A 57,671-nucleotide genomic window follows, 5' to 3' on the forward strand; every position below is an offset into this window, starting at 1 on the left:
TGTCTCTATATTAAAACGATATACAGGAGAAATTCAACCAAATATTAATACTCCTAAGGATAAAAGAAGGATGTTTGCCAATGAATTTTCAGAAAATGAACAAGCGGAAATATTAAAATGGCTTAGTACCAATAAATCGCTTATTGTTTCGGATATTTTGAAAGGCAGAGGTCAATTCGCGGCAGAATGGATGTTGGTGGCACAAAAAACAAAATCGAATTCAAGATGGATTTTGAAACCAATGAATTTTTGTCTTAACTATTTTGGTAATGGAGCAGTTGAAATAACCGAAAGAGGTAATTTCAAAATAGGGAAAATAACAATGCAAAGAAAAGGCGGTGATGGAGGCAGAATCACAGCAAATATGCTTCAATTTAAGTTAAACCCTGCTGAATTATTTGAAAACGAATAAATTTAGAAATTAGTAAATACACTTCAAAAAATCAACAAAACCAAATGAAACAAGTATTAAAATCATTAAAAATCAAGTCTATCAATAATGGGCTAAGCACTGGAATAGAGAGTTGGGCAGGGAGCGGTAAAGTGCTGAGTTCATACTCACCAGTTGATGGACACTTGATTGGAAAAGTTCGTCAGGCAAACCGGGAAGATTATGATAAAGTCATAGAAAGTGCAAAAGCTGCTTTTAAAGTTTGGCGTAATATTCCTGCACCTAAACGAGGTGAAATTGTGCGTCAGATGGGCGATGCACTTCGTGAAAATAAAAATGCTTTAGGGCGTCTCGTAAGCTACGAAATGGGCAAAAGCCTGCAAGAAGGTTGGGGTGAAGTACAAGAAATGATAGATATTTGCGATTTTGCGGTTGGGCTCTCTCGTCAATTATATGGTCTTACGATGCACTCAGAGCGTCCGCAACACCGTATGTATGAGCAATGGCATCCAATTGGTATTGTTGGAATTATTACGGCTTTTAATTTTCCAGTAGCAGTTTGGTCATGGAATACCATGCTTGCTTGGATTTGTGGCGATGTTTGTGTTTGGAAACCCTCAGAAAAAACACCATTAACTGCCATTGCTTGTCAGAATATTATCCAAGATGTGTTGCGTAAAAATGATATTCCAGAAGGAGTTTCTTCGATAATTGTTGGCGATAGAAAAGTAGGAGAGTGGTTATCAAATGATACGAATGTTGCTTTAGTATCTGCTACCGGTTCTACAAGAATGGGTAAAGCGGTTGGTCAAGCTGTTGCCGCTCGTTTTGGTAAAAGTTTGTTGGAGCTCGGTGGAAATAACGCCATCATTGTCACACAAAATGCTGATTTAGATGTTGTAATCCCAGCAGTTGTTTTTGGAGCGGTCGGCACAGCTGGGCAACGTTGTACAACTACTCGACGATTATTCTTACACGAAAGTATCTTTGAGGAGGTAAAAGGACGATTAGTGAAAGCCTATTCTCAACTAAGAATCGGAAATCCATTAGATGTTCACAATCACGTTGGCCCTTTGATTGATTTGGATGCTGTTAATAACTATCAAACAGCTATTAATAATATTGTAAATGAAGGAGGAAAAGTGCTTTGTGGAAATGAAATTTTAAGTGGAACAGGCTATGAATCAGGTTGTTATGTAAAACCAACTATTGTGGAGGTTGAAAGCCAAAGCCCGACCGTTTGTCATGAAACCTTTGCTCCAATTCTTTACATCAAGAAATTTAGTACGCTTGATGATGCCATCGAATTACAGAATGCTGTTCCGCAAGGTTTATCTTCTTCCATTTTTACCCTAAATATGCGAGAAGCTGAACAGTTTTTATCTTGTACAGGCTCAGATTGTGGCATTGCCAATGTAAATATTGGTACTTCAGGAGCTGAAATTGGTGGAGCTTTTGGCGGAGAAAAAGAAACGGGCGGAGGTCGTGAAAGTGGCTCAGATGCTTGGAAAAACTATATGCGTCGCCAAACCAATACCATCAATTATAGTTCACAACTGCCTTTAGCTCAAGGAATTAAGTTTGATTTATAAGATTAGATTATAAAAGCGAGACAAGAGCTAAATGATAAATTTTCTCTTGTCTCTTGTCTTTTATCTCTTGTCTATTGTCTAAAGTCTCATATCTAAATATCCAACTTCGTTTCATTCTTAATTTCGCTCATAACAAATGTGCTGTGCGTACTTCCAATGTTTTCGAGTGAAGCTAATTTATTCATCAAAAAACTTTGGTATTCACGCATATCATCAACCACAACTTTAATCATAAAATCGTACTCGCCAGAAATATTATGGCATTCAATTACTTCACTAAGCTTTACTATTTCCTCAACAAATCGCTTACCCGCTTCTTGTGCATGTTCTTTCAAACGAATGTTGCAAAATACCATTAAATCTTTTCCCACTTTTTCACGGTCAACAAGAGCAACATACTTTTTTATAATTCCTTCATTTTCCAATCTTCTTACACGCTCATAAACAGGAGTTGGAGATAGATTTAGTCTTGAAGCCAATTCTTTGGTAGTCAGATGTGCATTATCTTGTAATGACTTTAAAATTTCTCGGTCAGTGCTATCTAACTTTTGCATAGATAAAATGTCGTTTTTAACAAAAATATTTTCCAAATTTAAAAATAAAATTACTCATAAGTACTATTAATATAGATAAATTATCTATTTTTTTTGAAATTATTTAAAAAATCAATCTTTAAATCGTACTTTTGTGAGATAAATTTTGTTAATAGACTATTATTGATACATGAAGTGTGTAAGACACTTCAATCTAAGTAAAATAAAGAAAAAGTGGCGAACATTCAAGAAATATTAAAAGAAAGAATCCTTGTACTTGATGGTGCAATGGGGTCGATGATTCAGACTTTCAAATTGACAGATGCTGATTATCGTGGCGAAAGATTTAAAGATTTCCCACATGAAGTAAAAGGCAATAATGATTTACTTTCAATTACAAAACCTGAAGTTATCAAGAATATTCACCGTCAGTATTTAGAAGCTGGAGCCGATATTCTTGAAACCAATACTTTTTCGGGTACGTGGGTAGCAATGGCCGACTACCACATGGAAGATTTGGTGTATGAACTCAACTATGAATCAGCAAAAATTGCTCGTGAAGTAGCCGATGAGTTTACTACTAAAAACCCTAACAAACCTCGTTTTGTGGCTGGTTCAATGGGGCCTACAACTCGTTTGAGTTCGATGTCACCCGATGTGAATAATCCGGGTTATCGTGCCATTACTTTCGACCAATTAGTAGATGCATTTTATGAGCAAGTTAGAGGCTTGGCAGAAGGTGGAGTAGATTGTTTTTTGGTTGAAACAATTACCGATACACTTAATGCCAAAGCGGCTTTATTTGCTATTAGCCAATACAATAGAACTACTGGAAAGAATATTCCTACAATGGTTTCGGGTACAATTACCGATGCCTCTGGACGTACACTTTCTGGACAAACAACTGAGGCTTTTTTGACTTCAGTTTCACACTTGCCATTACTTTCAATTGGTTTAAACTGTGCCTTAGGTGCTGATTTGATGCGTCCATACGTACAAATTTTAGCTCAGAAAGCTCCATTCTTCACATCAGCACACCCGAATGCAGGTTTACCGAATGAAATGGGCGAATATGACCAGTCGCCAGAGCAAATGGCCTTGATTATTGATGATTTCCTTAAAAATGGATTTGTAAATATTATTGGCGGATGCTGTGGCACTACGCCTTCACACATCCAGGCAATTGCTGAGGTTGCAGCAAAATATAAACCACGCGAAATTCCGGAAGAAACGCCTATTCAAAAATTATCTGGTTTAGAACCTTTAAATCTTACCAAAGAAACCAATTTTGTAAATGTTGGTGAGCGTTGTAACGTAACCGGTTCTAAGGCTTTTGCTCGATTAATTCGTGAAAGTAAATATGATGAAGCATTAAGTGTTGCTCGTAATCAAGTAGAAAATGGTGCTCAAATCTTAGATATTAACCTTGATGAAGGGATGATTGATGGGGTAGAGGCTATGACTACTTTCTTGAATTTAATTGCAGCCGAACCAGATATTTGCAGAGTGCCAATTATGATTGACTCTTCAAAATGGGAGGTTATTGAGGCAGGTTTGAAATGTGTGCAGGGGAAATCAATTGTAAACTCAATTTCCCTGAAAGAGGGTGTAGAGAAATTCAAGGAATATGCTCAGAAAGTAAAAGATTATGGTGCTGCGGCAGTAGTAATGGCTTTCGATGAAAGTGGTCAAGCTGATAGCTATGAGCGAAGAATAGAAATATGTAAGCGTGCTTATGATATTTTGGTCAACGAAGTGAATTTTCCTCCACAGGATATTATTTTCGACCCGAATATTCTTACGGTAGCAACTGGTATTGAAGAGCATAATAATTATGCAGTAGATTTCATCAATGCCACTCGTTGGATAAAAGAAAATCTACCTTATGCGAAGGTTTCGGGTGGGGTTTCAAATATTTCGTTCTCTTTCCGTGGAAATGAGCCAGTTCGTGAAGCTATGCACACTGTTTTCTTATACCATGCGATTCAAGCGGGTATGGATATGGGAATTGTAAATGCTGGACAATTAGGCGTTTACAGCGATATCCCGCAGGAAATGCTTGAGCATTGTGAAGACGTATTACTCAATCGTCGTCCAGATGCTACAGAACGCATGGTTGCTTTTGCCGAAACCGTAAAATCGAAAGGGAAAGAACAAGTAGTTGATAATGCTTGGAGAAATGAAACCGTTGAAAAACGTTTAGCCCATGCTTTAATCAAAGGTATTACCGAATTTATTGACGAAGATGTAGAAGAAGCACGCCAAAAGGCCAGTCGCCCACTGGAAGTGATTGAAGGACCATTAATGGACGGTATGAGTATCGTTGGAGATTTATTTGGTGCTGGAAAGATGTTCTTGCCGCAAGTGGTAAAATCTGCTCGTGTAATGAAAAAGGCAGTGGCTTACCTACAACCCTTCATTGAAGCCGAGAAAGTTGGTGGTTCTTCAGCAGGAAAGATTCTATTGGCTACAGTAAAGGGTGATGTGCATGATATTGGGAAAAATATTGTAGGGGTAGTTTTAGGCTGTAATAACTACGAAATCATAGATTTAGGCGTAATGGTTCCGACGCAGAAAATCTTAGATGAAGCTCGTAAACACAACGTAGATATTATTGGACTTAGTGGATTAATTACGCCAAGCCTTGATGAGATGGTGGGAGTAGCTAAAGAAATGGAGCGTCAAGGGTTTTCCATTCCATTGTTGATTGGAGGAGCAACAACTTCACGCATACATACCGCAGTAAAAATTGACCCTCATTATTCTGGGCCAGCCATTCACGTTTTAGATGCTTCACGAGCAGTGCCTGTGGCGGGTAAGTTAATGCAAAATGAGCAGACTAAAGAAGAGATTTTTAGTGATATTAAAGCTGAATATGCACAATTAAGAGAAGAACACGCCAATCGTCAGAAAGATAAAAATTATGTTTCTATTGAAAAGGCCAGAGAAAATAAAACAAAAATTGATTGGACAAAATATGAGCCAACTAAGCCAAGTTTCTTGGGCAATCGTATTTTTGAAAATTATGATTTAGCAGAGATTTCCAACTATATTGATTGGACTCCATTCTTCCAAACTTGGCAATTACATGGGAAATATCCTAAGATTTTTGAAAATGAAGTGGTAGGAGTAGAAGCTCGTAAATTATTTGATGATGCTCAAGTAATGTTAAAAAATGTCATCGAAAATAAACTTTTACAAGCCAATGCAGTAGTAGGGTTTTATCCTGCAAATTCGGTGGAAGATGATATTATTTTAAAAGACTTTGAGGGTGATAATGTATTAGATGTGGTTGAAGAATTACAAAAAGATTTTAAAGTAAATGCTTTACCAGTAAAATCATTACATCATTTGCGTCAGCAAGGTCAAAAAGCTGCTAATTTGCCTAATATCGCTCTTTCTGATTACATTGCCCCGATAGAAAGTGGTGTACAGGATTATATCGGAAGTTTTGCTGTAACAACTGGAATTGGCATAGAGACTTTATTGGAGCAATATGAAAAAGACCATGATGATTATAATTCAATCATGCTCAAAGCAATTGCCGACCGTTTGGCAGAGGCTTTTGCCGAATTGATGCACGAAAAAGTTCGTAAAGAATTATGGGCTTATGCGAAAGAAGAAAACCTTGATAATGAACAATTAATCAAAGAAGCTTATCAAGGTATTCGTCCGGCTCCGGGATATCCAGCTTGCCCTGACCATACAGAAAAGGCTTCTCTTTGGAAGTTGTTAGAGCCAGAAAAAATTGGTATTCAACTTACCGAAAGTTATGCCATGTATCCAGCAAGTTCGGTAAGTGGTTGGTACTTTGCTCATCCAGATAGTAAATACTTTCCAATCGGAAAAATAGCTAAAGACCAAGTAGAAGATTATGCCAAACGTAAAAACATGAGCTTAGAAGAAGCTGAAAAATGGCTTGCTCCTGTTTTGAATTATGATTAATTAACATGAATTTGACTCTGCCAAAGCGAGAAATAGCAGAATTTGCCATTCTTTTTGCAGTTGCCTATTTATTTAAAGTAGTGTATGTACAGCAGTTTTTTTCTGTACATACACTTATTATTTTTATTACCCTTTGGGCATTTTTGAAAAGTATCTATTTTGTTTTCGAAAACTCCATACATTTACTTGTAGCAACTTCGCAAGATATAGCCTATCATAAATTTCTTTTTTTAATGACATACAATATTGGCCAAATGACGCTTTCATTTGCAGTAGATTTCTTTTGTCTATATGAAGTTGATAAGAATAGTTTTATTGGCGTAGCTCCTGAATTTTCAAAGTTAGAAGAAGCTTTTGAGTTTTTCTATTTCAGTGTGTTAAACTTCACTTTTTTTGGTTATGGCGATTTAATGCCCAATACAATTGCAACCAAAATAGTTCTTTTGATGGAAGTCATAATTGCATTTCTTACAATCATATTTATCCTTTCTGATTTTATTTCTATGAAAGATTCTTTGAGAAAAAAGTAAAATAATTAAATAATCCACAAAAAAAGAGCGAGTAATCATTTGATTACTCGCTCTTTTAGTATTGGTAATTAGATATTACGCCATTTTCAAAGCATCAAATCTGCGTTGCAAGAATGCAAAACCACCGAATAGAACTGTTGAAAAGAATAAGTCACCTAAAATTTGGTTTTTCAAGAATGGAAGACCTGCTGTATAGGAAGCCATTAATCCTTCAATCGAATGAGGATATGAAATCATGGTTGGGTCATTGATTTCTGGAACCGGATATAAATAAGCACAGTTAGTAATCAAAAAGAAAATCAACGAGCTTGCTAATGATGCACCAACAACCTCCACTGGACTTACTTTTTTTATAGCAATCATTCCAATTACAGAAACTAAAGCAAATGCACCGTAAACCATTGGCATACCACTGTGAAAGCCAAAACCGGTAGTAATTTCTAAAATTACATCACTTAAAAACATGGCAGCCATCGGAAGGAAAAGTGCTTGCCAACGTTTAGTAAAATAAGCACCACCAAACAAAGCTATTGCCGCAATTGGAGTAAAATTAAATGGATGTGGCAGGAACCTTGACAATGCTGCCAAAACTACTATTGCCAATAAAGTTGAGAAACGTGTAATATTCATGATAAGAGCTCTGAATTCTGAGTTATGAATTCTGACTTTGAAAATAATTTAATTCAGATATACAAAAATACAAAAAAACTCAAAACTCAGAACTCAAAACTCATAATTATTTAAGTACCCAAGTATCTTTGCTGCCACCACCTTGCGATGAATTTACTACTAGCGAACCTTTTTTCAAAGCAACACGAGTCAGTCCTCCGGGCGTAACATGAATACCATTTCCGTAAAGAATGTATGGTCGTAGGTCAACGTGGCGGCCTTCTAAACCATCATCTACTAAACAAGGGCTACGTGATAGTGAAATTGTAGGTTGAGCGATATAATTTCTCGGATTTGCTTTGATTCGCCCTCTAAATATATCGTGTTCTTCTTTGCTTGCTTTGGGGCCAATCAACATACCATAACCACCCGCTTCATTGGCTTCTTTCACAACTAATTGTTCGATATTTTCTAATACGTACTTCATAGAATCTGGTTCTCCACACAAATAAGTAGGTACGTTTGGTATAATGGCTTCTTCTCCCAAATAATATTTGATAATTCTTGGTACATAAGCATAAACAACTTTATCATCGGCTACACCAGTACCAGGGGCATTAGCTAAACCAATATTTCCTTTCTTATACACTTCAAACAAGCCTGGAATACCAATCAAGGATTGTGGGTTAAATGTAAGTGGGTCGAGGAAGGTATCATCTATTCTTCTATAAAGTACATCAACAGTTTGGAATCCCTTGGTAGTCCGCATTTTTAGATAATCACCTACCACAACTAAATCACGATAATCTACTAATTCTACGCCCATTTGCTGAGCCAAATATGAATGTTCAAAATAGGCTGAATTGTAGATTCCAGGGGTAAGTACCGCTACGGTAGGGTCGGGGCGTCCAGAAATATGACGTAGTACTTCAAGTAATTTCGCAGGATATTCTGAAATCGAACGAACATTCGATTGTGAGAGAACATCTGGGAATGTTTGCTTCGATAATTCACGATTTTCAAGCATATACGATACACCAGAAGGGCAACGAAGATTATCTTCAAGTACAGTAAATATGCCATTATTATCACGAATCAAGTCAGTTCCTGTAATGTGAATCCATACACCTTTGGGAGGTGTAAGTCCTTTACATTCAGGTAAATAGCCTTTGCTTGATTCAATGATTTCTCTCGGAATTATTCCATCATTGATGATTCTTTGCTCGTTATAAATATCTTGTAAAAATAAATTTAAAGCAGTAATTCGTTGGACTAATCCCTTTTCAAGATTATCCCACTCCTGAGAGTCGATTACTCGAGGAACTATGTCAATTGGAATGATTCGTTCGGTTCCTCCATCTTCAGAATATACGTTGAAAGTAATTCCTGCGGCAACCATCGAACGCTCAGCTGCTTTTTGTTTACTAGTTAAATAATCAAAGGAAAGATTTTCGATTTTTTCTTTCAAGAATTGATTCCCAGCTCTTGGCGAACCCTGTGAATCAACCATTTCATCAAAGAAATTTTCGGTTTTGTAGTTGTTGAAATCGTAATTCATAATTTTTCTTTGTATATCGGTAAAATTGAAACTACAAAGTATGATTTTATTCTAAAAATCCAAAGGAAGTGTGTATAATTATTTACATTTGTATCATGATATTTTTCTTGAGTGGCCCTTTATAAAAACTTACCCTTTACCCTAAAATGAGAATCCTTTTTTGTCTTTTCTTTCTCACTATATCTACTTCATTTGCACAACAGTGGCTTGGAATTTCATCAAGTAATTATTCGGGTACTTATGGTATTTACAATAATCCAGCGAACATTGCTGATTCGCGTTATAAATTTTTCATGAATTTTGCTGGGGCTAATGCTGATGTAATAAATAATTATGCTTCATGGGCGGCTCCCTTCTCAATAGTGGGTTTGATGACAAGAACTGTTCCAAATAGGTATCTAGCTCCTAGTGGTTTGCCGATTTTTAGTTTATCCTATATAAAGGAGAAGACAAATATTTCAAATGTAACTTCATTTGCGTCTATCGACATTAAAGGGCCCTCTTTGATGTATAATTTTAGCAAATATAAGTTTTCTATTGGTCTTACATCAAGGGTGAGAGTATTAACAAACCTCAATAATACAACTCCAGATGTAGCACATATACTTGTAAAAACTACATTCGAGCCCAATATATTTGGAGTTAGGCAAGATAACAGCCATTTTTCTATGAATGCAAATGGTTTTGCTGAAATGGGCCTCACAATTGGAGCTGTAATCAAAGAGCAAGAACAGGATTTCTTTAAAATCGGTTTAACCGCCAAACGCTTAAATGGTTTATTTAATGTTCATTTGTTGGCTGATAATTTAGATTATGTGATTGATGCAAATGCCTTAAGACCACTTCGACAAGATTTGTTTTTTTATAAAGCACAAGGTATTTATGGGACAACGAGTGGGGATGCATTGCGTAACTTTAGTTTTACACCTAATTGGCTTTTTGGAAATTTAGCTGCTGGAACAGGATATGGAATTGATATTGGTGGGGTATATGAATATCGTCCTGATTTTTATCAGTATGATATAAAATTGAAGGGAAAATGGAGCATGGATGGAACCAAAAATAAATATTTGTATAGATTAGGATTTGCATTATTAGATGTTGGAAGTATTCACTACAATAATCCCGCTTATGTTAAGCAAGTCGGTATTAATAAACCAAATGTTTATGTAGCACCCGAAACATTTAGTAAAATTGACTCCCCAGATAAGTTTTATCACCAAATGAATGATGCCTTTAGTATTGCCCCTGCAAGCTATACTAGTGATTTTACAGTGGTTTTACCAATGGCTTTATCAACGAATTTTGATTATAAGTATTCAGAAAAAATTTACATTAATGCTTCTTGGATTCAGAGTTTGAGGAATCCAAAAGTTTTAGGCATGAATCAACCTTCATTAATCGCCTTAACACCGAGGTTTGAAACAAAATGGATTGATGTTGCCGCTCCCATTGCCCTACAAAATGGTTATAGAAATCTAACGATAGGTCTAATGGGGCGTTTTGGACCATTATTTATTGGAACCGAAAATTTGGGTGGTGTTCTAAATATCGCTAAACCAAATGGCATTAATTTTTATATGGGCTTGTTTTTACCTTTATTTATGAAACTACCCGATTCTCCAAATGGCTGTTATGTAGAGACTACTTCAGGATTAAAACATGAATTAAGAGAATTATTTAAGAAAAATAAGCAAAAACGTAAATGGAATAAGGTACACTAGGCATTTGCTTGAATCATTTTAATCAAAATTTAATCTTATTTTTAGTAAGGACTATACTTGTAGTTAGAATTTTACAGCATTAATAGCATTACAGTATTAAATCTTGATGAAAATGGCAGCAACTAAAATATTACTTGTAGAAGATGAATTAAGGCTAGCAGAATATGTAAAGAAGGGCTTAGAAGAAAATGGCTTTAGTGTTGATGTAGCCTATGATGGACAGATAGGGAGAAGTTTAGCATTGAGCAATGCCTATGACCTAATGGTTTTTGATGTTAATCTTCCTAAAATAAGCGGTCTTGAGTTAACAAAAAAGCTTCGTTCAGAGCAGATTAAAACCCCAATAATGATTCTTACAGCAATGGGAACTACTCAGGATAAAATTTCTGGATTCGACTCGGGTGCTGATGACTATTTAGTTAAGCCATTTGACTTTTTAGAATTAATTGCTCGCCTTAATGCATTATATCGCCGCTCGAGTGAGGTTGCGGAAATGAAAAAAAATCTACAAGTTGCAGATTTGGAGTTAGACCTTAATGAAAAAAATGCTAGAAGAGGGGGTAAATTGATTACCCTTACTTCAAAAGAATATATGCTTCTTGAGTTTTTTATGAGAAATAATGGAAAAGTTGTTTCTCGTACTGAAATTGCTGAAAAAGTTTGGAATCTCAATTTTGATACTGGAACGAATACGATTGATGTTTATGTAAATTTTCTACGAAAAAAAATAGATCAGAATTATGAAGTTAAGCTTATTCATACGGTTGTGGGTAGAGGTTATATGATGAAAGGATGAAGCAGCTTTTTTCGCATTTTATAATTATGACATAAAAAATAACTTCAGAAATGGCCAATCCACTCTGAAGTTATTTTTTTACGGAATTATAAAAATGTTATTACAAATTTACAATCCGAAGATAGTACAGATTTTTAACACCGATTTTACAGTTGTTATTACAATTTTAGCAAAATCAGTGATTTTTATCAATTAAAAAATCCTTTGATTGTTTCGGACATTGCTTCAAATTCAATTAAAAAACCATCATGTCCATACATTGAATCAATAAGTGCATAACGTGCATTCGGAATTTGATTGGCAATAAATTCTTGTTCTTCTGGTGGAAAAAGTACATCTGAACTTATTCCAATTACCAAGGTCTTTGCTTTTATTAGCTTGAGTGCCTCTTCAACTTTTCCACGTCCACGCCCAACATCATGTGAGTCAAACATTTTTGAGAGTGTCCAATACGAAAATGCATTGAATCTTTTACCAAGTTTTTCTCCTTGATAATTCTGGTAAGTATTCGCTCGAAAGAAATCTACTTGACCTTCATCTCTCGATTGCGTACGGCCATAAGTTGCATAATTTCTGTAAGAGAGTAGTGCAATTGACCTTGCCACTTTCATTCCATTCATACCTGCTTTGGAGTTTCTTTCAATCCAGGTTGGGTCTGCTGCAATAGCCATTCTCTGTGACTCATTAAAGGCTATTCCCCAAGGTGAATGAATGGCATTTGTTGAAAATAAAATTAGGTTTTCAAATAATTCTGGTTGCATAATTGCCCATTCAAGGGCTTGTTGCCCACCAAGAGACCCACCCAAAAGGGTATTTATTTTTTCAATATTTAGGCTTTGTCTTAATAAATCTATGGCACGCACTACATCTCGGATTGTCAGAAAAGGGAAATCATGAAAATAAGGCTCACCAGTTATTGGATTCTTGCTTAATGCATTGGTCGAACCATAATGAGAACCTAAAATATTCGCACAAACAATAAAATGTTCAGCTGGATTATACAGTCTTTTTTCACCAATTAGGCCATTCCACCAATCCGATGGATTAGCATTTCCTGTAAATGCATGGCATACCCAAATTACATTACTCTTATCAGCATTGAGTGTCCCATAAGTTGTATAAGCCAAATCGAATTCTGGTAACCAAGCTCCTGATTCTAACTTAAAGGGTTCGTCGTGATGAAATATCTTGTTTTCCATTATTTAGTTGTACACAAATTACAATTTGTTGATTAAGCTTTGTTTTTTCTTAGTCTTTCAAATAATTCAATTATTCTTTTAATTCTTGTTTCGGGTAGTTTGCCACTATCAATCCATCTTCTATAATCCTTTTGTCTAGATGCAGAAAGTTGGTTGTATAAACTAGTCATTTCCTCATCAAAATCAAGGGCTTCTTGCAGTTCTGTTGGCATAGGCACTATCCGTTCTTCAAAATCTTCCTCAAGGCTAATCAAAATTTCATCATGTAATTTTATACCTAAATCTTTTTGTAGTTTTATGGGTAATGTTAGGGCATGTTGGCCAGCACCTTTAGGGAAAAGATTACTTTTAAAAGGTTTATTATTTATTAAACCTTTAACCTTGATAAAGCCTCTTTTTCCAAATATCTCAAAAGCATCTTCATGAAAATCAACGTAATGCCAAGAACCAGCTGGATTGGGGGGCATTTTTTTGATTACTTCTCTGAATACAATAACTTTATTAGACATAAACTAATGGGTTGCTCAAAGCTGAAAACAGAACCATGTTCCACAACATCTCTTTGCAATGTTTACTATCAGATTTAAGTACTATAAAAAACCAATGATTGATGTATGATTGGTTTATAAGTCCGAAAGGTCTGACCCATTCGGTAGGTGTTGGCACCTTATCGCTAGTAGCGGGACAGGTTGCCCGAGGTTCATAGAGCCTATTCTCTCCACTCGTCTGTATAAATCAATCAATCAGCTACGTGAGTAGGATAATTGAATTGATGATGCAAATATGCGTTAGTATTTGTTAGAAAACAAGATTTTGAGTAGAATTTGTGTGATTATGGTGTCAAAAGTGATTTTTTTATTTAGGTAATAAAAGATTATCGCTGACCAAAATATTCGTTTATATCTTTAAATCCTTTATTCCAATCTTTTTTTTCTGCCAAAATCCCAGCCATTAAGAAATCTTCAATTATTGTTTTTGTTCCGTTTATTCCAGCCTCATCATTATCAAAGCTTATCCAAACTTTGTATTTTTTGAAGTATTTAAACCATTCTTTTTTAAAGGTTTTTGCACTGCCCAAACTCACTGCCGGCATACCATTTTTGACCAATGTCATACAGTCAAATGCACCTTCAGTCAGATATACTTCTGAATTTGGTCGTAATTTTTTGATACCATCAATATTAAAAATGGTTCTCGGTACTCCCGAAAGAAATTGATACTTACTAGCTCCTTCAGGTGGATTTCCTATACTTCTTCCTTGTAGATAAATAATTCTTCCATCTTGGTAATAAGGAATGATGATAGGATGAACAAAGAAAACTAAGTTCCCTTTATCATTCACAATTCCACTGCCTTTTAAGTCTTCCAATGAAAAATGTTCTTTTAAAAACTCGTTTGTAGCAACGTAGTTTTTGATGACAAATAATCTGAAATGCTTGATTGTCCAGTCATCAATTCCACGTCCACGTAAATATTCTGCTGCTTTTCGAGCAGATTCTGTTGCGGGCTGACTTAGGCAGAATGTTTGAAAACGTTCATATATTTCGGTGTAAATAGGCTTGAATTCAAACTTTTTTTCGGGAAGTGGTTTATTGGAATAAATACTTTTAATATCAACTTTTCTAAAGTTTTTATTTCGAACACCATCGTAGTTTGGAATGTACCTACTGGCAAGTTCTTCAAGAGCGGTTTTGAAATCTATTTTGCAAGTATCTGCATAAAGATTGATAACATCTCCGTGTTTACCACAACCAAAACAGTGAAATTCGTTTTGTGGAGGAGGGTAAAAAATGAGAGAAGGAGAGTCTTCAAAGTGAAACGGACAATTCATTCTTCTGCTTTGGATTATTTCAAAACCTAAGTCACGAGCAACTTGCCGAATATCAATTTCTTTTACCCGCTGAAGTAGATTATCCATTGAAATGAATGAAGATTGAAGCTACATTAATGATGATTTTTACTGAAAAAATCATCATTAATGTAGTCTATGTTATTTTCTGTGAATCATGGTAGGTGCAGATTGTGCTTTGGCATAGAGAACAATATCAGCTATTGTAACTCGGTCAGGCGTATTTATTGCATACAAGATTGTATCGGCAACATCCTGTGGTTGAATGGCTTCAAAGCCTTCATATACTTTTTTGGCACGTTCAGCATCTCCTTTAAATCTTACCAAAGAAAAATCTGTTTCTACTGCCCCAGGTGCAATATTTGTAATTTTAATGCCATGTTTAGTTAGGTCATGACGCATTCCTTCACTGATTGCTTCAACGGCCGATTTAGAAGCACAATAAACAGCTCCATTCGGATAAGTATATTTGCCCGCTACCGAACTTATATTGATAATATGCCCTTTTTGGCGTTCGACCATTAGAGGCATTATTTCTTTCGAAACATACAGTAAACCCTTTACATTTCCATCAATCATGGCATCCCAGTCTTCTAGATTACCTTCATTGATTGGTTCTAAACCGTGAGCATTTCCCGCATTATTTACTAAAATATCAATCTTTTTCCAATTATCAGAGAGAGATTGTATTGCCTTTGCCACATCAGATTGCTTTCTTACATCAAATGCAAGTGTTGTAACGTTCACTTTTTCGGAAAAATATTTTTGTAGTTCTGCAAGTACTTCTGTTCTACGACCACATAAAATTAAATCAATTCCGTTGTTAGCAAATGCCTCGGCCGTGGCTTTACCAATTCCAGAAGTTGCACCAGTTATTAAGGCTATTCTACTCATTTGTTGATTTTAATGTTTATATATTATTCTTTAGTTTGTTATTGCTAAAGATAGTTTCATTTTAATCATTAAAAGAAAATTAATATTGACCTGATTAAATTCAATACTTAAATTAACCTATAATTTTGGGTCCTTCTTGATTGATTCCTGAAACATACGCATTCGCAATAATACCTACTTTTTCGAAGCTACTTTTCATTGCAATTCCAACCTTTTCAGCAGTTTCTAAACCTTTACTAAATGCAAAAATTGATGGACCAGCTCCAGAAATACTACATCCTAGTGCACCCGCATCTAATGCAGCATTTTTTACTTCAAAAAATTCGGGAATTAAAATCGCTCTAACTGGTTCAATGATAAAATCAATCATTGAGTTGGCAATTAGCTGATAATCTGCTTGCATGAGTCCCGCAATCATTCCAGCTACATTTCCCATTTGAGCAATTGTATTTTTCATAGATACTTCATTACGTAAAATATGTCGAGCATCTTTTGTATTTACTTCAATATCAGGGTGAACGATTGTTACAAACAATTCACTAGGCGTAGGTACTTTAAATACATCCAATGGATTATAACTTCTAACAACCACAAAGCCACCCAATAGGGCAGGGGCTACATTATCTGCATGAGCCGAACCACATGCTACACGTTCTCCTTCCATAGAAAAAGGAAGTAAATCTTTACTGACTAATGGCTTGCCAAGTAGTTCATTTACCGCAAAGACACCCGCAACTGAGCTTGCAGAGCTACTCCCAAGACCACTGCCTAATGGCATTTTTTTATGAAGTTCAATATCAAAACCTTCAGAAATTTGAGTGTATTGAAGGTATTTAAGAATTGGCACTGAAACGGTATTTTTAGAAATATCGTAGGTGAGTTTTCCTTCATCGCCTGTAATTTGTGTAATAACAATTTGTTTGTCAGTTCGTTTTCTAACAATTACTTCATCGCCGGGAGCATCTACTGCAAATCCGAAAATATCAAATCCACAAGCTACGTTGGCTACTGTTGCGGGAGCAAAAATCTTAATAGAATCCATCAATAAAAATTTGTATGTTTCTTTGGTTTTGTTTGCCAAATTTAGTCCTTTTTAGCCGATTTTCTGAAACTGATTTTAGAAATATTATTTACTTGCGTAAGATTGTCCTTCTTTTTGTGTCGTACAAAGAAAAAATACTTGTATTTCGGTTACTTTTTATTAGATTTCGCTTCGTAAGAATAAAAAAAGTAATTTTACTGAACCCCAAACAAATCAAACAATGAACAGACTTTTTTTACCACTTCTGATTCTACTTTGGGCATTGTTGTACACAGGTTGGTGGAACTGTAGTAGAAAACCTCTATGTTCTGGCGAACCTGTCGCTGTAGGAGGTGATTTAACCGAAAATACAGTTTCTCCCCCAACAATTGATTCTACAAAAGTAGCCGATACTGTTAAAACAGAAGTACCTAAAGCTTCCACACCTGAAGAGCAAATTTTATTTACTCCATTAGATGTTTATTTTAATGTGAATCAATCAGGTATCAGTAAAACACCTGAAATCGAGAATTTTATTGAAACAGCCAAGAAATATTTTGAGAAAAATCCCAATAAACAACTGATTATCACTGGTCATTCGGATAGCGATGGCTCAGATGAATTGAACCAAAAGCTTTCTGAAAACCGTTCTAAGAAAGTAAAAGAATTTTTAATTCAAGAAGGTTTAAAAGCTGAACAAATTATCACGGAAGGTAAAGGCGAAAAAGAACCAATCGCTTCTAATGAAACTCCCGAAGGGAAAAAGCAAAATCGTAGAAGTACGGTACGTTTGAAAGAATAAATAAAGAAACTTTATAACTAATAAAAATATTAAAATAATGGAATTTTTTAAGTGTTGGCTAACAGACTTCCCTTGGGGAGTATTTCTTGGATGTTTATTACCACTACTTTTACTTTGGTGGTTTATGAATCGACAGATTAATCGTTGGAAATTACATGCCAATGAACTTGAAGACCGTATTAGTTTTTTAGAAGGTGAACTTGCTGCATGTAGAAAATCTAAAGTGTCAACAATTCCGAATGTAGATACTGCCAATGGTTCATCTGGAATTACCGCAGGAGCGGCCATTGCTGCAGGTGTTGGAGTATATACAGGACCACCAAAAAAAGATGATTTGAAAATTGTTGAAGGAATTGGCCCTAAAATAGAAGAATTATTTAATAATGCGGGAATCTTTACTTTTGCTGAGCTAGCTGAAACTTCAGTAGAAAGTATGAAATCAATTTTAGATGCAGCTGGGCCACGTTTTCAGATACATAACCCTACTACATGGGCTGCCCAAGCAGCGTTAGCTAGAGATGGTAAATGGGATGAGTTAAAAAAATGGCAAGATGAACTTTACAAGGGCAAGGCTTAATTGAAAATTATGAATATAAAAAAGTCTCTTCGGATTACCGTAGAGACTTTTTTAATGCGGTTACAATGTTTTTCTCGAAAAAAAATGTTTGTTTCGCAGAAAATTATCTAAGATTGAAAATTATTTATTAGATAAATAGTTCTTCAGTTGTTTAAACTATAATTAATGAAAAGGATTGCTATTTTTGCTTCTGGCTCAGGAAGTAACGCCGAACGCATTGCCACATATTTTGCAGCGAATGATAAGGTTAGTATTGAGCTTTTTCTTACCAATAATCCAACTGCGGGTGTAATCGAACGTGGAAGACGACTAGGAGTTCCGACCGTAATTTTTGATAAGAAAACTTTTAGTAAAACTGATAAAATTGTTCAATTATTACAAAATCAGGAAATTGATTTGGTAATTTTAGCTGGTTTTTTGTGGTTGATTCCTGAAAACTTAATAAAAGCATACCCAAATAAAATAGTTAATATACATCCAGCTTTATTGCCAAAATATGGAGGTAAGGGAATGTGGGGGCATTTTGTTCATGAAGCAGTAGTAGCAGCCCATGAAAAAGAGTCTGGAATTACGATACACTATGTAAATGAGCATTATGATGAAGGTGAAGTGATTTTTCAAGCTAAATGTGAAGTCGTTCCATCGGATACGCCTGAAGATGTAGCCAAAAAAGTACAATTACTTGAGCATATTCATTTCCCGGAAGTAATTGAAAAACTAATTGAGTAAACAACCTTTAAAAAAAGAGGGCAAAGATGGTTAGAATTTTTTACAAGGAGGGCAAGCAGGTAAAGAAAGAAACCGATGTCAGAGAGATTGGCCTATTGAAAAACTTGATGTGGGTTGATTTGCAATCACCTACTAACGAAGAAGAAGAGTGGGTTGAAACAAAGTGTAATATAAGTTTTCAGACTCCGCAAGAAATTGTTGAAATTGAGAGTAGTGCCCGCTATTTTGAACAAAATAATACCATTAATGCAAACTCCAACTTTTTAATTGCTGAAAATGATGGTTATTCATTTTATCCAGTTTCTTTTTTAATTAGAGATAATATACTTTTCACCTTTCGCCAAGGCGATTCTAAGACTTTTGCTGATACGGTTAAAAAGATTCGATTGGGTGAAGAAGTTTTTAAAGACGGGGTTGATATTCTACTTCTTCTATTAGAAACAAGAATTGAATCGGATGCAGATTTACTTGAATGGATGACCAAAGAGGTTAAAAGTATTAGCCGTACGTTGAGCCGTGAAAAGAAACCCAAACAAGATTCTCTAATTACTATTAATAATCTCCAAGAAAATACGATGGTTATTCGTGAAAGTATCATTGATAAACAAAGGGTACTTTCGCAGATTCTAAGAAGTCTTTATTTTCCGGAAGATAGAAAAGAACGCCTTCGAATTGTTTTAAAAGATATTAACTCCCTACTTGAGTACACTACTTTTAATTTCGAACGTTTGGAGTATTTGCAGGATACTTTTATGGGCTTGATTAATCTAGAACAGAACGAAATAATAAAGATATTTACTGTTGTAACCATCTGTTTTCTGCCACCTACGCTCATTGCAGGTGTTTTTGGAATGAATTATCCATTAATTCCAACAACCGAGCATCCTTTCGGATTTTGGATTGCTGTTATTTTAATGGTGATTTCCTCCTTGGGGTTTTTGTGGTTCTTCAAACGAAGAAGATGGATTTAGAATGTACGTTATTTAATATTTTTTAAAATAAATGCCAATTTTACCAACAAATAACGAGTATAAGCCACCGAAGTGGCAATTTAATGCCCATATTCAAACAATCTATCCGAGCCTTTTTCGGAAAATTCCAGTAAATTATCAACGTGAGCGAGTAGAACTAGCAGATGGAGATTTTCTTGATTTAGATTGGTCATTTGTAAACAATACCCGAGCTAGAAAACTATTAATTGTTACCCATGGATTGGAGGGTGATTCTACTCGACATTATGTGACGGGAATGATTAAGGTATTTAATGATAATGGGTATGATGGCTTAGGTTGGAATTGTAGAAGTTGTAGTGGAGAAATGAATCGTTTACCACGTTTTTATCATCATGGTGATGTAGATGACATTCGATTTGTTGTAAATCATGCAATCAATACCTATGGCTATGAGGAAGTAGTGGTAATTGGCTTTAGTATGGGTGGGAGCATGACGATTCGACTTTTAGGGCAAAATCCAGAACTATTACCTTCGCAGGTGAAAATGGGAGTTGCTGTTTCTGTTCCACTCGATTTACACACTTCAGTGTATGAATTGTATAAGCCTGGAAGAAGATTTTATATGAAACGGTTTATTAATAAACTAGGAAAAAAAATAAAGGAAAAGTCAACACAACATCCGAATAATAAATTAGTTAGTTATGAAGGGTACAAGCAAATTAAAAACTTTGAAGAGTTTGATAATCGCTATACCGCACAAATGTTTGGTTTCAAAAATGCCCATGATTTCTACCAAAAAGCAGCCGCTAAGCCTTTTTTGAAAAATATTCAAGTACCAACATTAATTATACAAGCAATTAATGACCCATTTTTATCTACTGAATGTTTGGATTTAGGAGAGGCAGAAGATAATCCAAATGTATTGCTTCAACTTTTAAAAATGGGTGGACACGTAGGTTTCATGATGCCAAACTCAAATGAAACTTGGGTTGAACGAAGAGTGATAGAGTTTATTAATGAGCACAAAATTTAGTTTTTATAAATGAAACAATTTGAAAAAATCCTACACGAAAGTTTTTTATTTAACCCAGTCGAAAATTGGCTTTGGTTTATTGGAATAATAATCGTAGGATTTCTTTTTAAAAGAATTTTTTCAGTTCTTCTTAGCAAAATTGTTTATCGATTAATCAAGCAAGAAACAAGAGATGTACCTGTTTCAAGTTTTGTAGATTTACTCAAACGACCTGTTGAGTTTATCATAACACTTTTGATTATTTACTCAGCTGTAAACGAAATATCTTTCCCAAAAAGATGGAGGATTATTCCATTTGGTAAGATGAGAGTAAGTGATTTTGCGGATAAAGTGCTTGATACCCTTTTTGTTATCGCTATCACGTGGATAATCATAAGGTTGATAAAATTCTTTGCCATTGTGTTTTTGAAAAAAGCGGAGGAAAATGATACAAAAGTTGATGAACATTTAGTGCCATTTTTTCGAGATATTATTATTGCACTAGTAGTATTTTGTTCGTTTTTCTTGATTCTTGGCTTTGTTTTTAGGCAAGATGTCATAAGTCTGATAACTGGTTTGGGTATTGGTGGGGTGGCCTTAGCTTTAGCAGCACGTGCTACTCTCGAAAACCTTTTTGCTTCTTTTACGTTATTTACTGAGCAGCCTTTCATTGTTGGAGATGATGTAGAATTAGATTCAATGGTGGGAAAAATAGAAAAAGTAGGTTTTAGAAGCACTAGAATTAGGCATGTTGATGGGAGTTTGGTTATTGTTCCAAATCAAATGTTAGTTTCACAAACGCTTAATAATCTTACTCAAAGAAAAGCTCGACGACATAAGTTTTTTCTGAGATTGAGCTTAGAAACCCCTCTTGAGAAAGTTAGAATAGTAATACAAGACATTCAGCAACTGCTTGATAATCACCCAGAAACAAGTGCTCAAGAGGGACATGTAAAATTTGATGATATTGGGGAATATTCAATCAACTTATTAGTTGTATTTTTTGCGGCTACTCCTGACTATTGGGAAAGTAAAACAATTAGGGAAGATATAAATTATCAAATTTCAAAAGTTTTGGAAAAGAACGGAGTGGAAATTGCAATGCCTCCAAACGTCGTTGGGGCAAATTATTCATTAAAAAATATTGATGATGATTATTGATTGCTATTCATGAAGTTAAAGTCATTTTCGAATGAATAGCTTTCTTTTATTCACGCTCATAAGAACACAATTAACTTTATTGTATAAGGGTATTAAGTGAAAAAGATATTAAAAATGCATAAAATGTTTAGTTTTTTTTTGTAAAATTAAATTATTGTCTTATACTTGCATTCAAATCCAAAAAAACACTTCAAACGGTTCTTCTTTTCTTAAGAATCATTCATCCGTGAACCAGCTAGTTGTGTCCATCAAAAAGTTCCATTTTTTTTCGAGTTAATCCCCGATTATTTTGAACAAAAATCTATAATTTCTTTGGAATTGCTTTTTCCATGATATATCAAACCGCTAACCATAGCATCATAAAGTATTGTTAATTCTCTCGTATGTACACATTAGAAGAACTGAATCTTAAACTTCTATCAGAGTTAAGAAAAATTTGTATTGAAATGGGTGTTAAAGATGTGAGAACTGCCTCAAAAACTGAGTTAATACAGAAAGTTTTAGAGCAGCAAAGCTCCAATTCCCTTTTCAATATTCCGAAAGACCCTGCCGTAGATCAGGCCGCTGTGAATAATCCAGAACCGCCACTTTTTAAAGAAAAAGAAGATAAAGGTGGTAAAACACGTAAAAGACTATCAAAAGTAGAAGAAAAATCTACTTCTGAGAATAATACTGTTCAGGTTGTCCCTCCTGCAGTGGAAGTTGAGCATAAAACACCTCATCACAAAAGCAATCAGAATAAGAAAAACGATTTTAAAAAGAATTTTGATAAAGCTCCAAATATTGAATTGGAATCAATCGTAGATGAGCCTCAAGCCAATATTGATGAAGATCCAATTTTATCTATCCCTGAACCAGAAGAGTTTGATTTAGCGGAAATTGATGCAGAGATGGATGAATTTGCTCGTTTGACAGAAGACATTGTTCCTGAAATTACTGAGCCGAAAGAAGATAAACGCTACGTAGATACTTATACCAAAGATATTAAGAAGCAGTACAATAACCTAATCAAAGAATTTGATGGTATAATTGAGAATGAAGGGGTATTAGAAATTATGCAAGAAGGTGGATACGGCTTCTTACGTTCTGCAGATTATAATTACCTTGCAAGTCCAGACGATATTTATGTATCACCATCTCAAATTAAACTGTTTGGTTTAAAAACGGGTGATACCGTAAAAGGCTCAATTAGACCACCAAAAGAAGGTGAAAAATACTTCGCACTCTTAAAAGTACTGTCGGTCAATGGAAAAACTACTGAAGAAATTCGCGACCGTATCCCGTTTGAATATCTTACTCCTTTATTTCCAGAAGAACAAATCAAATTAAGTGGCCGCCCAGACGTATATTCTACGCGTGTACTCGATTTATTTGCCCCGATTGGAAAAGGACAACGTGGGATGATTGTGGCACAGCCCAAAACAGGTAAAACCGTACTTTTGAAAGAAATTGCCAATGCAATTACTCGCAATCACCCTGAAGTTTATTTGATAATTTTACTAATTGATGAAAGACCAGAAGAGGTAACTGATATGCAAAGAAGTGTTCGTGCAGAGGTTATTGCTTCTACTTTTGATGAAACTGCCGACCGCCATGTAAAAGTATCTGGTGTGGTTTTAGAGAAGGCAAAACGTTTGGTTGAATGTGGGCATGACGTTGTTATTTTGCTTGACTCAATCACACGCTTGGCTCGTGCTTACAATACAGTTATTCCTTCATCGGGTAAAATTCTTTCGGGTGGTGTTGATGCGAATGCACTCCATAAACCAAAACGTTTCTTTGGGGCTGCTCGTAATGTTGAAAATGGCGGTTCGTTGACAATTATTGCTACTGCTTTGATTGATACAGGTTCTAAAATGGATGAGGTTATTTTTGAAGAATTTAAAGGTACAGGTAACATGGAGCTTCAACTTGACCGTAAATTGGCCAATAAACGTGTTTATCCTGCCATTGATATTTTGGCTTCGGGTACACGCCGAGAAGACTTATTGATGGATAAAGAATCTCTTCAAAAAGTTTGGTTATTACGTAAGTTTATGGCCGATATGAACCCAATGGAAACCATGGAGTTCTTGTTAGATAAAATGAAAGGAACTCGAAATAATGAAGAGTTTTTATTGACAATGAATAGATAGACATAAAAAAGTCCCAGTCTTTAAAGCTGGGACTTTTTATTTGGTGGGATTGACTTAACTTAACTTTGTTAACCCTAAAAATTAACCATTCTTAATAACCTTCTTTGACCTAATCACATCATCTTGGTTTACAATCACAAAGTAAATACCCTCAGGGAGTCCAGATAAATCAAAATCGTGCAAAGCCTTTTCATGTACTGCTTCTTGCAAAATTTTGCCCGAAAGATTGGATAACTGATAATGTGTTTCGATACCCGCAGGAACTTTTACATAGACTTTTTCATCGGGTTCGTTATAGTAAATTACTAATTCGTCTTTATTCATTTTTGCAAGCCCTCTTGTTCAAGGGTTCTAATTTTTTATTACTTTACTCGTTCGTGATTTACCCTTCTGTGTTGTTCGTATAAAATACATACCACTCGTATAACCCGACAAATCTATACTTGGTTCGATTTCTTTTGTTTCTATCTGATACAATGCTTTCCCCCAAATATCTTCGAGCGAAATTTGTGTTTTTTCGCCGTTTAATTTTAAAGTTATTTTGTCGGTGGTTGGATTAGGATAAATTTGAAACTTTGAATTATTGGGCGTTATTTCATTGGCTGTAATGGTGAAATTCCCTTGCCAAGGTACTAAATTTGCCTCAGGCGTTGGTAACTTGACATTAGTAAATATATGAAATTCTCCTGCAGCTAAATTAACAATTGGTGTAGCTTCATTGACATTAATTTCTTGTCCTGAAAAGTAATCATACCATTTCCCAGTTTTTTCAAAGTTAATATTTGTGCTTTCACTTCCGATGCCAAGATTCGCAATTATGCGAACATTCATTGAACTGTGATTCAAGCCTACTTGTTTAACAACTCCTGATGAACTTTCAGTAAAATCGCTAGAACTAAATGCTACTTGCGTAGTTTTGAGTTTTATCAGTTCGGCATAAACCTTAAATAGCTTAAGCCTATTTTCATCTTTTAAATACTCCCATTTTTGAGGTTTTATACCTGTTCTACCGTTAAAATCTATATTTACGTCGTACCCAAATTCGCCAAATTGCCAAAGCATTTTCGGACCCGGATACGCAAAAAATAAAGCGGCTAATGCTTTTGTGCGTTCAAGTACTACACCTAAATTTTTGACTTCATTTCGGCCATTATTCAAGGCATCATAAACAATTCGTTCTTCATCATGGCTTTCAAGATAACTTACCAAATTTGGTTCATTCCAACCTTTGTATTTATAATTTAGGCCAGATAGACTATTATTATTACCTTTGACCAAATTTCTGGCAGTACCATTCTGATTTCCCCAAAGCATAAATCCATAATTAGCCAATTCAATTTCTTCAGAATTATCGGCAAAATGTTCTAAAATCAAATAACTATCTTTATCAAATGACCGAACTTTATCATAAAAATGCTTTAATGTTTTGATACGATTTTCGTCATAGGCGGCCATTTGTGAATCTGTTAAAGATTTTTTTTGTGTAAAACCTTTCGATAAATCAAATCGGTATCCATCAACTTTATATTCTTTGAGCCAAAATTCTAAAACATTATCAAAATAGCTTTGGGTAGCTGAACTTTGGTGATTAAAATCGTAAAATACCGAATATAAATGTGGTGCAGTTGGGTTTTGGAAAGGACTATCAACTGAGGGTTGTGAACCATTCCAATAGGCTTTTGTATATGGGAATTCATAATCTGCATGATTGAAAACCACATCAAGAATAACGGCAATACCATTTTCATGGCATTTATCTATTAGATATTTTAAGTCATTTTTTGTGCCATAAGCTTTATCGGGAGCAGTATAGTAAGTCGGATTATACCCCCAAGAATTATTTGCCGTGAATTCATTAATAGGCATTAATTCGAGTGCATTAATTCCTAAACGTTTAAAGTACGCAATTGAATCGGCAACTTCTCGGTATCTTCTTGAGTTATTAAAATCTCTTACTAAAAGTTCATAAATGACCAATTTATCTTTAGTGGGTCTTTTAAAATCATTTATTTTCCAATTATAGGGAGTTTGTCCTGTCTGTATAACCGAAACTGTACCACCAAAGGTGTTTTTGGTAGGATATTGTTTTAGGTTTGGATAAGTACTAGAAGGTATCTCTGAGTCAAACTTTGGGTCAAGAATTTTCTCGCAAAATGGGTCTCCTACTGCAATTATTCCATTAATTAAATACTGAAATGCATATTCTTTTCCTTTTTCTAAGTTGTTGATTGTGAGCCAATAACGTTCGCCATCAGGTGCTTGATTCATCAAATATTTAGAGTCAATTTGCCAATCATTGAAATCACCAATAAGATGTACAAAGTTTTTCTTTGGTGCAAAAAATGAAAACGTTACGGTATTATCATTGATATAGTTGATGCCGTCTTTGATATTTGGAGGTAAGTTCAATACTGTATTTAGGGGTTTTATAATAAATGAGAACTCGCTTGTCGAAGATTCGTTTCCAAGTTGTACACTAATTGTGATTTTATTAATTCCTTCAATGGTTTTGAATTGCAATGTTTTTTGTAAAGAAATAATTGCTGAATCACCACTAACTTGATAAGAAACAATAGGTGAAACTTGTGTTATTGCTTGAAACGTAAGATTCGCATTGGCTTTCGAAAATTTAAACTTAAAAAGAATATCTTCATTTTTACTAAAAATGGCGTTTGGGACAGGTTCAATAATTTTGAAATAAAGCCCATCATCATACAAATTCAAAATAAAATCTTCAGTTTGTGCTTTACCATCTCCACTTTTCAATAATAAACCTAGTTTTTTAATGGTTTTACCGGTAGGAACCTTAAAATAATCTCTTGGTTTTAGTTTGATACTCCATTTATCATTGCCTAGTGAAGTCATTCGACCTGCTTCAAATGGAACATTAAAGCTAGTTTGACCACTTGGTTGATATTCAAAAGCATTATCAGCCGTTCCAGCTCCAGACCATAAAAAAACGTCAGAATTTTTACCCAATAATCCACTAACACGTGAATCTTTGGCTTGTTTTAAATCAAAAATTAGTGTAATTTCTTTATCTCCATTAGGAAAGTAAGAATCAGTAGTAACTGCTTGACTAAAAGACTTTTGCAGTACAAATAGAAGAAGTGTGCATTGTAGAAAGATGCGTTTCATTATTTTATAAGTTAAAGTATGTTGTAAAAATACAACTATTTTTTTACAACATACTTTTCAAGCACCTCATAAACTCGATGGACGGGTAGTCCCATGACCGTATAAAATGAACCTTCTATTTTAGGTATGCCAATCATTCCGATAAAATCCTGAACGCCGTATGCTCCAGCTTTATCAAATGGTTTGCAACGTTCGATATAATAATCTATTTCCCAATCACTCAATTCTTTAAAATGCACGAAAGAAGTATCCGAAAATCCAATGGTTTCTTCCTTGGTCATTACACAAACACCAGTAATTACTCGATGTACTCTTCCACTTAGCATTTTTAACATACCTTTGGCTTCCTCATAATCAGCGGGTTTATTTAAAATAATACTCGATTCATTTTCACGGTCGATAATAACTACTGTATCTGCACAGAGAATTATTTCATCTTGAAGATTTTCTTTAAAACATTCTGCTTTAGTTTTAGCTAAAAAAACAGGCACTTCTTCTACTGGCATACGCTCTGAAAAACTTTCATCTGTAGGAATTACTTTTACGGTAAAGTCAAATCCTGCATTATGCATGATTTCTTTTCTTCTGGGAGAGTTTGAGGCAAGTACAAGCGGTTTTATTAATTTCATTATTTGATTATTTGTTATTCGAAGGCGAAATTCGTTATTTTTAGCCAATTATCATTCTTTAAACTAAAGAAGTAGAGTGAATTATTGAAAAAACGTTAAATTAGGGCATGAAGTTTTTAATTTACATATTATTATTACTTTCGGCTCAAGTTTGCTTTTCACAGAGGATTTCATCTGATAGTTTGGATAAGCTGAGGTCGGCGAAAGATAGTGTGATGTATCAAAAACTAAAGATAAAGTTAAGTAAGACAAAAATTGGAAAAGAAGTTTATGGGGCATTATTTCGAGATGTATATAATTCAAATAGTCAGAAAAAGGTCATTTCAGAAATCGAAATAAATCCATTTGAAAAATATGAAGGTAAAATTATTGGCAAAATTTTAATTAAAAAGTTGGAGATTTTCGGTCCAACAGTTAATGATACAACAAGAAAAGGTAATAAATTCGAGCATTTTGCGAGTAAAACATTTCATTATAATACTCGCGAAAAAGTTATTCGACAGTCTTTTTTACTATTCAATGAAGGAGATAAACTTAATCCGCAAATTTTAAAAGATAATGAGCGACTTTTGCGTGCCAACCCAATCATTCACGACGCTCGTATTTATGTTCTTGAGCGAAAGGATGTAACTTGGATGGTTGATATATTGGTAATTACGCAGGATGTTTGGTCAATTAACTTTGAAGCCTCTGGAAGTAGTGCAAAAAATTTTGTACTAGGATTTGAAGATAGAAATTTTCAGGGAAGAGGACATTCTTTTCAGAATAAATTAACATGGAGAGCGGATGACCCCTATCAGAGGTTTGGTTGGAGAAGTATTTATACCGTACCTTACATTGGAAGGAGTTTCATATCTGGACAAATTAAATTAATCAATGAAAGAGATTTAGCTCAATATTCTGTTCAAGTTTATCGCCCTTTTTTAACTGTCGAGACTCGTAATGCAGGTTCGGTTGAAGTTGGATATTCTAGAATTCGAGAGTATAAGAAGTTATTTATCAATGGGATAGATAGTGCCTTGACATATCCAGTTAGTTATTTTTATTCAGATGCTTGGTATGGTAGGGCATTTCACTTAGATGCCAACCAAAGAAACAAGCAATTAATTCTCGCACTTCGGAGAACTAGCTATGAATACAGAAAAAGGCCCGAAGTAGGCCTAGATACCAATAAAATTTATTGGAACCGAACTACTTGGCTCGGAAGTTTGGGCTTTTCTAGCCGCAATTATCAAAGAGACTTCTTGATTTACGGATTTGGTCGAACCGAAGACGTTCCAGTTGGAAACTTAATGTCGCTAACATTTGGTACAGAAAGCACCGAATTCGGGAATAGGGGCTATGCTGGTTTTCAGTTTGCAAAAGGCAAATATTTACCTCAAAATAAGGCCTATTTTTATATATTGGCCAATGCTGGGGCTTATTTAAAACAAAAAGTTGTACAACAGGGAGTTTTAGGAGTTCAAGGTTTTTTCTTTAGTCGATTAATGCAAATAGGTTTATCACAAACTCGACAGTTTTTAAATGTTGGACTTACGTACGGTATTAACAGAGATGCTTTAGATTATTTGAATATTAGTGGTAGAGATGGAATTGTAGGTGTTAATAGTGAGGCACTCAGGGGCGACAAACGCCTTACTTTAGGTTATGAATCAGTATTTTTTTCTCGTAAAAGTTTTGTTGGTTTTAGGGTTGCAAGCTTTGTTTTTGCCAATTGGGGACTTGTTAGTCTTAAAGATTATCCATTACTTACAAGTCCACTTTATCAAGGATATGGTTTTGGTTTAAGAATGAGAAATGAAAATTTAGCAATTAATACTTTTCAAATTAGATTAGGTTTTTACCCAAATATACCCAATTTATCGTCCCCAATTAGATTCGCATTTGATGCATCACAGCCTTTGAAACTTCGTGATTTTGATATTTCCGCTCCAACAATAATTCCTTTTAGATAATTTTTTTAAAATATTTTTCAAAGTATAACTGCTTGATTATTAGTTAATATTGCCTCTTTTTTGATTTTTATTCGAATTTTTTGCTAAAATTTATAAAAATGTTCATTACATAGTGAACTAAAAATCGTGTGTTATTGTATTGTATGTATAAACATATATTGTTAATGTATTATATTTGTACAGAACTAAATAAAATATAATCATGTCAATCGAGAAAGATATTAAGCAACAAAAACCTTTTAAGAGTAGCTACCAAAAATTAGTAGTAAATTTAATTTATACTTCTAATTGGATGAGCTCTGAGCAACAAGGTTTGTTAAAGCCTTTTGACCTTTCTTCACAACAATATAATGTTTTGAGAATTTTACGTGGACAGTACCCCAACCCTATTACAGTGAATGGTATCATAGAAAGGATGTTGGATAAAATGTCGAACGCTTCTCGATTGGTTGATAAGCTTCTATTAAAAGGCTATGTATCAAGGTGCGATAATGCTGATGACCGTAGAGCTTGTGATATCAGAATCACAGAATCTGGAGCAGAAATTTTAAAAAAAATTGATGTACTTCAGGAGCAGGCAGATGAAAAAATGAAACGTTTAACTCCAGAAGAAGCAGAATTGTTAAGTAGTTTACTAGATAAGCTGCGAGGAAGCGAAGATTAATCAATAAAGCTTAATTCTTTTATTTTTATATTTTAAATCAAATTTTAGTTCAAAAAATGAAAATTGTTAAAAATTTAATGTTTGTAGCGTTTGCTGCATTGGTAAGTGTTTCAGCTATGGCTGATGGTGGTAAAAAAGGAGCAGCTCCAGTATCTTTGAAAGTAGATACAAAAGCAAGTACTTTTAATTGGTTAGGTAAGAAAGTAACTGGCGAGCACAACGGAACAATTGGAATTCAGAGTGGAAGTTTGGTTTTGAACGCTGGTAAATTACAAGGTGGTGATTTTGTAATTGACATGAAATCAATCAAATGTTTAGATTTGACAGACGCAGGTTACAATGCAAAATTAGTTGGCCATTTATCAAGCCCTGATTTTTTTGATGTAACAAATTATCCAACTGCTGCTTTAAAAATCAAAAAAGTAACCGCAAAAGGTGGTTCTAACTACGATGTTAATGCTGACCTCACAATCAATGATGTAACAAATGCTATTTCTTTCCCTGCTGTTGTAACTGTTGAAGGTAAAGGTGCTACTGCAACTGCTAAATTTGAAGTTGACCGTACGAAATTTGGTAGCAAATTTGGTTCAAAAACTTTCTTTGAATCAATCGGTGATAAAATGATTTATGATAATTTCCAAGTTGATGTTAAAATCGTTGCAGCAAAATAATAGCTGATAAGCATTACCCCCAAAAATGGAAATAGTTTAATAAAGAAAAAGCCATGAATGGATAAACCATTTATGGCTTTTTTATTTTAGATTTACTCTATATTTATTCAACACTAAATTTCAAATAATATGGCGTATAATCAACCAATGTTAAGAGATGGTGCTTTAGAGGGAAAAACATTCGTAGTAACTGGAGGAGGAACTGGTTTAGGCAAATCAATGTCGAAATATTTCCTCGAATTAGGTGCAAATGTTGTAATTACAAGTAGGAAATTAGCAGTTTTGGAAGAAACCGCCCATGAACTTAGTCAAACGACTGGTGGGAAAATTTTACCAATTGCTTGTGATGTGAGAGATTATGGTGCTATTGAAGCAATGAAAGATAAAACTTTGGCAGAATTTGGCGAAATCAGTGGTTTGCTTAATAATGCTGCTGGTAATTTTATTTCACCTACTGAGCGTCTTTCGCACCGAGCAATTGATACCATTGTAGATATTGTTTTAAAAGGTACTTATTATACAACTTTAGCACTCGGAAAACATTGGATAGAACAAAAGCAGCCTGCCACAGTTTTGAGCATTGTAACTACCTACGCTTCGACTGGCTCTGGTTTTGTTGTTCCCTCAGCCATGGCCAAGTCGGGAGTGTTGACTATGACTCGTAGTTTGGCAGTAGAGTGGGCTAAATATGGTATTAGATTCAATGCAATTGCCCCCGGACCTTTCCCGACTAAAGGAGCTTGGGATAGATTATTTCCAGTAGAAGCATTTCCACCACATTTAAAGGAGCGTTTTTCTGACCACGGAAATGTGCCAATCAAGAGGGTAGGGGAGCATCAAGAATTAGCTAACTTAGCCGCATATTTAATGTCTGATTTCTCTTCATATATCAATGGTGAAGTGGTGACGATTGATGGCGGAGAATGGCTAAACGGAGCTGGAGAATTTAATCACCTCAACGAAATTCCAAATGATATGTGGGATGTCATTCAAGCTGCAATTAAAGCTAATACAAGACCCAAAAAATCAGAATAAACAAAAGAGGGATGGTATTAAACCATCCCTCTTTTGTTTATGTAACTGCAAGTTTCTCAATACCGAATCTTTCATACTCTTTTTCGCTTACAATTTTCTCAATTCTAATAACCGTTTCCAATAATTCAGTAAAGGTATTGTATAAGGGAGCAATGCCTAAACGAATATTATTTGGTGGGCGAAAGTCTGGGATTATGCTTCGATTTCCAGACAGTGGTTCAATCATAGCTCTGTTTATTCGATAACCTTCATCATGCTGAATAGATATATGTGACCCTCTATAATTTACATCCAACGGAGATGCAATACTGAATCCAAGTGGTAATAGATATTCTTGAATTAATTCAATAAAGAAATTACTTTGGGCAATACTTTTCTCTCTTAAATTCTCAATTCCCGCTTCAATTAGAAGGTCAAGTCCGGGTTCTGTTGCTGCTAGAGAAAGAACTGTTGGCGTACCTGCTGCAAATTTTTGGATATTATTTTTAGATGAATATGCTAGACTAAATTCAAATGGATTTTCATGGCTAAACCATGCCCAAATTGGATTGATTAGTTTTTCCTGCAACTCTTTTCTTACATATAAAAAAGCAGGGGCACCAGGACCGCCATTCAAATACTTATATGTACAGCCGACAGCCAAATCGGCATTGTTTTCGTTTAGATTAACTGGTACCGAACCAGCAGAATGGCTTAAATCCCAAATGACAAGTGCTTCCTTTTTGCGTGCTAATTGATTGATTTTCAGCATATCATACTTATAAGCACTTTTAAATAATACATGACTTAAAGTAAGAAGAGCGGTTGAACCATCAAGTGCTGCTTCAATTTCATCTTCAGATATATTTATTTCATTTTTACTTTCTAATATTTGTAATTGATGGTTCTTGAATTGCTGATTTATTAGACCTTGTAAAACATAAATATCAGTAGGAAAATTAAGTGAATCTGTGATGATTTTATTCTTAAACTGTTGATAATTAAGTACAGCAAACGCTAGTTTATAGAAGTTGATGGAGGTACTATCGCCAACAAAGATTTCATCTGGTCGAGCACCAACAATTTTGGCTATTTTGGTTCCAATTCTATTTGGTAAATCAAGCCATTGTTCGTTCCAACTTCTAATTAGTCGGTTTCCCCATTGATTTTCAATAATTTCTTTACTCAACTCAAGGCTTTGTTTAGGTAATCTACCCAGTGAATTCCCATCTAAGTATATCTCTTCATTTTGAATAAATTGGTTTCTAAAGGAAGCTAATTTATCGGATTTGTCAAGTGTTTCTGCTTTTTGCTGAAAATCTGCTAAACTCATGTTAAATTTAGTTTAATTGCTGCATAATTAGTGGCTGAATTTTTTCTGTCCACATCTGATACATTTTACCAGATGGATGTAAGCCATCTTCAGCAATGAGTGATGCATCATCTGGAGCTTTCCGAGATATAGGAGTAATATCAATGTAAAGAATGCCCCTTTTTTCGGTTTCTGCTTTGCAAATAGCATTGAATAAATCAATACTTTTTGAAATATCTGGCCTACTACTGTTTAAACCAAATGGAGTTACTCCCCAATCTGGAATAGACACCACAAATACTCTATTTTTATTATTGTCTGCAAATTGAATTGCTGTTTCTAATAAATCAACGAACTCTTTACGAAATTCTTCGATATTTCTTCCTCGATACTGATTATTTACGCCAATCAATAAGGATACCAAATCAAATTTTTCAATTACATTCTCTTTGATTATTTGTGCCTTTAATTCATCAGTTGTCCATCCAGTTTTTGCAATAATTTTTGGTGGAGCAATTTTTTTTCCTGTATTTCTCAACTTTTCTACTAATTGTACTGGCCATCGTTGGCTTTCTGATACACTTTCACCAATGGTGTAGCTATCTCCTAATGCCAAATATTTAAGTTCATTATCCATTGTTTTTTTACTTTTTAAAGATTGTGAGGTTGATTCACAAGAAATAAATAGGCCAATTATGACCCCAAACAGATATTTTATGTTCATTAATTTCACATTTCTAATACAAACGAATTTCAATGCTAACTTAGATTTATGCTTCTTTGTTTTTGTTAAAATTCGAAATAAGATAATAAACAACTGAAAGTATTGAAAGAAAGACAAGAAGACTTATAATTTCTTTCGTTGCTAGGTTTGATAGAAACCAAATTATTGAAAGAGCGGCTATGATTGGAATGCTAATGCCAAAAGGGAGTTTAAAAGTATTTTTATCTGAAAGATTTGATTTTAATCTTAATCGAATGGTCGCTAAAACTACCCCAAGATAAACAGTAAGCAGAGAGGCACTCGCAATGACAGCTAATTCTTTGAAACCACCCGAAATTGAAAAAATAAAATCAAGTAAGGCATAGACAATGATAGCAATATAAGGAGTAGCATATTTAGGGTGAATTTTTGCCGTAAACTTAGGCAACCAACCTTTATTCGCACCCGCAAATAAAACCCGTGGGTATGATAAAACAGAACCACTGAGAGCGGCAAACATTGAAAAAGCTGCACCAATCACCATTAAAGTACTTCCAAAAGAACCTAGTACTACGTTGGCAACTGCTGCCAAAGGTGCTTGCTTTTGAACAATTAATTGATTGCCCAATACACCTTGAGCGATTGTTTGAATAAGCATATAGAATAGTACGACAGCTCCCATTCCAGATAAAATACCCAATGGAACAACTTTTTTTGGATTTTTTAGTTCACCGCTAACATTTAATGAGGCCTCGCCACCAGCAAACGCAAAGAAAAGTAAAAGAGAGGCTTCCCCTAGGCTACTTATATTTGGAAATGTATTCCACGTTAAATTTTGTGTTTGACAATGAAAAACTCCTAAGACAATCAGTAAAGTCAGTGGGATAAGTTTGATTAGGGTATTTATTTTGACAAAATTGTCACCATGTTTTACCCCCAAGATATTTATGAATGCGAAGCCCCCGAAAATCAAAATAAAGAATATCGCTCGATAAATAGTTTCTTGAATTGAGGGGAAGTAAATACTTATCATATCTGCCATGGCATTTGCTACTGCTGCATCGGCTAAAATACCGACAAACCAAAACATAGTATTGGCCAAGAAACCTGCATAATTGCCAAATGCGGCGTGGATATAGGCATAAGCTCCTCCTGTAACAGTTATTTTACTGCCAATTTCAGAGAAACAAAGCATAATGAGCATCATTAGTAAGCCACAAAAAACATAGGCTAAAATGCTGGTTTCTCCTAAAATATTAGCAACTAGCGACGGTAGTACAAAAATTCCTGCTCCAATCGTTCTATTGAGTGTGTTAGCAGCTAAGCCCCAAACACCAATTTCTCGGCGGAGGCCCTCATTATTTGTTGATGACATTCTATGAATAGGGTTTGGTTTATTTTCTGAAACCAAAGCTAATTTATTTTTAGACAAGAAAAAAGCCCTAAAATTGAGTTTTAGGGCTTTTTTTATGATTCAATAAATTATTTGATAATTTGTATTCCGTGGCAGCCTCGAGGCATGAATAGCTTAAAATCTTGTTTTTGCAAACTTGGTTTTTCTCCATTATTTACCTTCCAAAACTCAATTCCTCCAAAGTGCTTGCCGTAGTTGAAGTATTCAAAAACTGTAACTGCAATATTTTCACCTGATTTATCAAAAATAATACTTTTGGGTAAAATTCCGTCAAATTCGTATTCTGCAATGTTGTTAATCGAACCATCAGAACTCAATTTTAACAATGATATTGATGATTTTTTTGCTAATTCAGTACCTTCCCATGGGAAATATGATTTTTTTGTATTGCTTACAACTATTAAATCACCTTTAGGACTAATTGCAAAATTGGTTGGAGTTTCTCCGATTTTCGTTTTTGTAATTAGGTAATGTTCACTTGTACCTTCTAAATTGAATTTTAAAACAAACAAGTCGCCATTGGCATCTAAAGATGATTCTGGTTTATCATGCAAATTTGATTTTATATCTGGAACAAGGTAGTATTTGCCATCTGGAGTAAATTGTCCCGCACTTGGATGTTGCCCAACTTTCAGTGTCTTCCCAACTAAATCTAATCTGATAATCTTGGTAGTTGGCCCATCACGAGTTACTTTCAGAAGTCCTACTTCTTTAGAATCTTCCATTGAAAATGCAATGAAATTATTATTCGGATGCCAAGTTAAGTCAGTAATTCTTCCAGAAGGGAAGTCTTGGGGTTTGTTAATGATTCTAATTGGTTTTCCCGTAGGGTCAAGTTCTAAAACCTGTAATTCTTTTCCGTATTCTTCACTACAAAGAGCTAAATACTCGCCATTAGGGCTTATATCAACAGAAATTGGGTTTTTACCTGTTGGAAATTTGTAGAGTACTTTTGGTTGAGTGAGGTCACTAATATCAACTACTGAGATAAATCCGCCAGCTGGTAATTCTGTGTTTAGATTTCTTATTTCGTTAATTGTTTCGGTTGGTACACCACGATTTTCTACAACATAAGCAATCGGGTGAACAGGAGAAACCACAATGTTTTTATTAGAGCTTAAGGCTGAGTTTGAAACTACTAAGCTTTTAATTTCGTCTGAATATTTCTCAACTGGTAATTTTATAATTGAGAGCATATCTTTGCTGCCTTTTTCCTTAAAAAGCCTTCCATCGACAAATGCTGAGGCGGCCATATCTGCATCTGAGATTGCCACAATGCCCTTCGCATTGAAATTTAGTTTTTGGGAATAAGCATGAATGTTGGCAAATGCCAATATTGAAATAAGTATCTTTTTCATGAAAATTAAGGACAATGCGAGCTTAAATCGCCGTAATAGACTGCAAATTTCAGAAAAAAACAGCAAAGTAGGGTAGTATTTTACAGAAAATTAACTTTCAGCATCATATACTAATACGCGTTCCCATAATTGTGAACAATTATTGATAAACACGTAGTGGTCTGGATGAACTTGATAGGCATCTTGGTCGGTTGCATTATCAAATACAAAAGTTAAAGAAAAACTATACGATGAATCTATAACTTCTCGATTTGTATTAGCTGGGCGGCCAATGTACGCAGTTTTGATTAAATCAATTTTTGAAAGCTCAAGTAAACCTGCATGAAGTGCTGCTTGATGTTCTTTATTATCTTTTTCCTTCAACCAAAAAAACACGGTGTGAACAACACCTTTTTGTAAATTTGCCATAGTTTTTGTGTTAAAAATGCTCAGAATTATTTTATGTTACTAAAAAAAGAAAGTGTTCCTAATAAATAAGTTTGAATAGAAGAAGCATGGTCACCTCCTTGAACTGGAATTAGTTCTACATTATTTGCTCCTCTTTTTTTCATGGCATCGTAAGCTGTTTGAGAGTTAAAAAAAGGTACATATGTATCTGCAGTTCCATGATACAATTGCGTCGGAGTTTTTGGATTCCAGTCGAAAACGTCATTATCCTTAACAGCATTTAGTAAGGCAGTATCTGTTCCATTGGTTATCCCTTTTTTTACTGCATCACTAAGAAGTGTTGTGAGACTCCCAGAAATTCTTGCATTTTGTTGCTCTTTTTGAATTTGAGCGGCATAAGGAGCTGCAAAGTAATCGGTCATTGGGCGATTCAACTTATAAATTCTATCATAAGTCAAGAGTACCCAAATATACGAAGCATTGTGTTGTGGATTTCCACTAGAAGGAGTAGAAACCAAAGTTTTGAAACTAAGCGTTTTATTATAGGCCCCTGCTCCACAACTAGAAGCTTTTAGGTTAAATTCTGTACCCGTTTCTTCTTCAATCTTTTTTTGCAGTGATAATGATGCAAATCCACCCTCAGAATATCCTGCTATATAAAGGTTTTTATTCCAATTAAATTTCTCATTTGTTATCACTTCTTTGGCCGCACGAAGCATATCTAAGCTAGCATTTGCTAAGCCTTCACGATGTTCGTAAGTGTGCGGTAGGTTATTCGATGCACCGTATCCAATGTAGTCGGGAGCCGAAACAATATAGCCCAAAGTTGCTAATACAGAAGCGATTGTTCCTTCACCATCAGTTGTAAAATATGATGGAGCTTGTTTATCGTCGAAAATAGTACCATGTTGATAACTTACTAAGGGCAGTGCATCTGAAGAAGTTGTACCAGAAGGAACTATAACTGCACCAGAAGCCTGAATTTCAGTGCCATCGGTGTTTTTAGTTTTGTAAACAATTTTGTATTGTTTTACTCCTGAGCGAATGAATAACGAAGCTTGTGCTCCTAAACTTGAGCCCAACGCAGCAATTAATTGTTCTTTGCTAAGTTCTTTAACAAGAGTAGAGCTTACGAGTGTTTGGGGTTGCGGGTCAACTTTAGTGTTTTTTTCACATGACCATGTGATAAAAACTAGAGTTAGAGAGATTACAAAGTACTTAAAAAATCTTGCTTTCATAATTTGTATTGATATATTACAAAAGTACAAATTTGATGTGATAATAGTTTAATAATATTATGTTTTTACTACTCGAGAGATAAGGTGAAATTTGGTTGCATAAAATTACCATCATAGCATTGTGTATTGCTAATTGTATTGATTAGTAACTGAATTTTTAGTTAAAAAAGTTTGATTTTAAAATTAAAAAAGCCTGACAAGTGTCTAACTATCAGGCTTTTAATCTAGTGGAGAAGATGGGGCTCGAACCCACGACCTCTTGACTGCCAGTCAAGCACTCTAGCCAACTGAGCTACATCCCCGTATTTGATTGATACAAATATCCTATGTTTTGTCTAAAGAACAAAATACTTCTCTGAAAAAATTACCACCCCGGAACTAAGAAATTAATACCCGAAACGGCTGAGTGTATTTTTGAATTATAAATAGGCAATGCCACATAAGGTTCTATAATTAAATAGCCCATGAGATTAACCCTTAAACTAAGGCCTGTCATCATTCTTGGTTCAACTTTTAGTTTAATTGAGGTCTCATTTGATGTTTGGTATTCATTAGTTGTACCAATTTTTTTATCGGAAGACCAAACCATTCCACTATCAAAGAAAAAATTGAGGTCACTTGGTATGTAGGTAAAATCAAATAAGGCTAATTTTTTTGAACCAGTTAAAGGTAAACGAACTTCCAAGTTTGTTACCAATAATTGCTCACCTTGTAAGGCTTCTTGGGTAATTAGACCCATACTTTGTTGTTTTTGCAATGCTCCACCATAAAAGCCGTGCATATTCCAAGGAAATCCTAGATACAGAGGGTTTATTTGGTTTAAATAATTTAAGTTAGAAGCATTTAGGCGTCCATTGTACAAGAATCTTCCTGCAAGCGTAAATGGTTTTAAATATTGATACTTTCTGGCGTCTAGCAATACATTTGTATAGCTTGTTGTACCAAAATATCTTCCTGCTTCAAATCTATAACGATAACCTTTGATTGGTGCAGTTGTACCAAAAATTGTATTGTCTCCTACAAAAGATACATAAAGTTGACTTAAACTAAAAGCCTTGAATCCTTGTGATTGAAGATAGCTTTGTGACATCCTTTGTCGTTTGGAGCTATTTGGAATTAAAAATGACTGTTTACTGATGGGGTCGTAATAAGTATAATCAGCATATTCATCGCCCGAGAATCCGTACCAATTTCCATTGATACCCGCCTCAATTCTTTGAAATGTATTTAATGGATAAAAAGCAAAAACGCCTATTTGATTAATTGCCAAGCGATTAATTAAATATTTACTTTCAATCAATGAATCTCCATTTGGCACACCAAATTGCGATTTTATCTTGGAATCTGTAATAAAGTTTGTCTTATAATAAGTGCTAGTTTTCGTGACACTATCTTGATATGACCCTTGGAATCTATAAGGTAAACGACCCATAGTTACTCCCCATTGAAATGGTTTCTTTTGATTTAGGTACATTAATTGACCACCAAAATCTTGAATTTGTCCATTTATTGAAACCGCTCCTGCAATCTGATTGTGATTAAGCATATCACTGAAAAGTCCAACCACACCTCCCCCTAAACCCGTGCCCCATCTACTAGCAGAAACTCCCACTCCTGAACTTCCTAAGTAGTCTAACTTGAATTTTGGTTTATAATTAAGCAGTTGTAATTTCTTTTCAGAAACTTTTACAGCAAGGGCTTCTGTCTCTAAATTTTTCTGAACTATATTTCTGCCTTCTTTCTGATTTGATAAATTTGCTGCTGTTTTATGAACTTCATCACCTACAATTTGCTGTTGAAATAATTCATAACTTGCTAAATATAAATCATATTTGCCATTTTTGAAGTAGTTGTATAATAATTGTCCAGTTTTGTGGGCTATACTAACTGCCGGTGAATACATTGTTATTCCACTTATGCCAGTGTAGTAGTTGGTTAGTTTTTCAATTAATTTACTTTGTATATCGTATTTATAAAGGTTTCTAAAACCATCTGCATCTGATAAGAAATAAATGAATTTTCCACTCGGAGATACTAAAGGATTAAGATTATCCGCATCTTTGAAAAAGTCAAAACTTTCGATGGTAGATGTTAATAAGTTAATTCTTGAAATATTAAAATTATTTCTTTCTAACCTTTTTTCTGAATTGGCTCTATCGGAGACAAAGTAAATCCATTCTCCATTGGGTGACCATGAGGGTTGTAGGTCAGAAAACTCATCATTTGTAAGGTTTTTTGTTGTTTTTTCTTTGAAGTTATATAAATATAAATCGCTTTCTCCGTTCATTAAACCTGTTACAACAATTGAATTCCCATCAGGAGACCATGCAGGATTAGTAAAAGAATCTACATCTTTAATTTCAAAGGTCTCTTTATTTCCATTGGCAATATCAATTATTAAAAGCTTATTTCGACCCTTGCTTTGAATAACTAAAGCAAGTTTTTGTCCATCGGGTGACCAAGTTCCAGCAGTTTCTAAGAAACTATAAGCATCTACGTGAGAACCAAATGAGCTACTTTCAATTTTGCGAAGGATTTTCCCCGTCGATACTTCAGCAATGTAAATATCGAGCGAAAGGATATTTTTTGAGGAAATATATGCCACATAACGGCCATCAGGACTAATTGCTGGAGAAATATTCATTTCACCTGCATTTTTTTGAGTAGCAATTTCTTTTCCAATTGCGTGAAGACTTGTGCCTTCACGCATAGGTGTATAGGATTCAATCAATGATTGCTTCCATTTACTCGAAAACTTTTCAAGGGTAGTTTTTAAAATTCGAGAAAATGCTTGTTCAATACCTAATTTCGCGGTTTCTCTAAAAAGTGGCCTAATAATATCATCACCATAGTTAGCGGTGGTATAAGCCCAAAATGCTTGCCCCCAGCGATAAGGGAAATATTTGTATTCTTTTGTAACTAAATCACGAATACTTGGAATATCGTTATTTTGTACTGCATCACGCATCCACATGGCTGTATGAGCATCTATTCTTCCTAATGACATGTATTCAGCTAAGCCTTCAACCATGAATAATGGTAGATTCTGAATGTTGCCAATTTGGGTTGAATCTCCAGCAGTCATTAATTGATATTGAAAAGCATGCACTAGTTCATGCCCCAAAACATGGTCAGTTTGCCTTTTTGAGTACATCATTGGCATCACAACCCTGTTACGTAATCCTTCCGTTACACCGCCCGTTCCTTCGCTAATTTGTCCCCCAATGGCGGTAGTCTCTTGAAAATCTGGGTGATTTTGGTAAACAATGATGGGATTGGGATTTAAGAAAGCAATTTTAAAGACTTCTTGATGTATTTTGTACCAATGTTCGCCATTGATAATGAGGTTGTTTGCCGTCTTCTGATTATTGAAATAATGATAAAGTTCAAAATGAGGGCTTTGAAGAACTTTAAAACCGAAGGTCTTGTAGCGAGGTTTATTTTGTCCGAAATACTGAGACTGTGTCAGAGCTAAGTGGCTGATAAACAATCCAATAAAAAATAAACAAATTTTTCTCATACCTTCTTGGGAACATTTATTGCTAAAGCTTTCAATAAAGAACGTAAAAATACACAAATTCGCTTATTTGAATAGAGTTTTTTATTAGAGTGCCAATGTATTTGGATAAGTGGGTCGACAAACTCTTGCGAATCTGCTTTTCCAATAGTTGGTCATCATATTATCTTCAATCACTCCTTTCGATGTAGAAGCATGAATAAAACGTATGTTATCTTCGCTGATAACTTCGGTTACAATTCCTGCGTGACTAATATCACTCCCAATTGTTACGAAGAATACTAGGTCGCCTTTTTGAATATTTGGAAGGTTAATAGCAGGGAAAAAATCTGATTGTTGCCAAGAAGTACGTGGAAGCTTAATCCCTATTTCTTTGTAAACCAAGCATATCAAACCCGAACAGTCGAGTCCGCGTATATCATTTCCACCACTTTTATACGGCACCCCTTTATAATTTCTTGCTATTTGAATGATTTTCTTTGTGTATATATGCTCTTTTACAAGGCTTGGTTCTATTTTTTTTGAATGCGTGGCTTTACACGAACTAACGAACAGAAGTGTTAGAACAATAGTAATAAGAGAAATGTATTTTCTTGGAATGAGCACGACTATGTTTTTTAGTTTTCATATTGAGAAAATGATGCCAAACTTTATAATTTTTAAAACTTTTTTAGGGTTTATCTCGTAGTTAACGTATATGCTTAAAAAAATAATTTAGGAATTATTTAAACTAATATAATTATGAAAAAAGTGTTTTTAATGGTTTTGCCTTTCTTTATGTTGGCGTGCCAAAGTTATTCTCAAAACAATAAATCAAAAAAGGCCAACTGCCAGATAGTAGAAATTAAAAAAACCGATGCAGAATGGAAGAAACAACTTTCTCAAGAACAGTATTATGTAACAAGAAAAGCAGGTACTGAGCGTGCTTTTACGGGTATTTACTGGGATAATCACGAAAAGGGTATTTATAAATGTATTGGTTGTGATTTAGACCTTTTCGCTTCAGATACGAAATTTGAATCGGGTACTGGTTGGCCAAGTTTTTGGAAGCCCATCAATGAATGTAATGTAGAAGAACGCTCTGATAATGCTTATGGAATGATTCGAACGGAAGTAGTTTGTAATCGTTGTAAAGGCCATTTAGGGCACGTTTTTGATGATGGACCAAAACCAACAGGTTTACGCTATTGTCTAAATTCAGCTTCCTTGAAATTTGTGAAGAAATGATGGAGTATTTGGAATGTAGAATGAATATTGTTTAGATTTTTCGTTTCTAGATTTTATTCGAAAAATTATCTTAAATTTTTCATGTTTCATTGCTGTCAGTTTAACTGATAGATATTTAGATATAAACAAATTTGACTTTAGCCTAAACATATTGTTTGACTAAAGTCAAATTTATTTTTTATTAATTACCGTCACTTAAAACATGCGGCAGTTAGTTATTTCTATTCACCGATGCGTTTTAAATAGATTAAACCAAATAACTACTGATACTCATAATATCGGCAAAAACTCCTGAGGCAGTCACTTCTGCACCAGCACCAGGGCCTTTAACAACCAATGGATTATATTTATATCTTTCGGTAGTAAAGGAAATAATGTTTTCAGAACCTGCCAGATTAAAGAATGGATGCGATTTTCCAACAGTTTTTAAGCCAATGCTTGCATGATTATCTTCATCAAGTGTGGCGATAAATCTCAAAACTTCTCCATTGGCTTCAGCGTCTTGTAAAAGTTTTTCGAAGCGAGTATTATCTTTTTCTAATTCTTCAAAAAATGCTTCAACTGTTGGGGCATTCAAACATGCATCATTCAATAAATTGGTGATTTTTACATCTTCTGGTTCGAGTTTTAAACCTGCCTCACGAGAAAGAATCAAAATTTTGCGAGCAACATCCTGTCCGCTTAAGTCATCACGCGGGTCTGGTTCAGTATATCCTTTCGCTTTGGCTTCTTTTACTACATCTACAAATCGGTCTCCAACTTTGAAGTTATTGAATATATAGGCCAAAGTTCCTGAAAGAACTGCCTCAATTTTATTAATTTTATCTCCACTCGTAATTAAACCTTGTAGCGTATTGATGATTGGCAAACCAGCACCCACATTGGTTTCATAAAGAAATTTTACACCATGTTTTTGAGCAGCCTTTTGAAGCATAAAATATTGCTCATACTTACCTGAGTTGGCTACTTTATTAGGTGTTACGATTGATACACTGCTACTTAATAATGAATGATAATATTGAACGATATTCTTATCGGCGGTGCAATCCACAAATACACTATAAGGTAAGTTTAAATCTTGTACATCAGAAACAAATGAACCAATGTTGGCGATTTCTCCATTTTCAAGCAAATCTTCTTTCCAATTTTCGAGATTTATACCACCTTCGTTCAAAAGCATCTTTTTAGTGTTCATCACACCTACAAGCTTGATATTAAGATTTTTTCGTTGCTTTAAATAATCTTTTTGTTCCTGAATTTGGCGAAGAAGCGTACTCCCAATCAAACCAGTTGCTCCAACTAAATACAGATTAAGGGTAAGACCATCTACTTGGAAGAAAGTTTCATGAATAGCGTTTAGAGCCTTCGTAATATCTTTCTTGTAGATTACAACTGAGATATTCAACTCTGACGAACCTTGTGCGGTGGCTACTACGTTGATACCATTTTTACCAAGTACACTAAATAATTTACCCGATGTACCTGTACTTGATTTCATGCTTTCACCAACAACAGCGATAACCGAAAGATTTTGTTCGATAGAAATATTATCTACTAAACCTTGTGAAATTTCAGTTGCAAAACCTTCTTCTAAAATTTCTTTAACTCCATATGCAGCTTTAGGGTCAACTGCAAAACAAATTGAGTGTTCTGAAGAAGCCTGTGAAATTAGAATGACACTAATTTTGTTCGCTGCAAGAATAGAGAATAACTTGGCAGAAACACCCGCAACTCCCATCATACCTCCACCCTGAACGTTTACAAGTGCGATATCATCAATTGATGAAATACCTGTAATTGCATATTCTTTGGCATTCGCAGTTTTACTAATTAATGTACCTTCATGTTTGTGATTGAAAGTATTTAATATTTTTAAAGGAATATTTTTCTGAAACGCAGGCGTTAAACTAGGAGGGTAGATAACTTTCGCCCCAAAGTGCGATAGTTCCATTGCTTCTGCATAAGTGATTGTTGGAATTGTGAAAGCATTTTTCACCTTACGAGGGTCGGTGGTAAGCATGCCATCCACATCAGTCCAAATCTCAATTACAGTTGCATTTAATGCAGCACCGAAGATAGAACCTGAATAATCAGAACCACCACGTCCGAGGGTTGTTGTTACGCCATCAATTGTAGAAGCAATAAAGCCTGTAATACATTGAAGTTTATTCGTTTGGGCAAAATGCTTTCTGATTAACTCATTCGTAAGCTCAAAATTTACTTCTGCGTATCCAAAATGGTCATTGGTTTTTATTACTTTACGGGCATCTAAATATTCAGCATCAATTCCTCTATTTTTGAGGGCTTCAGTGATGATAGTTGTTGATAATCGCTCCCCAAAACTAACAATAAAGTCATTCGTACGAGCCGAGAGTTCTTTAATCAAGGAAACTCCACGTAATAAATCTTCTAGTTCATTTAAAAGACCTTTTACTTTGGCAATACAGCTACTTTGGTTTTTTACATCAATTAAGCCTCTGACAGCGGCAAAGTGGCGTTCTTCAACGGTTTTGAGAAGTTGTAAATATTCAGTATCTGAAGCAGCAGCTAATTTACCAATCTCAATTAGACGATTCGTGACGCCACCCATGGCCGAATAAACAACGGCTATTTTTCGACCTTCATTTAGATTTTCTTGTAAAATCTGGATTACCTGATTGATGCTTTCAACAGTGCCTACTGATGTTCCACCGAATTTTAATACTTTCATATCCGAAGCACAACTCCAAAAGCGGAGCTTTAATAATAAATTAGTTAATTTTCACAAATATAATAATTTATATACCATTCTATGAAAATTGATTGTAAAATTGTGTTTTTCTAAGAAATAGCTTTTTGTTACGATATTTTGTTTAGAGGTTTGTCTAAATATTTAAGAGAATGTTTGTATTTATAAATTAGAAAATTCATATTTGTGAAATTAACCTTAGGTCATTAATTATGAATAATTTGTTTAGAGCATTGAATGATGCAACTCGCCGTGAAATTTTAGAATTGTTGAAGGATGGTGATATGACAGCTGGAGAGATTGCCGATAAATTTGATATGAGTAAACCAAGTATCTCTCACCATTTAGATTTACTTCGTCAAGCTGATTTAGTTGCATCGGTGAAGAAAGGTCAGTTTATTTTTTATTCATTGAATATGACAGTTATTGACGATATCATGGTTTGGTTCATGCAATTTAAGCCTTCAGCTCAAGCTGAAAAGCCAAGAATTCGTCTGCACGTTGGTAAAGAAGCCCAATAAATGTAGTTTTTGTATTTTTCAATTCTACACCGATGAAAAAGCAAATATTTTTTGAATTGCTCATCATTTCAATTTTGATGGTGCCATTTGCATATATTTATATGTATTGGCACCCAAAGTTTTCTTTGGAGCATCAGTCAAAACTCTTCTTTTATATTATTGCGGTCTGTTTCTTCTATTTTATTCCGCTATTAATGCAATTCTTAGATAGTAGAAAACCCAATGCAGATTTATTGGTAAGAAGTGCTAAAAGAATCAGACTAATTTGGACTGGTTATGTATCGGCTTTGGGGTTAATTTTATTCTATTATTTACTCAATGAATATGAATACGATAAACCCCGTTTACTTGGCGTTGCTCTTTCATTGTTTTTGTTTGCAAGTGGAAATTTTAGGCAGAATATTCACCCAACGAGTATTTTTGCGGGAAATGGTATTTTCTCAAAATTCGCTATTTTAAGACCTTCTGATGAACAGCAAAATCGTAAAAATCAACGATTTACCGCTAAATTATTTTTTTGGGTTGGAATGGTGGGAACCCTCTTCTTTTTATACTTTAAAGATACTTTTCTTACTTCTTGGGGGCTTTTTTTCATTGGAATTGTAACTTTTTATGGAATTACGATTCGAATGATTCGAAGTGTAGTATAGTTATTATTTTAGCGTATTTTCAACTTCTTTTACGTCAGTTATTTTTTTCTCTCCTTGCCATTCAGCATAAATATATGTCGTGATTTCGGCAATATCAAGATTAGTCAATGAATGATTCGCTGGCATTGGTTGATTATACTTTTTACCCTTCACAACAATTTCGCCTGAAAGTCCATTTTTAATAATACTTATCACTTGAGATTTATCTTTTAAATATTCACTACCAACGATAGGAGGGTATAGCTCTTTGAAACCTGTACCATCTTTTTGGTGGCAGTTTGCACAGTTTTGTTCGTATAATTCTTTCCCGCCAATGTAATATTGTTCAAACTTAATTTTTTCTTCCGATTGACATGCCGAAAAAGTTATACTTGCTATGATAGCAACGAATATTTTTGAAAAGTATGTACTTAGACTTCTCAAGAGCAATAGCACTGATTTGAAAAAATCTTCATATTTGTCGAAACTTCTATCTCTAATGGCGTATTTCATACGAAAATTTATTTTTCTTCATTTAGTAAAACATCCATGTCTTTTAACAGTTTTGTCACATCAGTTTCTTTAGTGCCATCGTAAACGCCACGTACACGACGTCTAGTGTCAACCAAAATAAATGCTCCACTATGAATGATTCCACCCGCAGCAGTGGAATCTTCCCCTGCAGTGACATAATAAGATTTTTCCCCGATTTCGTAAATTTTTGATTTTTCTCCAGTGACGAAATTCCACATATTTCCACTAATACCTAATCTTTTTGCATATTCACGTAATACCTGCACTGAATCATGACGTGGGTCAATGCTGTGTGAAAGAATGCCCACTTTGGGATTAGTTTTATATTTTTCATAAACCCTAAGCATTTGTTTTTTCATAACTGGACAAATGGTAGGGCAAGTAGTAAAGAAAAAATCGGTGACGTAAATTTTGTCTTCGTAGTTCTTGTTTGTGATGACGGCACTATCTTGATTTACGAATGAAAAATCTGGAATGGTATGATAAACAGAATCACCATTGATGAATTCACGTTCGCCTAAAATTGGAAGTTTACGAGAAGAATTATCACAAGAAAAAAGCGTGATAATACTAAAGATAAAAATTGTGCTTAAAAATAAGTTTTTCATGATATGATTAAAACTTGTAGAGTAGTTGAAACCCTACAAGTTTTTGGATTTAATCTAAAATTATTTCAAAAATTCTTCAGCTTGTTTTTTAGCATCGTTTGTTGATTGCTTGATTTTTTCGCCTTCAATTTTCAAATCAGTTAAAGCCTTTACTTTTTCTTCTCCATCTTTCATTTCGGCAGCTTCTCCTAATTTAGGCATCCATACTTCCATATCATTATAAGCTTTATCCAGTGCCGATGAAATATCCAAGGCTTTCGCTTTAAGGTTTGTATCTGCTTCTGCTTTTTTCATAACATTGGCTTTCAAATCTTCTAAATTCATGCTAATTGGCATGATTTCATCGTGTAATTTGAATGTTTCTTCCTTTAATTTAGCGGCCTCTTCGGCTGCTTTGTTTGAACATGCCAGTGAAAATATAACGAGTAAAGCAATTAATATGTTTTTCATGTGTATTGATGTATTTAGTGCAGGAATTTTGTTTAATTTCCTACTTAGTGAGTATTTGTTAATTTAAAATATGATAGAGTGATAATCAGATTACGGATTAATTCCTAACATTTCTATCGCACTGTGAATGGCACTTTCTGATGGGTGTTCGCCGCCAATCATTTTGGCAATTTCAATAATACGTTCATCTTGACTCAATTGTTTCATGCGGCTAACCGTTTTGCTTGAAGAATTATCTTTATAAACATAGAAATGAGATGAACCTCTACCAGCAATTTGGTGTAAGTGCGTAATAGCAATTACTTGAATACTTTGTGCCATTTCTCGCATCATTTTTCCAACTTTTATAGCCACTTCGCCAGAAATACCTGTGTCAATTTCATCAAAGATAATGGTTGGGAGTGAACGCTTATCACCCAAAACGTATTTGATTGCTAACATTAAACGTGAAAACTCGCCACCCGAAGCTACATCTTTTAATTGGCGAGGAGTAATTCCTTTGTTGGCACTAAATAAAAAGTTTATTTGGTCAATTCCCTCATTATTTAGTTTGATGGTTTGATGCTGAATTTTGAGAGTTGAATTAGGCATACCTAATTCAATCAATAAACCAACTACACGTTTTTCAATTTCAACGAGCACTTTTTGACGAGCTTTTGAAAGATTTTCAGCAGCTTTAATGGCTACTTCGTAGGCTTTTTCTACACGTTCTTTGGCAGCGGCAAGATTTTCACTGAGATTCAGTACTTTGCTTACTTTTTCTTCTAAAATCGCTTGAATCTCTAATAATTCACCATTAGATTTTACTGCATGTTTTTGTTGAAGTTTGTAGAGGAGATTTAGTCTATCTTGAATTCCTGAAATTTTCTCACTATCTAATTCAATCCCTTCTTCCTCTGATTCAATATCTCTTGAAACATCCTTTAATTCAACCAAACAACTCTGGATTCTATCTTTATATTGCTGATAGTCAGGAGAATAGCTTGAAATTGGGTTAAGTGTGCTTACCGTAGCTTGAAGGTTAGATAGTATTGATTGTTCAGAATTATTCAAATATTCGAAAGCAGTTTTCAAGCGAAGTTTTACTTCTTCTGCATGCTCTAAAATATTGAGTTCTTGCTCTAATTGCTCTTGCTCGTTGGGGTCGAGTTTAGCTTTTAGTAACTCTTCTAATTGAAAATTATTGAAATCAAATTCTTTTTTATTTTGGTCAGCTTCTACCTGCAATTGTTGGTAAGCATCTTGCAGTTTTTTGTAGGTTCGGTACTTTTCTTGATACTCAACCAATTTATCATGGCATTGGGCATATGTATCTACAATTTGTAATTGATATTCATTCGAACCTAGCAAGATTGAATCATGCTGAGAATGGATATCCATCAATTGAGATGAAATCTTTCGAAGTGTTTCGAGCGTTACTGGGGTGTCGTTGATAAAAGCCCTTGATTTACCACTTGGAGCGATTTCACGACGAACGATGCAAGAACTTTCAAAATCAAGTTCTTCTTCCTCGAAAATGTTTTTTACATAGAAGCCTTCCATATCAAAAGTGCCTTCAATGATACATTTTTCTGAGTCGTTATATAGTGTTTTTGTATCAGCTCTATTGCCCAATAATAAACCAATAGCACCAAGCATAATTGATTTACCGGCACCAGTTTCGCCTGTAATTATATTAAAGTGAGCATCTGGATTGAATTCAAGATGTTCAATAAGAGCATAGTTTTTAATCAATAAATGTGAAAGCATGAAAATCTGGCTTTATATGCATGATTAGGCTTTAACGCACTTTCTGTTATGAAAAATAAAAACCTATTTTTAAGTGTGACAAATTTAGATTGATTTTTATGAATCGAAGTATAAATAAGAATGATTTTTTTATAAAATCTTTCTCCTTAAAATCTTAACAAAACGAAGTGCATTTTTGTTGCACGCTTGTCTAATAACTAGTTGTATCTACGGCAGTATCAGTTTGGGCTGCTAATGAATCTACTGAGAATGTTCCTTTGGTTTTTCGCATGGTATAATGCGTGAAATCTTGGTCAGCTTCCATCCCAATGCCGTGAAGTTCTTCTTTAGGAGTTTTAATTGTAAATTTCTTATCCGTATATACTTTCTTTTGCACCGGCGACCATATCAGCAAATCAGTTGAAAGGCTCTGTTGTTGAACTCTATTAAAGAAAAATACATTACCCATTACTTTGTAAATGCCCGATTGTCTTTCAAATCGGCCAGAATCTCCTCTGAGTGAAGAATATTCTACTCCTGTACGGTCGTAAAATGTTACATAAACTGCTTTTGGATAAACTTCATCTTCATTTTGGAATTTGAGTTGGCGTGCAGTGGTTAATTTTACTTTAGTATATCCAGAATCGCTGAATGCAACTACTAAATTGTCAGTTGACATCAACGGACCATTGTATTGTACTCTGATACTTTTTTTCTTTTTTTCTTCACAAGAAATAACCATGAAGGTAAATAATAAAAGTATTAGGCTTACAATAAAATGTTGTATGTTTTTCAAACGACCATTCATCCTTCAACTAAATTTATTTTAAAATCAAACGTGGCACGCTTGAAAAACAGGCGTGCCACGTTTAGAATACCTATTAGCAATTAATCTATTTTAGGTTTCAAGAACCAACGAGTATCCATTAAAGAGAAGCCTAATGATATTTTAATGTAATTTTCTTTAACCAAACCAGCACCACTTACCCCTCTATTGCCTACCGCTAAAGCTAAGTCGATATAGCTTACACTTCTGTACGCCAATGGGGTTGAGAGACCAAGCGAGAAACTATTATCAGTAATCTGTGTTCCATTAACCAAATAAGGCGTTTTGATTTGTTGGAAACCAGCACGATAGAAAACTTGATTGAAATATTTGGTAGAAGTATATTTTGGTAAGTATTCTACACCAAAAGCAATTCTTTCACTTTTTGTTAGGTTTTTATCGGTTCTTCCATCAAATGTTAAATACTTTGTCCAATCTTGACGGCTATATTCAGCAGAAAATACCCATTTATAAGGGCTTTCAAGACTGATTCCTAGTGCATATCTTGAAGGAAGTGTCATTCCTCCAGTTGAAATGCCAAGAGTATCAACTTTTTTTATGAGTGCTGGGCCATTACCCGAATCATAAAGTGTAGAGAATGTTCGAATTCGATCACCATTTAATTTACTTTGTAGCTCATAAGTTCCTCCAACATTAAGATTCCATTTGTCTGTCAATTTCTGTTGGAAAGCAAAACCTGTTTTTAGGGCAAATCCACCAACCGACATACGGTCTGAATATCTCAAAAATACATCATCAGCAGCTACTAAGAGTTTTGTAGTTGTATCTCTACGGAAACTACCAAAATAAAAGCCAGTTTCTACGCCTAAGTATAGTTTTTTACCTACTAAAAATCCGTTAGACCAAGCAGCTTTTGAAAGACCACCTAAGCCTTTGTAAGTTTGGCTAACAGTTTGGTCACTTCCAGTAATGGTTTGCGTAATTCTAGCCTCGTGTTCAACCCCAGAATATGGCTGAAGACTAATCGCAGTAGTCCACTTTGTTTTTACAGGAAAAGCCAAGGTAATGTGGCTAAGATTCATACCAAAATCTGTCTGTGAAAGAGTACCATTCGATAAAGTTTTATACTGACCTCTCAAGCCAGTATTAAACGCTACGTAGCGGTTTTTAGCCAATAAGGCTGGATTTATTGTATTAATGATAATACCATTACTAAAACTAAGACCTGTTCCACCCATTGCTTCATTAGCAATTGCACTGCCCGAATAAATATCGCCAATACCTAGGGCCGAATACGGTGAATTACCATAAAGGCGAGACTCTTTTTGTGCGAATGTTTGGTTGATGCCTAATAAACTGATAATCAGGTAAGCAGTTAGGTTAATTTTTTTCAACATTGTATTGTAAAATTCTGTTCAAACCTATTAAGGTCAAATTTGAGATATGCTCAATCGAAAATTGGGGTTCTGAGTTTTTGTTTTTTATGTCAATTCCAAAATCAAGTGCAAAGGTCGGCTTTTTTATTTGACTTTCAAAGAAACTTGCATCACCACCACATAATATCACTTTTCTAATCCCTTTTTCTGAGTACTTTTCAATCATTCCGTTCACCTCAGCAATGATTCCATTGATGACACCACTTTCGATACAAGCTTTGGTGTTTTTACCAACTAATTCAGGAATTTCTCTTGCTTCAACGAAGGGTAGTCTTTTTGTAAACGTATGAAGTGCCTCAAATCGTATTCGCATCCCCGGAGAAATTATGCCACCTTCAAATGCTTCTAATGCCGACACGTAATCATATTTGATGGCCGTACCCATATCAATTATTAGCACATCTTGTTTTGGAAAAAGAAAATTAGCTCCAACGGCTGCTGCTAATCTATCTGAACCCAATGTTTGAGGTGTATCATAATGTTTAGCAATGGGTATTGGCGTTTCAGTAGTCAAATAAAGTTTATTCACTGAAACTTTATCAAAGATAAGTTCTAATTCTTGCTGAGATTTAGTAACAGATGAAATGAGTACATTTTTAACATTATTTAATAAAATAAATGCTTCAATCTCCTCTAAAGTCAACCCTCTTTTTATTTCGATTAGATTATTATCTTTAAAAAATCCTGCCTTAGCGGTTGTATTACCGATGTCAACGACTGCATTCATTTTATTTTGGTTTGCATCGAATAAATTCAATTATTCCTTTGTTTTACTCCTTAAAGCTGTTTTTCTACGAATATTTGAAGGACGTTTGGTCATTTCCACTGGGTATCCTAATAAATCTCTTATTACAACCGAGGCACAAACACCACCAAAAGCCGCTGGTAAATAAGAAATCGTTCCATAGGCAGAGCGTTTGAAATTAGAGCCATCTGTTAAAATTAGCGATTCTTTCATCACGGGTTCAATCGAAAAAACAGCTTTGATTCCTTTTTCGATACCCATTTTTTTGCCGCGTTTTCTAACATAATGAGCAAATAAACATTCATAAGTGTCAAACAAATCGGTGACTCTTAACTTTGTAGGGTCTAATTTCCCTCCGGCACCCATCGAACTTACAATTCTTTGTCCACTTGCATAAGCGGTAGAAAGTAGGGTAAGTTTCGGTGTAACACTATCAATACAATCCATGACATAAGAATATTTTGTTTCAAGGATTTCTTTACATTTATCAGGCGTTAGAAATTCTTTTACAACATGTAATTTTAATTCAGGATTGATAGCCAACAAGCGTTCGGCCATAATTTCTGCTTTTGATTCGCCATGATTGGTTGCCAAAGCAGGTAACTGACGATTGCGGTTAGTTGGGTCAACAACATCACCATCAACGATAGTCATCTCACCCACACCTGAGCGACAAATAAATTCTGCGGCAAATGAACCCACTCCTCCTAATCCTACAACTAATACATGGGCATTTTGAAGTTGGTCTATTCCTTCTTTACCAACTAATAATTCTGAACGTGATAGCCAAGCGGGCATTTAATTTTAAGTTTTGGTTATTTTTCAAACAGTGGTGCGTTATTATTGGCATATTTCCGAATAATTTGCAAAAATAGCATCTTCGAGCTTATCTAATGGCATTTTTAGAATAAAAGATGCCTTTTCATAGATTTCTTGAATAGAAACATCTTTATCATCAGTTTCTAAAAATAATTTTTCAATAGGAATATTGGGCAATAAGTGAGCAGCATTCGAATTATCATTTAGAATAGCTGAACCCAAAGAAAGGTAAAATCCTCTTTCAAGAACTGCTTGAGCGATATGGAAATTATTGTTGAAACCATGAATAATCATAGGTACTTTGGGCCTAACAATTTTTTTAATTGAAACAAGCTCATTGAAACATTTTACACAATGAATAATAAGTGGCTTTTTTACATCTTCTGCAACTCTAATCTGTTTGATAAATATTTCTTCCTGTAAGGGTAAAGTACAACCTTTTAATCTATCCAATCCACACTCTCCAATTAGCTTAATGTCTTTATAGTTAGCTAATTGTCGAAGTTTTTCAATTTGCGATTTATGATTGCTTTCATTGATATACCAAGGGTGAATTCCAGTGGATAACCAAGTATTAGGGGTTTCGTCACTCGGAAAAACCTCTAACTCTTCTTCAGAGGCAGGAATGATAAGGTTATAAATAATTTGCTCGTTGGCTTGTTTATCAGTTTGATGCGTATGTATATTTATGAGCATAAAGCTAATTTTATTTGAGTTTAGAATTTGTCATTGAATAGAGAATTTATCATTCGAAAGACAAAACCGTAGCTACAAATATAATTTATGGTTTTTAAGAATCTTCATAATAAACAGATTTTAGCATGAATATAAAGTGTATTCCTTTTTATGAATTGAGTTTGGATGAATTGTATGAGATAATGGTACTTCGCCAAGAAATATTTATTGTTGAACAAAACTGCCCGTTTGTTGATGCTGATGGGAAAGACCAATTAGCATGGCATTTAATGATTAGAGATGAAAACAATAAATTAGCAGCTTACACCCGTCTTTTTGATAAAAATGTTTATTATGAAGGATATACTTCTATTGGCAGAGTTGTTACGTCGGCCCATGCACGTGGTTCTGGAATTGGCAAGTTTCTCATGAAAAATTCGATTGAAAAGACTATTGAACTATTTGGTAATGAACCAATTAAGATAGGAGCTCAAAGCTATTTAATAAAATTTTATCAATCTTTAGGCTTTGAGCTCACTGGAAACGATTACATTGAAGATGGAATTCCTCATACCTATATGATAAGGCCGGTAGAGAAGCGTCATCAATAAATTAAAGATTTATTGATGCACCAATTTCTTGCTTATTCGTTTATTATTTGATTCGATTATTAAAATCTTTTCTCCGCTTACTATATCATTTTCAGGCAATTCAATATGAAATTCATTATCACCGATTTTTAAGAATTCGTTGCCTTCAAAAATGATATTCCCAAGCATGTCTATTAGTTTGATAGATGCTTTTTCGGCGTATTGTGATTGAATATTAATATTTATCCGTTCTAAAAATGGATTAGGAAATGCTCTAATATTCATTTCAGTTAATGCAGGTTCACTGTCGGTAATAGCAAAATCAGTTTTGATATTATTATCAAGCCATTGGAGCCTTTGTGTCAAGAAATTTCGTAGTTCTATAACCTCTTGTTCCCAACTTCCAGCGTATGGAGAAGGTTGAGGCCAAACATATGTACCTAAAATAGGCCATTTCTGGAAGTTTCTTTTGATGGGTTCCTGTAATGCAGAAGCCAAAGAATCAATTTGTTGTTTTAGGTAAGAATCACGTAAAGCACCGTATTTTCGATGAAAACCATATTCTTGTCCGAGTTCTTTGACAAAGGCAGAATCACCTAACATTCTTTCCCACCAAAATGGTACTTGCCAAAAATCGGTTGGACATACGTAGTTGAATCTATATGAAAAACCGTAGGGAGAATCTCCTTCGCAGTAATTAGCATTTCCGTAGGTAATATCGTAGTCCCACGGTGGACCAGCTTTTATTTTACCTCCTTTGCTATCTTTATCCTTGTAGAAAAAAGTACTTATTCGGTAGCCATCTACGTTTTTGGAAATTTCGTTCAATAAAAATAATTGAATAAATGAGCGTGTATCAATGTATTTTCTATATCCATCGGTTTTATCTCGATAGTTATCTGCTTGTAAGGCCGTTTCTGCTTTATCAACGTAGTTTCTTAAATAAGCTCTTTGTTCAGCAGTAATAGTTTTGGGGTATTCGTATAAAAAAGTAGTAAAATTATTCGGTGCATTATAGTTAGGGAATTTAGATCGCCAACTTCCGAGTGTAGAACCAGTAGTTTTATCAGCTTTGAAAATATAACCGCCAGTAATGTCATCGCCAGAAATATCTGTTTCTTTTAATTTTGCAATATCTACACGCCCTTCCGAACGCTTTATTTTCTCCATGAATACATAAACGCCCATATAGACATTATTTATCACTACTTCTACATACTCTGTTCGTGAAGCATATAAACCCATTGCACGAGCAACCCGCATGGTGAGTACATTGTGCATGAAGCTTTTTTCGTTATAGGAAGCGAATAGAATCCAATCAGATTCTTTAGGCATTCCTAACAATGGAAATTCGATAGATTCTGATTTATCATTCCAAAGCTCTATTCCTAATCCTTTTTTGGGAAATGTCTGTGATGAGGAACCCCGATATTCAATTCCTGCAAATCCATCATAATGAGGTTTGTCATTGACACTATTCGTTTTACCAAAACCATTGAAATAAATTTTGAAATCAGTTTTTATTTTTGGTTCATCTGTTATCTGAAATCCATTGGTATTTATAACAATAATTGGTAAGGTTGAAGTTGTAAGAAATTGTGCTTTACTATTAAAAATTGCTAATGTAAAGCATAATAATAATAGTTTTTTCATAAGTTTAATGGGTATTTTTTGTGCTGGATTAATACCTAAGTGTTTCTACTCTAAGTGTAGGGCCTATATCTTTTCTTGATTCTAAAGATTTTTGAATAGCACTAGGCACATTAGAGAGAAAGTCGAAACCCGTAATAGATTCTAAATCGTCAATACTCAATCTATATTCTCCCCATTTTGTGCCACCAACACTTTCTTTATTTGGAATATTTACTGCAATTACACGTGTTTGGGTATCTACTCTGGTGACGTCATTACTGCCCACTGGTAATATTAAAATTACTTTCCAAAAAGATTCGGGTACGACGACTTTGCCATTTTCAAGTGTGCTGGTTTTGCCTCCATTGCTACCAGTTCCACCTTTGCCATACACACCTGCAACGATGTAAAGTTCATTTCCTGCTGAAGCAATTTTTCGGCAATAGTCTTCTAAATCAGCCCATAAGCCTCTATTACTGCTTGGAGCTTGTGGAGCAATGTTGGTCATTAAAAAAGTTTCGTCATTATCTTCATAGCTGCCATCGCGGTCAT

General features: G+C 34.6%; 51 protein-coding genes, 1 tRNA gene, 1 pseudogene and 1 riboswitch (1 of these 54 running past the window's edge). Of the genes and pseudogenes, 21 read left to right on the forward strand and 32 right to left on the reverse strand.

Annotated elements, in window-relative coordinates:
- Together A6M55_RS06115 and A6M55_RS06120 are read left to right on the forward strand one after the other, a co-directional pair.
- Window positions 1-412 (forward strand): annotated as a pseudogene (locus A6M55_RS06115) (type II restriction endonuclease); the annotation flags it as partial.
- A 44-nt stretch (window positions 413-456) separates the two neighbouring features.
- Window positions 457-1,983 (forward strand): aldehyde dehydrogenase family protein, encoded by a 1,527-nt coding sequence (locus A6M55_RS06120; RefSeq protein ID WP_015030466.1) that lies wholly within the window; start codon window positions 457-459, stop codon window positions 1,981-1,983.
- Between the two features lie 92 nt (window positions 1,984-2,075).
- On the opposite strand, the gene A6M55_RS06125 is transcribed toward A6M55_RS06120, so the two are convergent.
- Entirely contained in the window at window positions 2,076-2,537 is a 462-nt protein-coding gene (locus A6M55_RS06125; RefSeq protein ID WP_015030467.1) for an Lrp/AsnC family transcriptional regulator, read from the reverse strand.
- 267 nt (window positions 2,538-2,804) lie between these two features.
- Between A6M55_RS06125 and metH the strand changes: the two genes are divergently transcribed.
- Both metH and A6M55_RS06135 read left to right on the forward strand, forming a co-directional pair.
- On the forward strand, window positions 2,805-6,461 hold the full coding sequence (metH, locus tag A6M55_RS06130) for a methionine synthase (protein ID WP_064196954.1): 3,657 nt from the start codon (window positions 2,805-2,807) through the stop codon (window positions 6,459-6,461).
- A 5-nt stretch (window positions 6,462-6,466) separates the two neighbouring features.
- Window positions 6,467-6,991 carry an ion channel gene (locus A6M55_RS06135; RefSeq protein WP_015030469.1) on the forward strand — a complete coding sequence of 175 codons (525 nt, stop codon included), beginning with the start codon at window positions 6,467-6,469 and terminating at the stop codon, window positions 6,989-6,991.
- A 75-nt stretch (window positions 6,992-7,066) separates the two neighbouring features.
- On the opposite strand, the gene A6M55_RS06140 is transcribed toward A6M55_RS06135, so the two are convergent.
- Window positions 7,067-7,621 carry a DUF6580 family putative transport protein gene (locus A6M55_RS06140; RefSeq protein WP_015030470.1) on the reverse strand — a complete coding sequence of 185 codons (555 nt, stop codon included), beginning with the start codon at window positions 7,619-7,621 and terminating at the stop codon, window positions 7,067-7,069.
- Between the two features lie 106 nt (window positions 7,622-7,727).
- On the reverse strand, window positions 7,728-9,158 hold the full coding sequence (locus tag A6M55_RS06145; RefSeq protein ID WP_064196908.1) for a circularly permuted type 2 ATP-grasp protein: 1,431 nt from the start codon (window positions 9,156-9,158) through the stop codon (window positions 7,728-7,730).
- Window positions 9,159-9,304: 146 nt separating this feature from the next.
- Here A6M55_RS06145 and A6M55_RS06150 point away from each other — a divergent pair, with 146 nt between their 5' ends.
- Together A6M55_RS06150 and A6M55_RS06155 are read left to right on the forward strand one after the other, a co-directional pair.
- The gene (locus tag A6M55_RS06150) at window positions 9,305-10,882 is read left to right on the forward strand and encodes a DUF5723 family protein (protein ID WP_064196909.1); all 1,578 of its coding nucleotides are present in this window, start codon (window positions 9,305-9,307) and stop codon (window positions 10,880-10,882) included.
- A 112-nt stretch (window positions 10,883-10,994) separates the two neighbouring features.
- Window positions 10,995-11,678: a response regulator transcription factor gene (locus A6M55_RS06155; RefSeq protein WP_015030473.1), complete on the forward strand. Its 684-nt coding sequence runs from the start codon at window positions 10,995-10,997 to the stop codon at window positions 11,676-11,678.
- A gap of 188 nt (window positions 11,679-11,866) precedes the next feature.
- Here A6M55_RS06155 and metX read toward each other — a convergent pair whose 3' ends face one another.
- The 5 genes from metX to A6M55_RS06180 form a co-directional block, all read right to left on the reverse strand.
- A complete protein-coding gene (gene metX, locus A6M55_RS06160; protein ID WP_064196910.1) occupies window positions 11,867-12,877 on the reverse strand; it encodes a homoserine O-acetyltransferase in 1,011 nt (336 codons plus the stop codon).
- Between the two features lie 32 nt (window positions 12,878-12,909).
- A complete protein-coding gene (locus tag A6M55_RS06165) occupies window positions 12,910-13,386 on the reverse strand; it encodes a YdeI/OmpD-associated family protein (protein ID WP_015030475.1) in 477 nt (158 codons plus the stop codon).
- A 111-nt stretch (window positions 13,387-13,497) separates the two neighbouring features.
- A riboswitch (SAM riboswitch) is annotated at window positions 13,498-13,614 on the reverse strand.
- A gap of 137 nt (window positions 13,615-13,751) precedes the next feature.
- Complete coding sequence (locus A6M55_RS06170) at window positions 13,752-14,795, reverse strand: CHC2 zinc finger domain-containing protein (protein ID WP_015030477.1); 1,044 nt, start codon at window positions 14,793-14,795, stop codon at window positions 13,752-13,754.
- A 72-nt stretch (window positions 14,796-14,867) separates the two neighbouring features.
- Entirely contained in the window at window positions 14,868-15,620 is a 753-nt protein-coding gene (locus tag A6M55_RS06175; protein WP_064196911.1) for an SDR family NAD(P)-dependent oxidoreductase, read from the reverse strand.
- A 112-nt stretch (window positions 15,621-15,732) separates the two neighbouring features.
- On the reverse strand, window positions 15,733-16,662 hold the full coding sequence (locus A6M55_RS06180) for a homoserine kinase (protein WP_015030479.1): 930 nt from the start codon (window positions 16,660-16,662) through the stop codon (window positions 15,733-15,735).
- 220 nt (window positions 16,663-16,882) lie between these two features.
- On the opposite strand from A6M55_RS06180, the gene A6M55_RS06185 reads away from it, so the two are divergent.
- The 7 genes from A6M55_RS06185 (at window position 16,883) to rho (ending at window position 24,010) form a co-directional block, all read left to right on the forward strand.
- Window positions 16,883-17,443 (forward strand): OmpA family protein, encoded by a 561-nt coding sequence (locus A6M55_RS06185; protein WP_064196912.1) that lies wholly within the window; start codon window positions 16,883-16,885, stop codon window positions 17,441-17,443.
- Window positions 17,444-17,480: 37 nt separating this feature from the next.
- On the forward strand, window positions 17,481-18,020 hold the full coding sequence (locus A6M55_RS06190) for a hypothetical protein (protein WP_015030481.1): 540 nt from the start codon (window positions 17,481-17,483) through the stop codon (window positions 18,018-18,020).
- Window positions 18,021-18,185: 165 nt separating this feature from the next.
- Window positions 18,186-18,749, forward strand: a complete 564-nt coding sequence (gene purN, locus A6M55_RS06195) for a phosphoribosylglycinamide formyltransferase (RefSeq protein WP_015030482.1) — start codon at window positions 18,186-18,188, stop codon at window positions 18,747-18,749.
- Between the two features lie 26 nt (window positions 18,750-18,775).
- Window positions 18,776-19,720, forward strand: a complete 945-nt coding sequence (corA, locus tag A6M55_RS06200) for a magnesium/cobalt transporter CorA (protein WP_015030483.1) — start codon at window positions 18,776-18,778, stop codon at window positions 19,718-19,720.
- 31 nt (window positions 19,721-19,751) lie between these two features.
- Window positions 19,752-20,735: a YheT family hydrolase gene (locus A6M55_RS06205; RefSeq protein WP_064196913.1), complete on the forward strand. Its 984-nt coding sequence runs from the start codon at window positions 19,752-19,754 to the stop codon at window positions 20,733-20,735.
- 9 nt (window positions 20,736-20,744) lie between these two features.
- The gene (locus tag A6M55_RS06210) at window positions 20,745-21,875 is read left to right on the forward strand and encodes a mechanosensitive ion channel family protein (RefSeq protein ID WP_015030485.1); all 1,131 of its coding nucleotides are present in this window, start codon (window positions 20,745-20,747) and stop codon (window positions 21,873-21,875) included.
- 383 nt (window positions 21,876-22,258) lie between these two features.
- On the forward strand, window positions 22,259-24,010 hold the full coding sequence (gene rho, locus A6M55_RS06215) for a transcription termination factor Rho (RefSeq protein ID WP_015030486.1): 1,752 nt from the start codon (window positions 22,259-22,261) through the stop codon (window positions 24,008-24,010).
- 81 nt (window positions 24,011-24,091) lie between these two features.
- On the opposite strand, the gene A6M55_RS06220 is transcribed toward rho, so the two are convergent.
- From A6M55_RS06220 to A6M55_RS06230, 3 genes are read right to left on the reverse strand one after another with little or no spacing between them, the layout of a single operon-like run.
- Entirely contained in the window at window positions 24,092-24,334 is a 243-nt protein-coding gene (locus tag A6M55_RS06220) for a T9SS type A sorting domain-containing protein (RefSeq protein ID WP_015030487.1), read from the reverse strand.
- Window positions 24,335-24,361: 27 nt separating this feature from the next.
- Window positions 24,362-27,148, reverse strand: a complete 2,787-nt coding sequence (locus A6M55_RS06225) for an alpha-amylase family glycosyl hydrolase (RefSeq protein WP_064196914.1) — start codon at window positions 27,146-27,148, stop codon at window positions 24,362-24,364.
- Window positions 27,149-27,183: 35 nt separating this feature from the next.
- Window positions 27,184-27,777: a nucleoside triphosphate pyrophosphatase gene (locus A6M55_RS06230; protein ID WP_015030489.1), complete on the reverse strand. Its 594-nt coding sequence runs from the start codon at window positions 27,775-27,777 to the stop codon at window positions 27,184-27,186.
- 107 nt (window positions 27,778-27,884) lie between these two features.
- Between A6M55_RS06230 and A6M55_RS06235 the strand changes: the two genes are divergently transcribed.
- The 4 genes from A6M55_RS06235 to A6M55_RS06250 all read left to right on the forward strand — a co-directional run bounded on the left by A6M55_RS06235 (window position 27,885) and on the right by A6M55_RS06250 (window position 32,102).
- Window positions 27,885-29,732: a hypothetical protein gene (locus tag A6M55_RS06235; protein ID WP_064196915.1), complete on the forward strand. Its 1,848-nt coding sequence runs from the start codon at window positions 27,885-27,887 to the stop codon at window positions 29,730-29,732.
- Between the two features lie 202 nt (window positions 29,733-29,934).
- Entirely contained in the window at window positions 29,935-30,396 is a 462-nt protein-coding gene (locus A6M55_RS06240; protein ID WP_015030491.1) for a MarR family winged helix-turn-helix transcriptional regulator, read from the forward strand.
- Window positions 30,397-30,452: 56 nt separating this feature from the next.
- The gene (locus A6M55_RS06245; protein WP_082892942.1) at window positions 30,453-31,067 is read left to right on the forward strand and encodes a YceI family protein; all 615 of its coding nucleotides are present in this window, start codon (window positions 30,453-30,455) and stop codon (window positions 31,065-31,067) included.
- Between the two features lie 129 nt (window positions 31,068-31,196).
- Window positions 31,197-32,102: an SDR family oxidoreductase gene (locus tag A6M55_RS06250; protein WP_064196916.1), complete on the forward strand. Its 906-nt coding sequence runs from the start codon at window positions 31,197-31,199 to the stop codon at window positions 32,100-32,102.
- A gap of 37 nt (window positions 32,103-32,139) precedes the next feature.
- On the opposite strand, the gene kynU is transcribed toward A6M55_RS06250, so the two are convergent.
- From kynU to A6M55_RS06295, 9 genes are all read right to left on the reverse strand, one after another.
- Window positions 32,140-33,414, reverse strand: coding sequence for a kynureninase (gene kynU / locus A6M55_RS06255; protein WP_064196917.1), 1,275 nt, complete (start codon window positions 33,412-33,414; stop codon window positions 32,140-32,142).
- A gap of 7 nt (window positions 33,415-33,421) precedes the next feature.
- Entirely contained in the window at window positions 33,422-34,030 is a 609-nt protein-coding gene (locus tag A6M55_RS06260) for an SGNH/GDSL hydrolase family protein (protein ID WP_082892946.1), read from the reverse strand.
- A 133-nt stretch (window positions 34,031-34,163) separates the two neighbouring features.
- The gene (locus A6M55_RS06265; RefSeq protein ID WP_064196957.1) at window positions 34,164-35,471 is read right to left on the reverse strand and encodes an APC family permease; all 1,308 of its coding nucleotides are present in this window, start codon (window positions 35,469-35,471) and stop codon (window positions 34,164-34,166) included.
- Between the two features lie 107 nt (window positions 35,472-35,578).
- Window positions 35,579-36,868: a YncE family protein gene (locus tag A6M55_RS06270; protein WP_064196918.1), complete on the reverse strand. Its 1,290-nt coding sequence runs from the start codon at window positions 36,866-36,868 to the stop codon at window positions 35,579-35,581.
- A gap of 90 nt (window positions 36,869-36,958) precedes the next feature.
- Complete coding sequence (locus A6M55_RS06275; protein WP_015030498.1) at window positions 36,959-37,276, reverse strand: Dabb family protein; 318 nt, start codon at window positions 37,274-37,276, stop codon at window positions 36,959-36,961.
- Window positions 37,277-37,302: 26 nt separating this feature from the next.
- A complete protein-coding gene (locus A6M55_RS06280) occupies window positions 37,303-38,493 on the reverse strand; it encodes a S9 family peptidase (protein ID WP_064196919.1) in 1,191 nt (396 codons plus the stop codon).
- Between the two features lie 228 nt (window positions 38,494-38,721).
- A tRNA-Ala gene (locus tag A6M55_RS06285) sits at window positions 38,722-38,795 on the reverse strand.
- Window positions 38,796-38,857: 62 nt separating this feature from the next.
- Window positions 38,858-42,013 carry an LpqB family beta-propeller domain-containing protein gene (locus A6M55_RS06290; RefSeq protein WP_064196920.1) on the reverse strand — a complete coding sequence of 1,052 codons (3,156 nt, stop codon included), beginning with the start codon at window positions 42,011-42,013 and terminating at the stop codon, window positions 38,858-38,860.
- Between the two features lie 84 nt (window positions 42,014-42,097).
- The gene (locus tag A6M55_RS06295; RefSeq protein WP_082892944.1) at window positions 42,098-42,616 is read right to left on the reverse strand and encodes a C40 family peptidase; all 519 of its coding nucleotides are present in this window, start codon (window positions 42,614-42,616) and stop codon (window positions 42,098-42,100) included.
- Window positions 42,617-42,751: 135 nt separating this feature from the next.
- Here A6M55_RS06295 and msrB point away from each other — a divergent pair, with 135 nt between their 5' ends.
- Entirely contained in the window at window positions 42,752-43,237 is a 486-nt protein-coding gene (gene msrB, locus A6M55_RS06300; protein ID WP_015030502.1) for a peptide-methionine (R)-S-oxide reductase MsrB, read from the forward strand.
- Window positions 43,238-43,484: 247 nt separating this feature from the next.
- On the opposite strand, the gene thrA is transcribed toward msrB, so the two are convergent.
- Window positions 43,485-45,947, reverse strand: a complete 2,463-nt coding sequence (gene thrA / locus A6M55_RS06305) for a bifunctional aspartate kinase/homoserine dehydrogenase I (RefSeq protein WP_064196921.1) — start codon at window positions 45,945-45,947, stop codon at window positions 43,485-43,487.
- A 230-nt stretch (window positions 45,948-46,177) separates the two neighbouring features.
- Here thrA and A6M55_RS06310 point away from each other — a divergent pair, with 230 nt between their 5' ends.
- Both A6M55_RS06310 and A6M55_RS06315 read left to right on the forward strand, forming a co-directional pair.
- Window positions 46,178-46,486 (forward strand): autorepressor SdpR family transcription factor, encoded by a 309-nt coding sequence (locus A6M55_RS06310; protein ID WP_015030504.1) that lies wholly within the window; start codon window positions 46,178-46,180, stop codon window positions 46,484-46,486.
- A 32-nt stretch (window positions 46,487-46,518) separates the two neighbouring features.
- Window positions 46,519-47,136 (forward strand): hypothetical protein, encoded by a 618-nt coding sequence (locus A6M55_RS06315; protein ID WP_064196922.1) that lies wholly within the window; start codon window positions 46,519-46,521, stop codon window positions 47,134-47,136.
- Between the two features lie 3 nt (window positions 47,137-47,139).
- On the opposite strand, the gene A6M55_RS06320 is transcribed toward A6M55_RS06315, so the two are convergent.
- The 9 genes from A6M55_RS06320 to A6M55_RS06360 form a co-directional block, all read right to left on the reverse strand.
- The gene (locus A6M55_RS06320) at window positions 47,140-47,628 is read right to left on the reverse strand and encodes a cytochrome c (protein WP_082892945.1); all 489 of its coding nucleotides are present in this window, start codon (window positions 47,626-47,628) and stop codon (window positions 47,140-47,142) included.
- Window positions 47,629-47,636: 8 nt separating this feature from the next.
- Window positions 47,637-48,257, reverse strand: a complete 621-nt coding sequence (locus A6M55_RS06325) for an SCO family protein (protein WP_064196923.1) — start codon at window positions 48,255-48,257, stop codon at window positions 47,637-47,639.
- A 60-nt stretch (window positions 48,258-48,317) separates the two neighbouring features.
- Window positions 48,318-48,707, reverse strand: a complete 390-nt coding sequence (locus A6M55_RS06330) for a hypothetical protein (protein WP_015030508.1) — start codon at window positions 48,705-48,707, stop codon at window positions 48,318-48,320.
- Window positions 48,708-48,797: 90 nt separating this feature from the next.
- Complete coding sequence (gene recN, locus A6M55_RS06335) at window positions 48,798-50,456, reverse strand: DNA repair protein RecN (protein ID WP_064196924.1); 1,659 nt, start codon at window positions 50,454-50,456, stop codon at window positions 48,798-48,800.
- A gap of 190 nt (window positions 50,457-50,646) precedes the next feature.
- The gene (lptC, locus tag A6M55_RS06340) at window positions 50,647-51,231 is read right to left on the reverse strand and encodes an LPS export ABC transporter periplasmic protein LptC (protein ID WP_229235482.1); all 585 of its coding nucleotides are present in this window, start codon (window positions 51,229-51,231) and stop codon (window positions 50,647-50,649) included.
- 92 nt (window positions 51,232-51,323) lie between these two features.
- Window positions 51,324-52,619, reverse strand: coding sequence for a hypothetical protein (locus A6M55_RS06345; RefSeq protein WP_015030511.1), 1,296 nt, complete (start codon window positions 52,617-52,619; stop codon window positions 51,324-51,326).
- Window positions 52,603-53,385 (reverse strand): type III pantothenate kinase, encoded by a 783-nt coding sequence (locus tag A6M55_RS06350; protein WP_064196960.1) that lies wholly within the window; start codon window positions 53,383-53,385, stop codon window positions 52,603-52,605. The genes A6M55_RS06345 and A6M55_RS06350 overlap by 17 nt, the downstream gene beginning before the upstream one ends.
- 30 nt (window positions 53,386-53,415) lie before the next feature.
- Complete coding sequence (locus tag A6M55_RS06355) at window positions 53,416-54,201, reverse strand: ThiF family adenylyltransferase (RefSeq protein ID WP_015030513.1); 786 nt, start codon at window positions 54,199-54,201, stop codon at window positions 53,416-53,418.
- Between the two features lie 42 nt (window positions 54,202-54,243).
- A complete protein-coding gene (locus tag A6M55_RS06360) occupies window positions 54,244-54,918 on the reverse strand; it encodes a TatD family hydrolase (protein ID WP_064196926.1) in 675 nt (224 codons plus the stop codon).
- Between the two features lie 125 nt (window positions 54,919-55,043).
- On the opposite strand from A6M55_RS06360, the gene A6M55_RS06365 reads away from it, so the two are divergent.
- Entirely contained in the window at window positions 55,044-55,508 is a 465-nt protein-coding gene (locus A6M55_RS06365) for a GNAT family N-acetyltransferase (RefSeq protein ID WP_064196927.1), read from the forward strand.
- 9 nt (window positions 55,509-55,517) lie between these two features.
- Here A6M55_RS06365 and A6M55_RS06370 read toward each other — a convergent pair whose 3' ends face one another.
- Entirely contained in the window at window positions 55,518-57,140 is a 1,623-nt protein-coding gene (locus A6M55_RS06370; protein WP_064196928.1) for a CotH kinase family protein, read from the reverse strand.
- A gap of 28 nt (window positions 57,141-57,168) precedes the next feature.
- Window positions 57,169-57,671, reverse strand: partial view of a DNA/RNA non-specific endonuclease gene (locus tag A6M55_RS17545; RefSeq protein WP_064196929.1) — the 3' end only. 844 nt of this gene lie beyond the right edge of the window; 503 of the gene's 1,347 nt are visible here — the last part of the coding sequence; its start codon lies beyond the right edge, outside the window; it ends in the stop codon at window positions 57,169-57,171.

It is taken from the genome of Emticicia sp. MM, from assembly GCF_001649495.1.

What these genes read in the sequence shown, in the direction of transcription:
- A6M55_RS06345 (WP_015030511.1), bottom strand. Translation starts at nt 52,619, where the DNA reads ATGTTGAAAAAAATTAACCTAACTGCTTACCTGATTATCAGTTTATTA.
- purN (WP_015030482.1), top strand. Translation starts at nt 18,186, where the DNA reads ATGAAAAGGATTGCTATTTTTGCTTCTGGCTCAGGAAGTAACGCCGAA.
- metH (WP_064196954.1), top strand. Translation starts at nt 2,805, where the DNA reads ATGGGGTCGATGATTCAGACTTTCAAATTGACAGATGCTGATTATCGT.
- A6M55_RS06315 (WP_064196922.1), top strand. Translation starts at nt 46,519, where the DNA reads ATGAAAAAGCAAATATTTTTTGAATTGCTCATCATTTCAATTTTGATG.
- A6M55_RS06205 (WP_064196913.1), top strand. Translation starts at nt 19,752, where the DNA reads ATGCCAATTTTACCAACAAATAACGAGTATAAGCCACCGAAGTGGCAA.
- A6M55_RS06220 (WP_015030487.1), bottom strand. Translation starts at nt 24,334, where the DNA reads ATGAATAAAGACGAATTAGTAATTTACTATAACGAACCCGATGAAAAA.
- A6M55_RS06325 (WP_064196923.1), bottom strand. Translation starts at nt 48,257, where the DNA reads ATGAAAAACTTATTTTTAAGCACAATTTTTATCTTTAGTATTATCACG.
- metX (WP_064196910.1), bottom strand. Translation starts at nt 12,877, where the DNA reads ATGGAAAACAAGATATTTCATCACGACGAACCCTTTAAGTTAGAATCA.
- A6M55_RS06355 (WP_015030513.1), bottom strand. Translation starts at nt 54,201, where the DNA reads ATGCCCGCTTGGCTATCACGTTCAGAATTATTAGTTGGTAAAGAAGGA.
- A6M55_RS06210 (WP_015030485.1), top strand. Translation starts at nt 20,745, where the DNA reads ATGAAACAATTTGAAAAAATCCTACACGAAAGTTTTTTATTTAACCCA.
- A6M55_RS06280 (WP_064196919.1), bottom strand. Translation starts at nt 38,493, where the DNA reads ATGAAAGCAAGATTTTTTAAGTACTTTGTAATCTCTCTAACTCTAGTT.
- A6M55_RS06165 (WP_015030475.1), bottom strand. Translation starts at nt 13,386, where the DNA reads ATGTCTAATAAAGTTATTGTATTCAGAGAAGTAATCAAAAAAATGCCC.
- kynU (WP_064196917.1), bottom strand. Translation starts at nt 33,414, where the DNA reads ATGAGTTTAGCAGATTTTCAGCAAAAAGCAGAAACACTTGACAAATCC.
- A6M55_RS06170 (WP_015030477.1), bottom strand. Translation starts at nt 14,795, where the DNA reads ATGGATAATCTACTTCAGCGGGTAAAAGAAATTGATATTCGGCAAGTT.
- A6M55_RS06250 (WP_064196916.1), top strand. Translation starts at nt 31,197, where the DNA reads ATGGCGTATAATCAACCAATGTTAAGAGATGGTGCTTTAGAGGGAAAA.
- A6M55_RS06360 (WP_064196926.1), bottom strand. Translation starts at nt 54,918, where the DNA reads ATGCTCATAAATATACATACGCATCAAACTGATAAACAAGCCAACGAG.
- A6M55_RS06235 (WP_064196915.1), top strand. Translation starts at nt 27,885, where the DNA reads ATGAAGTTTTTAATTTACATATTATTATTACTTTCGGCTCAAGTTTGC.
- A6M55_RS06365 (WP_064196927.1), top strand. Translation starts at nt 55,044, where the DNA reads ATGAATATAAAGTGTATTCCTTTTTATGAATTGAGTTTGGATGAATTG.
- A6M55_RS06150 (WP_064196909.1), top strand. Translation starts at nt 9,305, where the DNA reads ATGAGAATCCTTTTTTGTCTTTTCTTTCTCACTATATCTACTTCATTT.
- thrA (WP_064196921.1), bottom strand. Translation starts at nt 45,947, where the DNA reads ATGAAAGTATTAAAATTCGGTGGAACATCAGTAGGCACTGTTGAAAGC.
- A6M55_RS06190 (WP_015030481.1), top strand. Translation starts at nt 17,481, where the DNA reads ATGGAATTTTTTAAGTGTTGGCTAACAGACTTCCCTTGGGGAGTATTT.
- A6M55_RS06145 (WP_064196908.1), bottom strand. Translation starts at nt 9,158, where the DNA reads ATGAATTACGATTTCAACAACTACAAAACCGAAAATTTCTTTGATGAA.
- A6M55_RS06330 (WP_015030508.1), bottom strand. Translation starts at nt 48,707, where the DNA reads ATGAAAAACATATTAATTGCTTTACTCGTTATATTTTCACTGGCATGT.
- A6M55_RS06350 (WP_064196960.1), bottom strand. Translation starts at nt 53,385, where the DNA reads ATGAATGCAGTCGTTGACATCGGTAATACAACCGCTAAGGCAGGATTT.
- A6M55_RS06320 (WP_082892945.1), bottom strand. Translation starts at nt 47,628, where the DNA reads ATGAAATACGCCATTAGAGATAGAAGTTTCGACAAATATGAAGATTTT.
- A6M55_RS06275 (WP_015030498.1), bottom strand. Translation starts at nt 37,276, where the DNA reads ATGGCAAATTTACAAAAAGGTGTTGTTCACACCGTGTTTTTTTGGTTG.
- A6M55_RS06175 (WP_064196911.1), bottom strand. Translation starts at nt 15,620, where the DNA reads ATGAGTAGAATAGCCTTAATAACTGGTGCAACTTCTGGAATTGGTAAA.
- A6M55_RS06225 (WP_064196914.1), bottom strand. Translation starts at nt 27,148, where the DNA reads ATGAAACGCATCTTTCTACAATGCACACTTCTTCTATTTGTACTGCAA.
- recN (WP_064196924.1), bottom strand. Translation starts at nt 50,456, where the DNA reads ATGCTTTCACATTTATTGATTAAAAACTATGCTCTTATTGAACATCTT.
- rho (WP_015030486.1), top strand. Translation starts at nt 22,259, where the DNA reads ATGTACACATTAGAAGAACTGAATCTTAAACTTCTATCAGAGTTAAGA.
- corA (WP_015030483.1), top strand. Translation starts at nt 18,776, where the DNA reads ATGGTTAGAATTTTTTACAAGGAGGGCAAGCAGGTAAAGAAAGAAACC.
- A6M55_RS06240 (WP_015030491.1), top strand. Translation starts at nt 29,935, where the DNA reads ATGTCAATCGAGAAAGATATTAAGCAACAAAAACCTTTTAAGAGTAGC.
- A6M55_RS06310 (WP_015030504.1), top strand. Translation starts at nt 46,178, where the DNA reads ATGAATAATTTGTTTAGAGCATTGAATGATGCAACTCGCCGTGAAATT.
- A6M55_RS06245 (WP_082892942.1), top strand. Translation starts at nt 30,453, where the DNA reads ATGAAAATTGTTAAAAATTTAATGTTTGTAGCGTTTGCTGCATTGGTA.
- A6M55_RS06270 (WP_064196918.1), bottom strand. Translation starts at nt 36,868, where the DNA reads ATGAAAAAGATACTTATTTCAATATTGGCATTTGCCAACATTCATGCT.
- A6M55_RS06155 (WP_015030473.1), top strand. Translation starts at nt 10,995, where the DNA reads ATGGCAGCAACTAAAATATTACTTGTAGAAGATGAATTAAGGCTAGCA.
- A6M55_RS06185 (WP_064196912.1), top strand. Translation starts at nt 16,883, where the DNA reads ATGAACAGACTTTTTTTACCACTTCTGATTCTACTTTGGGCATTGTTG.
- A6M55_RS06125 (WP_015030467.1), bottom strand. Translation starts at nt 2,537, where the DNA reads ATGCAAAAGTTAGATAGCACTGACCGAGAAATTTTAAAGTCATTACAA.
- A6M55_RS06370 (WP_064196928.1), bottom strand. Translation starts at nt 57,140, where the DNA reads ATGAAAAAACTATTATTATTATGCTTTACATTAGCAATTTTTAATAGT.
- A6M55_RS06135 (WP_015030469.1), top strand. Translation starts at nt 6,467, where the DNA reads ATGAATTTGACTCTGCCAAAGCGAGAAATAGCAGAATTTGCCATTCTT.
- A6M55_RS06180 (WP_015030479.1), bottom strand. Translation starts at nt 16,662, where the DNA reads ATGGATTCTATTAAGATTTTTGCTCCCGCAACAGTAGCCAACGTAGCT.
- A6M55_RS06230 (WP_015030489.1), bottom strand. Translation starts at nt 27,777, where the DNA reads ATGAAATTAATAAAACCGCTTGTACTTGCCTCAAACTCTCCCAGAAGA.
- A6M55_RS06260 (WP_082892946.1), bottom strand. Translation starts at nt 34,030, where the DNA reads ATGGATAATGAACTTAAATATTTGGCATTAGGAGATAGCTACACCATT.
- A6M55_RS06140 (WP_015030470.1), bottom strand. Translation starts at nt 7,621, where the DNA reads ATGAATATTACACGTTTCTCAACTTTATTGGCAATAGTAGTTTTGGCA.
- msrB (WP_015030502.1), top strand. Translation starts at nt 42,752, where the DNA reads ATGAAAAAAGTGTTTTTAATGGTTTTGCCTTTCTTTATGTTGGCGTGC.
- A6M55_RS06120 (WP_015030466.1), top strand. Translation starts at nt 457, where the DNA reads ATGAAACAAGTATTAAAATCATTAAAAATCAAGTCTATCAATAATGGG.
- A6M55_RS06265 (WP_064196957.1), bottom strand. Translation starts at nt 35,471, where the DNA reads ATGTCATCAACAAATAATGAGGGCCTCCGCCGAGAAATTGGTGTTTGG.
- A6M55_RS06290 (WP_064196920.1), bottom strand. Translation starts at nt 42,013, where the DNA reads ATGAGAAAAATTTGTTTATTTTTTATTGGATTGTTTATCAGCCACTTA.